This window comes from Burkholderia mayonis, from assembly GCF_001523745.2.
GTDB classification, from domain to species: domain Bacteria; phylum Pseudomonadota; class Gammaproteobacteria; order Burkholderiales; family Burkholderiaceae; genus Burkholderia; species Burkholderia mayonis.
Map to the genome: position 1 here is coordinate 2,526,454 of NZ_CP013387.1, position 57,671 is coordinate 2,584,124.

Here is a 57,671-nt window from a genome sequence, read left to right on the forward strand (position 1 = left end):
AAACACTTCGAGCGCCAGCCGCCCTTTCGCGCCACGGTAATGAATCGCGACGCTGTCGACGCCGGCCAGCGTTGCAATCCATTCGAAATGCAAATCCGGAATCATGTGCAGCGCCTTCGACCAGTACGCGCCGACCGCGCCCTTGCCGCAAAGACACCCGCTGGGCTCGCCAGCGATCTGTGCGATCATCGGCGACGACATTTCGAATCCGTCGGCGTAGTGCGACAGGATCCGGTCGAGGTCGTGCGCATTCCAAGCGTCGATCCATTCCCGGCCGAATTGCTGAGCGAATTCCTGCGTGATGGGTTCCATTGGGGGCGAGTATCGAGGATTGCTTGAGATAAGCCGGCGGGCGTCAACCGTCATTCAACGGCTTGCGTCCCTGGCATCGTTCGGTTTGCGAATCGTTTTCGCTTCGCATTCGGCATTTCATCCATGATTCCGACTCAAGGCTAGCACGCAATCATGTCATGACGATATTCATTTGATATGGCTCGCGTCCTGATCGAAGACGGACGATTCCGCTATGGACCGGGTTCATCGGTCGGCAGTTCATCGGTCGGCATTTGCGCCAAGTTGGTGCCGACGTTAGGATACCGGCTCATCCGGTCATCCTGCCGCGCATCGCCGATCCGGCTGCCGACGGGATGACCGCAACGGCCGGCCGTTCGACACGCGTCGATCGATTGGCCGAGCGCCGCTGAAACAGATCGTCGGCCATCGCGTCCCGCATCGCGCAGACCGCGCATTCAGTTCTCTTTATTTTCCGAATCGATATGGTCACTCGCTCTTCTCAATTACCGGCTGTTCGCGCAATCGTCACCGGCCACACGCGCGGACTCGGCGCGGCGCTCGCCGCACATCTGCTTCAACGGAACATCGCGGTGCTCGGTCTGTCGCGCAGCCGTCATCCGTCGCTCGGCGCGCAGGCGGGCGACCGGTTCGTCGAAGCCGAGCTGGATCTGTCGGACCCGGCGCGCGTCGAAGCGTGGCTCGCCGGCGACGCGCTCGGCGATTTCGTCGCCGGCGCGAGCAGCGTGCTGCTGTTCAACAACGCGGGGACCGTCGAGCCGATCGGCCCGCTCGACACGCAGGACGCGGCGGCGATCGCGCGCGCGGTCGGCCTGAACGTCGCGACGCCGCTGATGCTCGCGAGCGCGATCGCAAAGATCGCGTCCGAAACGGCCGAGCACCGCATCGTGCACATCTCGAGCGGCGCCGCGCGCAACGCGTATGCAGGCTGGAGCGTCTATTGCGCAACCAAGGCCGCGCTCGATCATCACGCGCGAGCGGTCGCAGCGGATGCGAATCGCGCGCTGCGGATCTGCAGCGTCGCGCCGGGCGTCGTGGACACCGGCATGCAGGCGACGATCCGCGCCAGCAGCAGCGACCGGTTTCCGTCGCGCGAGCGGTTCGAGCAGCTCAAGTCGAGCGGCGCGCTCACGACGCCGGACGACGCCGCGCGCCAGCTTGTCGACTACGCGCTGAGCGACGACTTCGGCAAGGCGCCGACGGCCGACCTGCGCGATTTGGGGTGAAGCCGGGACGCGAGCCTGAATGTGCGGCCTGAATGTGCGGCCTGATACGCGTCGCCGGCATCCTGTCCGGCGCGCCGACACGGCAGCCGACTGCCGCGACTTTTTCTGCGGTGCCGCCGATCGAAAACGCGAGCCCTTCGATTCACCGAAGGCCGCCGAATGGGCAACGCGGACGCAGCGTCGGTGAGGGAATCTCGATGCATGCGCGCGGCGCGAAGCCGCACGCCGCCATCGTGCATGAGAGCCTTGGCATGATCCGCCCGGCAACGATTTCGCATCGCACGAAAATCGGCCGACGCGCGCTGAAGCAGGCATTCCGCGCCCAGCGCGCGACCTCGGATCGAATCACGCCAATCGGACTCGCTTCACTGCTCAGTGGCGATGGTGATGCTTGCCGTGACGGTTGCCCCGGCGATAGCCGCGGTCGTAGTCGTCTTTGTACGAATTCGAGCGCGAGATGTTGCCGCCGAGCGCGGCACCCGCGCCGCCGCCGACGGCCGCGCCGACCAGGCCGCCGCCGCGGCCGCCCATCGCGTTGCCCGCCGCGGTGCCCGCACCGCCGCCGAGCGCGCCGCCGATGATCGCGCCCGTGCGCTCGCGGCGATTCGACGTGACCGCGCCGCCGGCGCCGCCGCCGACCGCCCCGCCGATCACCGCCCCCGTGCTGCCGCCCACTGCGCCGCCGACCGCCGCGCCGGCCACACCGCCGAGTGCGCCGCCGAGCGCATTGTTCATGTCGCCGGCGACGGCCGGCAGCGACGCAGCAGCAGTCAGCGCCGCGATCGCAACGATCTGGATGAGTTTCTTCGACATAATTGAAAGGTCTTCTTTCGTTTTAGGTTTGAAGCAGCGGCGAGTATACCGGGGCAATGAAAGGTATCTGTTTCCTTTCGGTGCGGCTGCGGTAAGAGATGTAACAAAGTGATCCGGCCGTGCGCGGCTGGTATGGCGCGGCTTGGCGGCGCGCATGGGCACGGACGCGAGCCGCAAAAGATCAGGAATTCGGGGAACGAATCAGGGACCGCCGGACGACACGCGAACCGCGCCGTAGCGTTTTCGTATGACGCGGAATCGGATGCGGAAAGCGTGCGTCTAATCCCGCCGACGCATCGGTCACGCGCGCAACGTAGGTGCGAGACCGTCGGTACCGGACGACGACATTGCCACGAATCGAAGGCGTCGCGGCAGCGTGCTCCGACGTCGCCGTTCGCCGGACATCACGTCCGCGTAGCGCACGATATCGTTCAAGTAGCCATCATCCGCCGATCTGCACGCAATCGTCGATCACCGCGACGCGCGCGCCGCGTCTCGCCAGCGCCAGCGCCGACGCATCGTCGTGCGCGAACGGATGAGCGGGCGCATCTGTCTCGCGCCACGCATGGCGTTTCAGCAGTTCCCAATAGCCGCCGCGAATCACGAAGCCGCCGCATTTTCGCGCATACGCATCGCGTCGCATCCGGTAGGCGCGCGGCAGGTGATACCAGGGCAGTTTCGGCAGATCGTGATGCACGAGATGGTAGTTGTTGTTCAGGTACAGGAGGCGCATCACGGGGCCGGCTTCGTTGATCGCGATGCGCGCCTTCGGATGCGCGGCTGCGCGATGCTCGTACAACGAACGAATCATCGCAAGCGACTGCGCGGGCCACGTGATCGCGAACAGGTAGTACCACCACGGCACGCCGACCGACAAATGCAGCCACGCGAGCAACATGACGACGGACACGCCGTGCGCGGCCCACATCGGCGCGTAGCGCCAGTCGCCGCCGCGCCATGCGTGCAGCGTATCCGCGCACATCGCGGCGACGCTCGCCGGCGGCCCGACGACGAACCGCCCGACGAAGCTCTTGCGCGCATGCCACAGCGCGCGCCGCCAGTGCGGGAGCCGCACCCACTGCGCACGCGGCACGTAATTGCTTTCCGGATCGATGCCCGGCACCGTCAGGTCTTCGTCGCGGTGATGCTCGAGATGGGTATCGCGATACAGCGTGTACGGATACCAAACCGCCAGCGGCGGATAGCCGAGCAGCTTGCTCAAGCGCGCGGAGCGCGTCGGATGGCCGTGCAGCAGCTCATGCTGCAGTGACGTGTGCCATGCGCACAGCGCGATCAGCGGCGGCGTCGCGGCCGCGAGCGGCAGTCGCCCGGCGCGCACGCACAGCAGCACGCCGAGCCAGCCGCCGTAGATGACGACGATCAGCAGCCAGGTCGGCCACTCGGTGCGCGCGGCGAAACGGCCGCCGAGCGCCTCGATCTCGCGCGCATGATCTACGTCGAAGTATTCGGCCATGTTTCAGTAATGACGGAGGCCGAACGTCGACAAGCGCGAACGACAACGTCGTCGCCCGCGATACGCACGGCGGAACACGCACCGTAACCAACCGCCACCGCCGGACCAACCAATGGATTCGCATTTGCTTATGCGGCGGGATCGGCGTTCGATGTGGCGAAATCGCGAAAAGGACGGTGCATCGGTTCCGGCGATGTCGATGTCGATGTCGATGTCGATGTCGATGTCGATGTCGAAGCAGCGATGCGTTCGCAGACCCGGCAAGCGGGACGCGCGCCCGCCGAATGCGCTGAAATCCGTAGAATGTCGGGATGACTCGATGGATCGCCGGACTGCCGATGTATAACGTGACGCCGCGCCACGCCGCGCTGTGGCGCGCGCTGCTGCGCGATGCGCTGCGCAGGTTCGCGCGCGCGGGCGGCCCGGCCGACGTCACGCTGCTCGACGAGCCGTTCGGCGAGCTGCTGCCGCTATGGCGCCGCGACGATTTGCTGCTGTCGCAGACGTGCGGCTATCCGTACCGAGTGCTCGGCGTCGCCGACACGGTCCATCTGATCGCATCGCCCGTATTCGACGCCGACGGCTGCGACGGCGCACGCTACCGAAGCGCGCTCGTCGTATCGCGCGACGCACACGCGCGCGGCGCGACGACGCTCGCCGCCTGCCGCGGCCTGCGCGCCGCCTATAACGGAGACGATTCGCACAGCGGAATGAATGCGCTGCGTCACGCGGTCTCGCGGCATGCGCGCGATGGACGCTTCTTCTCGACGGTCACATGCACCGGCTCGCATCTGGGCGCGCTGCGCGCGCTCGACGCGGGCGAAGCGGATCTTGCCGCCATCGACTGCGTGACGCTCGCGTACGTGCGCGATGCATTGCCCGAGCTGCTGCGCGGCGTGCGGATCATCGGCGCGACGGCATCCGCGCCGAGCCTGCCGTTCATCGCATCGCGCGCGCTCGGCGACGAGCAAGCCGCGTCACTGCGCGACGCACTCGATGCGGCGGTCGCGGCCGACGTCGAACGCGCGCACGTGTTGCGACTACGCGGCTTCGAGCGGCTCGTGCCCGACGATTACTCGGAGATCGAACGATTTGCGCGCGACGCGGCCGCGCTCGGCTATCCGGCACTCGCGTAACGCGCAACGCGCCGCGCGAGCGCGCAACCGGGGCAACTGGAGCGGACGCGATCGGCATGGAACGCGCGACGAGCGTCCGCCTCGCTTGCCTTTCGACGAGATGCGAGAGGCGAGAGGCCGGGGGCCGAGCATGTCGATCGACCCGCAGCAAATGCCTGACCCACCCGCGCCGCGCGACAACCCAACCAAGCGCCACCGCGTGATACGGCAACCGGAACGAACCGAGCCGCACGCGTCCAGCGTCAACGCAATCCATGCCGCCGCGCCGCATCGCGCATGCAATCGACCAGCATCGACGCAGCCGGCGTCAGCGGGCTGTCACGGCGCGTCACCACCTGCACGGTCACGGCCGGAATCGTCTCGCGTATCGGCAGCACCGCGATCCGGTCGCGCGACCATTCGACGTCGAGCAACTGCTCGGGCATCGCGGCAATCAGATCGGAGCCCTGAATGAGGCTGTGCGCGATCGCATAGCTCGGGCACTCGACGACACGCATCGGCGTCGGCAAGCCGTGCTCGACGAAACAGTTGAACATGAGCTGCGTCGAGCTTTCGGGCGACGGATTCATCAGCCAGTCGGCGTCGACAAGATCGGCGAGCGACGTCGCCGACGCGAGCGGATGATCTTTGCGCGCGACGATCACGTGTCGGCTCGCATACAGCTCCGAGTGATCGAACTCTGCGGCGAGCAGCTCCGGCACCACCACCGACACGGCGAAATCGAGCGATCCGTCGTGCAACTTCGGCAGCGCGACAGCCGGAAACCCTTCGACGATGCTCACGCGCGCGACCGGAAAGCGCCGCCGAAACGCGCGAAATGCGTCCGGCAGGATCGTCACCGCTGCGGCAGGCGTGATGGCCGCCGCGACAGCGCCCGTCGTCGCGCCTTGCGCCTGTTCGATGTCGTCGCGCGCACGCTGCATTTCGGCGACGATGAGGCGCGCGCGCACCTGAAGCTGCTGGCCGAATCCGGTGAGCTGCACGCCGCGCGCCGTGCGCACGACGAGCGACACGCCGAGCGCGAGCTCCAGTTCCTTGACCGCCTTCGTCAACGCCGCCGGCGACACGTTCAGCCGGCGCGCGGCCGCGCGAATGCTTCCCTCGTCGGCGACGGCGACGAACGCTTTCAACTGATGATATTTCATACGGAACGCGCGATTCGGAGAAGCCTTTCATTCGCTGCACCGCAGTGGATCAGGGTGTTCCCTAGAGGCAACCCGCAGTGAGCACCGACGCAATTTATCAGCTTATGGTGCGCGAAAAAAATTCATATGCTTCGCCGACAAGTCCGCGCAAGCGCGCACCCATGCCCCACAAGGAGACAGCATGCAGCCCGAGAATCCCGTCATCCCCGGCATCGCCGCAATCGCGCCCGATCTGATCGACGTGCGCCGCCGGATCCACGCGCATCCCGAACTCGCATTCGAAGAGACGCTCACGAGCGATCTCGTCGCCGAGCTGCTCGCCGGCTGGGGCTACGACGTGCATCGCGGGCTCGGCAAGACGGGCGTCGTCGGCGTGCTGCGCGAAGGACAAGGCGCGCGCACGCTCGGCCTGCGCGCCGACATGGACGCGCTGCCGATCGCCGAAGCGACGGGGCTGCCGTACGCGAGCCGTCATACGAACAAGATGCATGCATGCGGACACGACGGCCACACGGCGATGCTGCTCTGCGCAGCGCGCCACCTCGCCGCGACGCGGCGATTCTCCGGCACGCTGAATCTCATCTTCCAGCCCGCCGAAGAGAATTTCGGCGGTGCGAAGGCGATGATGGACGACGGCCTGTTCGAACGCTTTCCGTGCGATGCGATCTTCGCGATCCACAACATGCCCGGCCGCGCGGCAGGCGACATGACGTTCCGCGCGGGCGCCGCGATGGCGTCCTCCGACCGCGTGACGATCACGCTGCACGGCTTCGGCGGCCACGGCGCGATGCCGCATTTCGCACGCGATCCGATGTCGGCGGCAGGCAGCATCATGGTCGCGCTGCAGACGATCGTCGCGCGCGAAGTCGATGCGCAGCAGGCGGCCGTGATCACCGTGGGCAGCGTCCAGGCCGGCGAGACGTTCAACATCATCCCCGAGACCGTCGTGATGAAGCTGTCGGTGCGTGCGCTGAACGCCGACGTGCGCGAGCTGCTCGCGCGCCGCATCGAAGCGCTCGTGAAGGGCCAGGCGGAAAGCTTCGGCGTTGCCGCGGACATTCAGTATGACTACGGTTATCCGGTGCTCGTCAATCATCCCGAGCCGACTGCGTTCGCATTGGACGTCGCGCGCGCGATGCTCGGCGCGGATCGCGTCGAAGCGGACGCCGCGCCGCTGATGGGCAGCGAGGATTTCGCATACATGCTCGAGGCGCGCCCCGGCTGCTACGCGTTCATCGGCAACGGCATCGGCAGCAAGGGCGGCTGCATGGTGCACAACCCCGGCTACGACTTCAACGACGACATTCTCGCGATCGGCGCGAGCTACTGGGTCCGACTGGCCGAAGCCTGGCTCGTCGCCTGACGCCTTCTCGCCCGCCGTCTTGCGTTCTTCGGGGATCACATGGAAACATCCACGCTCAATTTCGCCGGCGCGCCGGCCGACGCGCGCGCCGCCGCAAAAAAACGCCGCCTGATCGCCGCAGCCGCGGTCGGCAACGCGCTCGAGTTCTACGACTTCACCGTCTACAGTTTCTTCGCGATCCTGATCGGCAAGCTGTTCTTTCCGGTTCACTCTTCGTTCGGACAGCTGATGCTCGCAGTCGCGAGCTTCGGCGTCGGATTCGTCACGCGCCCGCTCGGCGGTCTCGTGATCGGCATGTACGCGGACCGCGTCGGGCGCAAGCGCGCGATGATCGCAACGCTGCTCATCATGGCGCTCGGCACTGCGACGATCGCGGTCGCGCCGACTTACGCGCAAGCCGGCATCGCGGCGCCGCTGCTGCTCGTGATCGCACGACTGCTGCAAGGTTTCGCGTCCGGCGGCGAGGTCGGCGCATCGACCACGCTGCTGATCGAGCAGGCGCCGCAGGCGCAACGCGGATTCTACGCATCGTTCCAGTTCTCGAGCCAGGGACTCGCGGCGCTCGTCGGCGCGCTGACGGGCGTCGTGCTGACGTCGACGCTCAGCGCCGCGCAGCTCGAAAGCTGGGGATGGCGCGTGCCGTTCGTCATCGGCACGCTGTTCGCGCCGCTCGGCTACTGGCTGCGGCGCACGGTCGACGAAACGCCGGCCGCGGCGCGCTCCGCATCCGCTTCGCGCGAAGACGCCGCATCGCTGCCGCTCGCGGATGTACTGCGCCACCACGGCAAAGCCGTGTTCACCGGCCTCGGCATCACGATCGGCGGCACGTCGATCCATTACATCATCGTGTTCTACATGGCGATCTACGGCGTGCAGGTATTGCATCTGCCGAGCTGGCTGTCGATGATGGCCGGCTGCATCGCGGGCGCGACGCTCGCGATCGTGACGCCGATCGGCGGCTGCCTGTCGGATCGCTACGGGCGCAACCGGATCGTCTGGTGGACGCGCATCGCGCTGATGCTCACGATCTATCCGGCATTCGTCGCGCTGAACCGCTGGCCGGGCGCCGTCTCGCTGCTGACGATCATCGCGGCGCTCTCGTGCGTGCATGCGATCAACATCGGCGCGATGAGCGCGATGCTCGGCGAATTGTTCCCGCGCGCGGTGCGCGCGACGGGCGGCGCGCTCGTCTACAGCATCGGCGTCGCGATCTTCGGCGGATTCGCGCAGTTCTTCGTCACGTGGCTGATCGCCGCGACCGGCGACGCGAACGCGCCCGCGTACTATGCGATCGGCTGCGGCGCGCTGACGTTGATCGCGCTGCGCTCGATGGACGACAAGGCGGGCAAGCCGCTCGATTGACGTTGAACGCCGCGGCGCTGCCGAGCGGATGTAGTATCAATACATAGTCGACTACAAGACATTGAAAATATTGACTCTTTCGGCTTCTCATGAGATATAGCGCATGTTGTTTTGCTACAAGAACGACAGCATACGAACTCATAACGGAGACGAAAATGTCGGCAAAGCACTTCAGATTCAAACAGGCGGTGCTGGTTGGCAGTTTGGCGGTAATGGCGGGCGTCGCAGCGTTGCCAGCGTCCGCGTCGGCCGCCGAAGCGTTCGGTTCGCCCGGCGCGACGCCGGTGAGAGGCCCAGCGGCCAAGTCGTTCCTCGGCACCGCGGTCAACGGCGCATCGCGGGTCTACTTCACCGGCTATCGCGGCATCCTGTCCGAGGTCTACTATCCGGTCCTCGACACCCCCGAATCCGTCGACTTGCAGTTCCTGGTCGGCGATAGCGGCAAGACCTTCGTCGACGAAGAAAAGCTGCAGGCCTACTCGGCCGCGCAGACTGACACGCGCACGATGAGCTGGCAAGTGACCACCAGCAACAGCGCGCACAACTGGCAGATCCGCAAGATCGTCTTCGCCGATCCGAACTACAACGCGATCGTCCAGCGCGTCACCTTCACCGCGCTCAACGGCCACAAGGTCGGCGACTTCAACCTCTACATGCTGTCGAAGCCGTACCTCGACAACGCCGGCAGCAACAACACCGCGCAAACGGTGTCGGGCAGCGGCGGCACTGCGCTCGTCGCCAATCACAACAGCCGCTATTCGGCGCTCGTGACGAGCCGTCCGTGGAAGGCGGTCAACGGCGTCGGCATGACGTCGAACGGCTTCGTCGGACAGAGCGACGGCTGGACCGACCTGCTCGGCGGCACCGCCGGCAAGACGATGGACTGGACCTTCTCGTCCGCCACCAACGGCAACGTCGCGCAGATGGGCTGGATCGACCTCGGCGATCCGACCGCGACGAGCGTGTCGTTCGACGTCGTGCTCGGCTTCGGCGGCACGCAGGACCAGGCGCTCGGCGATGCGAACACGGTGCTCGGCAGCGATCTCGCCGGCGAGCAGCAGCAGTACGACGCGGCGTGGCACAACTACGCGGCGGGCCTGTCGTCGCAGAACGGCGCCGCCGACGACGGCTACTATCTGGCCGCGATGACGCTCAAGACGATGCAGGACAAGAGCAACGGCGCGATGATCGCCGGCATCGGCACGCCGTGGGGGGAAACGCAGGGCGACGCGAATGCGGGCGGCTATCACCTCGTCTGGCCGCGCGATCTGTTCAAGTTCGCCAACGCGCTGACGACGGCGGGCGACACGTCGACCGCCACGAGCGTCGTCGATTATCTGTTCAATACGCTGCAACAGACGACCGACTGCGGCGCCGCCGAATACAACGCATCCGGCTGCTCACAGGGCTACAGCCGCGTCGGGCGCTTCCCGCAGAACGCGTGGGTGAACGGCTGGCCGTATTGGCAAGGCACGCAGATGGACGAGCAGGCGATGCCGATCATCCTCGCGTGGCGGCTCGGCCCGAGCGTGTTCAATCCGTTGTGGCCGAAGATCAAGCTCACCGCCAACTACATCGTCGACACCGGTCCGTGGACCTATCAGGAGCGCTGGGAGGAGAACGCCGGCTATTCGCCGTCGACCATCGCCGCCGAGATCGCCGGCCTCGTCACGGCAGCCGACATCGCGACGCAGAACGGCGACACGACGAGCGCCGCGCGCTACCTCGCCGCAGCCGACTACTGGCAGGAGAACGTCGCGGCGTGGACGTACACGTCGACCGGCTCGTTCGGCAACGGCAGCTACTACATCCGGATCAATCCGGCGAGCCGCTCCGGCACCGGCACCGATCGCGCGAGCTTCGCGCCGACAGCGGGCCCGGACACGCCGCAGACGCTGTCCGTCAAGAACGGCGGCGGCAGCCACGACGCGCGGCGCGTCGTCGACGGCGGCTTCTTCGAACTGGTCCGGATGGGCGTCAAGCGCGCGACGGATTCGACCATCGTCAACACGATCTCGGTCTACGACAGCGTGCTCGGCCAGTCGCTGAGCCTGGCGAACACGCCGGCGCTCTCGCCCAACGCGTGGTTCCGCTACAACTTCGACGGCTACGGCGAGCACAACGACGGCAGCAACTTCGACGGCGCCGGAGCCGGCCGCTTGTGGCCGATCTTCACCGCCGAGCGCGGCATGTACGAGATCGCGCGTCAAGGCAGCGGCGGCGCGGGCAGCGCGTATTTCTCGACGCTCAAGCAATTGACGACGCCCGAGGGCTTCCTGCCGGAACAAGTGTGGTCGAATTCGACGACGCTGCCCGACGGCTGGGCCGTGACCACGCCGGCCGGCTACGCGCCGGGCCAGCCGACCAAGTCGATCGCGCCGCTGAACTGGGCGATGGGCGAGTACATCAGCCTGCTGGCGTCGATTCAGGCCGGCCGCATCGTCGACATTCCGTCGGTCGTCTGCGCGCGCTACAACAATTGCGTCGCGCCGCTGCGGAGCGGGCAGGTGTCGGTGGCGATCAACGTCAACGCCAGCACCCAGCTCGGCCAGCAGGTCTACGTGACGGGCAGCGTCGCCGCACTCGGGAACTGGAACACCGATCTCGGCATTCCGGTCGACCCGACCCATTACCCGGTGTGGAGCAACACCGTCAACATGCCAGCCGGTCAGGCGATTCAGTACAAGTACTATCGCAAGAACGCGGACGGCAGCGTGACGTGGGAGAACGGGTCGGGCAATCGGCAGCTCCAGACGCCGACGAGCGGCACGCTGACGCTGAACGATCAGGTGAACTGGTGAGCTCGCGCGCGAGTTGGCTGGCGCTTGCTGCGGCGATGCTGCTCGGAATGGCTGCGGCAGGTTGGCGCTATGGACTGCTTGCGAATCGGGAGCCGATTCCGGCGGCCGCGCCTGCGCCGACCTCGCTTGCGCCCGACCATGCGCAGCCCGCGCCGCCGCCTCCGCCCGCGCCGCCGAACCGGCCGCTCGTCAAGGCGCTGCCGCCCGTCAAGGTCAAGCCGGGCGGGACCGGTTGGAGCCCCGATCCGGCGACGACGCGGGCGCCCGTCGAAGGGCAGCGCGGTGCGCCCGACATCCCCGGCGCTCAGCCGTTGCGGCCGCCGGCGGCGGCTTCGCCATGAGCACGGCTTGAACGGCCCAGGCATCGCCTGATGTTGCCGGGAACGTCCGTCGATTGAGCCATGCATACCCGGTCGACGGACGGACTGACGCCGGCTTTCCATCCATCGGAAAGTCACCGGTTCGGTCATATTCGCCGCAACATCTCGAATTCGCCCGATGCCTCGATGAAGATCGAGACCATACGATTTCAGCCACGCCTTCATCCGGTACGCGCGACGATTCATCCATTTTGGATGACGAATCAACGCCATCCCCGATGACGACATTCCATTCAGAAATGCGATCGAACCGCCCAAGCGCTCGGCCATTCCGGACGCTCGCAAGCGGCGTTCGACAGCGAGCACACAGCCTGCTGAAAGCAAATCGTCATCGACGACACCCCCATCCCCGGCCCCCGGGAATCCCCTAGGCAGACACGTCCGACGTCTCGCAGTTAAATAAATCAACTTGATTTATTTAACCTCTGGCGAATCGCGCCAAACCCGGAGGAGACATCATGAGGAGTCCGCACATCGGCCAGGGCAGCAATTCGGCCAACGTGCGCCGCTACAACGAGCGCCTCCTGCTGAAGGCCCTGCGGCGCGCGGGCAGCGCGTCGAAGGCCGATCTCGCGCGGCTCGCCAATCTGACGGGCACCGCGGTCGGCGGCATCATCGCGTCGCTCGCCGACGCGAAGCTGATCGAATTCGCCGGCCGCCGCGTCGAAGGCCAGCGCGGCCAGCCCGCATCGCTGATCCGCCTCGATCCGCGCGGCGCGTTCGGTATCGGCGTGCGCCTCGACCGGATGCGCATCGAGACGGCGCTCGTCAACTTCGCCGGCGACGTGCTCGGCCGCCGCTCGCACGATACGCTGCTCCCGCCGCCCGCCGTCGTGCTCGACATCGTCCGGGAAGACGTCGACGCGATGCAGCAGCTCCTCTCCGCGCACGAACGCGAACGCCTGACGGGCGTCGGCGTCGCGCAGCCGTACAACCTCGGCAGTTGGCTGCGCGAGCTCGACCTGCCAGCCGACGCGTTCGGCGCGTGGGCCGAAGTCGATTTCGCGAGCGAACTCGATCGTGCGATCGCGCTGCCCGTCTTCAGCGAAAACGACGGCAACGCCGCCGCGATCGCCGAGCTGTTCTACGGCTGCGGCCGGCAGCGCGACGATTTCGTCTACCTGTTCCTCGGGCCGGCGATCGGCGGCGGCATCGCGGTCGACGGCGACTGCCTGCGCGGCGTCACCGGCAACGCCGGCGACTTCGCGATGATGCCGGTGCCGCCGAGCCGCCTGCCTTCGGCGCCGAATCCGCGCGGCGCGTGGGACATCCTGATCACGCGCGCGTCGCTCAACGGGCTCATCCGGCATCTGCGCTACTGCGGCGAACCCGTCGAGAATCGCGCAGATCTCGAAGCCTGCATCGCGCGCGGCGCGAAGGCCGTCGACGAATGGATCGACGATTGCGTCGACGCGCTCGCGCCCGCGCTGCGCGCGGCGCTCGCCGTGCTCGAATCGCCCGTCGTCGTGCTCGACGCCGACACCGACGCCGGCCTGATCGACACGCTGATCGCACGCCTGCATGCGGCGCTCGCGGCAAACGCGCCGGAAGCGCGCGGCACGCCCGCGCTGGTGCGCGGCTCGTTCGGCTCGGACGCCGGCGCGATCGGCGCCGCGACGCTGCCGATGTTCTTCAACTTCTCCCCCCGCGCCGGCATCCTCAGAGGCGCAAGCGCGGAATCGCAGGAGGCCAGATATGCGGCGTTCTGATCCGTCACGTCCGTTGCTCGAGATGCGCGGCATCAGCAAGACGTTCCCCGCCGTGCGCGCGCTCGTCGACGTGAGCCTCACCGTCCGTCCCGGCGAAATCCATTCGCTGATGGGCGAGAACGGCGCGGGCAAGTCGACGCTCATCAAGATCCTGTCGGGCGCGTACCAGGCCGATCCCGGCGGCGAAATTCTCATCGACGGCGCGCCGGTCGCGATCGACGGCCCGCTCGCCGCCCGCGATGCCGGCGTCGCCGTGATCTACCAGGAACTGTGCCTCGCGCCGAACCTGACCGTCGCGGAGAACATCTACGTGGGCCGCGAGCTGCGCCGCGGCAACGGCCGCTGGGGCACGATCGACCGCGCCGCAATGGCGCGCGGCTGCCAGGACGTGCTCGAGCGACTCGGCGCGGACTTCGGGCCGAACACGCTCGTCGGCACGCTGTCGATCGCCGAGCAGCAGCTCGTCGAGATCGCGCGCGCCGTCCACACGAAGGCGCGCATCCTCGTGATGGACGAACCGACCACGCCGCTGTCGTCGCGCGAGACCGAGAACCTGTTCCGGCTGATCCGGCAACTGCGCGCCGAAGGCCTCGCGATCATCTACATCAGCCACCGGATGGCGGAGATCTACGAGCTGTCCGACCGCGTGTCGGTGCTGCGCGACGGCGCGTACGTCGGCACGCTCGACCGCGACGCGCTGTCGGCCGAGCGGCTCGTCGGCATGATGGTCGGCCGCGACATCTCCGGCTTCTACAAGAAAGCGCACGCGCCGTACGACCCCGGCAATCTGCTGCTGTCGGTGCGCGACGTCGCGGACGGCGGCCGCGTGCGCGGCTGCAGCCTCGATCTGCACGCGGGCGAAGTGCTCGGCATCGCGGGCCTCGTCGGCGCGGGCCGCACCGAGCTCGCGCGGCTCATCTTCGGTGCGGAGCCGCGCGTGCGCGGCGAAATCAAGCTCGGCGGCGAGACGTTCGATGCGCATTCTCCGCGCGACGCGATCGACGCCGGGCTCGTCTACCTGACCGAGGATCGCAAGCGCCAGGGCCTGTTCCTCGACATGAGCGTGCGCGACAACATCAACATCTCGGTCTGCGGGCGCGACGCGCGGCTCGGCGCGCTCGATCTCGCGCGCGGCGCGCAGCGGGCGCGCGATGCGATCGCGTCGCTGTCGATCCGCGTGCCGCATGCGAACGTCAACGTCGGCGCGCTGTCGGGCGGCAACCAGCAGAAAGTCCTGCTGTCGCGCCTGCTCGAGACGAAGCCGCGCGTGCTGATCCTCGACGAGCCGACGCGCGGCGTCGACATCGGCGCGAAATCGGAGATCTACCGGATCATCAACGATCTCGCGCGCGCCGGCGTCGGCGTCATCGTGATCTCGAGCGAGTTGCCGGAGATCATCGGCGTCGCCGATCGCGTTCTCGTGATGCGCGAAGGCAGGATCGCCGGCGAGCTCGGCGGACACACGGGCGAGCGGATCACGCAGGAAGCGATCATCGCGCTCGCCACCGGCTCCCGCACCGAAGCGGCGGCCGCGCACTGAGCGGCCACCGTCGACTTGTCATCTCACTTTCAGGTTATCGCCATGACCCAACAGATGAAGCAAAGCGAGATCGCTTCCGTGCCGCCCGGTCCGGCGCAGCACCGCGCGCCGCAGCGCGCCGCCGACCACCGCGCGCGCATGCAGGCGCTGATGCGCACGGCCGGCATGCTGCCCGTCCTCATGCTCCTGTGCATCGGCTTCGGCTTCATGACTGACGGTTTCTTCACGCTTCAGAACCTGTCGATCGTCACGCAGCAGGCGTCGATCAACATCGTGCTCGCCGCCGGCATGACGTTCGTGATCCTGACGGGTGGCATCGACCTGTCGGTCGGCTCGGTGCTCGCCGCCGCCGCCGTCGCGTCGCTTCTCGCATCGAACATTCCCGGCTGGGGCTGGCTCGGGATTCCCGTCGCGCTGCTGGTCGGGCTCGCGTTCGGCGTCGTCAACGGCGGGCTGATCTCGTTCCTGCGCCTGCCGCCCTTCATCGTCACGCTCGGCGCGCTGACCGCCGTGCGCGGGATCGCCCGCCTGATCGGCAACGATGCGACGATCTTCAACCCGCAGCTGCCGTTCGCGTTCATCGGCAACGGTTCGATCCTCGGTGTGCCGTGGCTCGTCGTGATCGCGCTCGCCGTCGTCGCGATCTCGTGGTTCATCCTGCGCCGCACGGTGCTCGGCATGCGAATCTACTCGGTCGGCGGCAACCCGGAAGCCGCGCGGCTGTCCGGCATCAACGTGCGCGGCATCGAACTCTTCGTCTACGCGACGTCGGGCCTGCTCGCCGGCCTCGGCGCGCTAATGTCGGCCGCGCGGCTCTATGCGGCCAACGGCCTGCAGCTCGGCCAGTCGTACGAGCTCGACGCGATCGCCGCGGTGATCCTCGGCGGCACGAGTTTCGTCGGCGGCGTCGGCTCGATCGTCGGCACGCTGATCGGCGCGCTGATCATCGCGGTGCTGTCGAACGGGCTCGTGCTGCTCGGCGTGTCCGACATCTGGCAGTACATCATCAAGGGGCTCGTGATCATCGGCGCCGTCGCGCTCGACCGCTACCGCCAGCACGAATCGGCCCGCACCTGACGCAGCGAACCGCCATGCGGCGCGCGCGCAGGTCCTCGCGCGCGCCCTCCATCACGGACCATACGGAGACAACGACATGTTGGAGATCAAGCACAAGCTCGTTCAGACCGGCCTCGCATGCGCGCTCGCGTTCGCGGCATGCGCCGCCCACGCGGCCGACAAGCCGCTCAAGTCAATCGGCATCACCGTCGGCTCGCTCGGCAATCCGTACTTCGTCACCGTCGTGAAAGGCGCCGAAGCGCAGGCGAAGGAAATCAATCCGAACGCGAAAGTCACCGCGGTTTCCGCCGATTACGACCTGAACAAGCAGTTCACGCAGATCGACAACTTCATCTCGGCACGCGTCGACATGATCCTGCTGAACGCCGCCGATCCGAAGGCGATCGAGCCCGCCGTGCGCAAGGCGCGGGCGGCCGGCATCGCGGTGGTGGCGGTCGACGTCGCGGCGGCCGGCGCGGACGCGACTGTGCAGACGAACAACGTGAAGGCGGGCGAACTCGCCTGCGACTACCTCGCGAAGAAGCTCGGCGGCAAGGGCAACGTGATCATCGAGAACGGCCCGCAGGTGTCCGCGGTCGTCGATCGCGTGAACGGCTGCAAGGCTGTGCTCACGAAGAATCCGGGCCTCAAGCTGCTGTCGAGCGATCAGGACGGCAAGGGCTCGCGCGAAGGCGGGATGAACGCGATGCAGGGCTACCTGACGCGCTTTCCGAAGGTCGATGGTCTCTTCACGATCAACGATCCGCAGGCGATCGGCAGCGACCTCGCCGCGAAGCAGTTGCATCGCAACGGCATCGTGATCACGTCGGTCGACGGCGCGCCCGATATCGAGACCGCGCTCAAGAGCGACACGCAGGTGCAGGCGTCGTCGAGCCAGGACCCGTTCGCGATGGCGAAGAAGGCCGTCGCGGTCGGCTACGGGATCATGAACGGGCACAAGCCCGCCAATTCGATGATCCTGCTCGAACCCACACTCATCACGCGCGACAACGTGAAGAGCTACAAGGGCTGGAGCGCGCATTGATTCGTCACGGCCGCTCGCGCCCGGGGGCGATGCGCCCGATGGTGCGGATGCCTGAATGATGTGCGGTAGTCGCAGGCCGGCGCAACGCGTCGGCCCGAACGCCGATGCTTGCGCAACGCCGGGGGCTCAACATCCGGCTCTCGGCCATGAGCGGAAGCTCGCTCGATCGGGAACAAAGCTCCGCTCACGCGTGCGTCCCGGCGATCCCCCCAACGCTATTCCAGCGGATGCAAATCCTGAAGCAGCGTCGGCACCAGCTCGGACACGGTCGGGTGAATGTGCATCGCGCGGCTGACCGTCGTGTACGGCGCTTTCGCGTACATCACGTCGAGCAGTGAATGCACGACTTCGTCGCCCGTCACGCCGAGGATCGACGCGCCCAGAATCGCTTCGCTGTCCGCATCGACGATCACCTTCATGAATCCCTGGCTCTCGCCTTTTTCCATCGCGCGCCCGACGCGCGTCATCGGGCGCGTGCCGACCAGCAGCCTGCGCCCCGATCCAACCGCTTCGGCCTGCGTCATTCCCACGCGGGCGAGCGGCGGATCGATGAACATCGCGTAGGCCGGGATGCGGTCCGACACCCTGCGTGAGTCGTTGTCGAGGAGGTTGGCCGAGACGATCTCGTAGTCGTTATAGGACGTATGGGTGAATCCGCCGCGGCCGTTGCAGTCGCCCATCGCCCAGATGCCCTCGACGTTGGTGCGCAACTGCTCGTCCACTTTGATGTAGCCGCGCGCGTCGGTTTCGACGCCGGCCCTGTCCAGTCCGAGATCGTCGGTGTTGGGCACGCGCCCGACGGCGAGCAGCAGATGCGAGCCCTCCACTTCACGCGCGCCGGCGGCGCAATCGAGCCCGACGACCACGTTGTCCGAGTCGCGCCGCACGCTCAGGCAATCGGCGTCGAGCCGGACGTCGATTCCCTCGCCTTCCAGAATCTCCCGCACCGTCTGCGACACGTCCTCGTCCTCGCGCTTGATCAGCCGCGCGCCTTTTTCCACGATCGTCACGCGCGATCCGAAGCGCCGGTACATCTGGCCGAACTCGAGCCCGACGTAGCTGCCGCCGACGATGACCAGATGCTCCGGCAGGAAGTCCACGTCCATCATGCTCGAGTTGGTGAGATAGGGCACCTGATCGAGTCCCGGCATCGGCGGAATCAGCGCCCGCCCGCCGACGTTGATGAAGATCCGGTCGGCTTCCAGCAGTGCGTCGCCGACGTGCACGGCGTGCGCGCTCTCGAAGCGGGCATGGCCCTGATAGACCGCGCCATTCTCCAGACCACGGACCCACTGTTCGACACCATGGTTCGAACGCGCCGAGATCTCGTCCTTGCGCGCCTTCACCTTTTTCATGTCGACCGTGACGGGCCCGCCGATCGCCACGCCGTATTCGCCGGCCCGTCGAGCCAGGTGCGCCGCGTACGCGCTCGCGATCAGCGTCTTGGTGGGGATGCAGCCGGTGTTCACGCACGTCCCGCCGAAGCGCGCCCGCTCGACGACGGCCACTTTCATGCCCGCGCCGGACAGCCGGGCGGCGAGCGGGGGGCCGGACTGACCGGTGCCGATGATGATTGCGTCGAAGCGTCGAGTCATTGCGCTCTCCTTCGTTGCTGCAGCACGGAATGCATGCCGCCTCGCAAGCGATCCGCGTGCCTTCGAGGCCGCGCCGCGGGCAGCATCCGGACATCCCGGATATGGTAGGCCTGCTGATCGACGATGGCGATCGGCCCTGCAACATTTGCAACGCAGGCGTTCGAATCGCGGGCGAGGCATCGGCGGCGAATTCACGCGTCACGCGGGCTCGGGAAATGAAAACGGGATACCGGCCAGACGCCGAGCACCGCGCGCTTCATGCGCCCGCACCGCGTCGCTCGCGGCGTCAGGCCGGAAACGAACTCGCTCCGTCGAAGCACGCCACTTGCGCAAAGCCTTTGACGCACCGCACCGACGATCTCGTCGTCCGGCACTCGCTCGCGCGTGCGGCAATCGAAAAAACGCATTCATCCATCGCCGCGCGACGCACATCGCACTCGAATGACGATGCGTCCCGAATCGACTAAAGTAACGCAACGACGCAGCGGTTCGCGGAATACGAGCGCTTCGAAAAGGCCCTTCGCCATGCGAATCGGCACAATCAACCCAGCGCACTCGTGATAGTCGACGTCGATCATTTCAAACACTACAACGACGCATTCGGCCATTTGCAAGGGGACACGTGTCTCGTCGCCGTCGCCGTCGCGGCCGCGCTGTCCGGCGTGGCGAGTCATCCTAACGATTTTGTCGCGCGCTATGGCGGAGAGGAATTCGCCGTCGTGCTGCCGGGCACGGACGAACGCGGCGCGGCGACGATCGCCGAGCAGGTGCGGCAATCGGTCGAACGCCTGCGTATCGCCGCCGACATGACGCCCAGCTACGTCACGGTGAGCGCGGGCTATGCGACGAGCAGCGGCAATCCGTTCGAAACGCCGGAAACGCTGGTCGCGGCCGCCGACGCGCGCTTTATCGCGCGAAGATGCTGGGCCGGAACATCATTGCAGCACCGCACTTCGAAGCGCCCAAAGCAGCGCTGCGCCGCTGAATTTCAGGTCGCGCACGTTCTCGCGGTCGCGAACCGGTCGTCCGGGACATCACGCCGGTCGAACCGAGTCGCGCGCAGCGACGTTTGCATGGCGAGCGCTCGTTGGGATTCTCGTGGCCGGACGTGACATCACCGCTCATGGGCTCGGCAGCAACGGTTACGGCAAGTCGACGTTCCTGAAGTGCGTGGTCGGCCTCAACCGGCCGACCCGCGGCACGATCGAGGTCGCCGGTCGCAACCTCGCCGACCTCTCCGGCGAGTTGTTCGGCGCGCCGTGCGGCGCGTGACAGCGGATGCGTGCCGCACGAACGATCGTCGTCGCCGCTGGTTTCCTTCCGCCTGCGCGGCTGCCGACGAACTCGTGGAATCGATGAGGCGCACGAGACGCGATGCCGACCTGCGGCCGATGCCGACGGATACAGGCAGCGCCACGGTGGAGGTTTATCGGGGCTTTCCGGCTACGTGTACTTGTCGCCGTCCGTGCTGCGGATCGGATTGGTATCCATAGACGATGATCATCCGCTCGATGGGCCTATCTGCGTGGTGATGAAACCTCGCGCATAGAGCCGCGCAGCCGGCGCTGCGCATCGTGCGCCGGCATCCGGCCTCGAACCGAGCGCCATCGACGTCGCACCGCGCGCTTGCCGTTCGCCATCGATCGTGCGCACAGCATCGGCCCGATTGGATCGAGCCGCGCGCCCATTACACGCGCATGTGCGCGCTACCGACCGTCGAGCACACGCCGATTGCCGGCGAGCCGAACGGCCGCGGACCGCGCCGATCCGCGCGGTCCGCGGCATGCGTCACGCCTTGACGCCTTCGATGACGCTGTGCATGCCTTCTGCCGGATGAACCGCCGTCATCGAGAGCCCGGCTGCCTCGTAGAGCCGCCGATACCCGTCGGCCGTGCGCGCATGTCCGCCGGAACTCATGATGAGCATTTCCAGATCGTGCAGCTTCGCGAAATGCGGCTCGCCGGGCGGCGTGAGCACGGCCTCCACCAGCAAAAGCTTTCCACCCGACGGCATGGCTTCCGCGCAGTTCTTCATGATCCGAATGGCCTGCTCGTCGTCCCAGTCGCAGATGACATGCTTCATCACGTAGATATCGCCGCGCGCGTCGATCGACCGGCTCGCGTCGCCCGGCACCACCTCCACGCGCTCGGTCAGCCCGTGCTTCGCGAAAAGCCGCCGCGCGCCATCGCAAGCGTGCGGCAGTTCGAAGAGCACGCCTTTCGCGTTCGGGTTCGCGAGAAGGAGCGTCGCCAGCAGAAAGCCGTGTCCGCCACCGACGTCGACGATCGTTCGGGCTCCGGAAAAATCGTACGCGCGGGCCACCGTCGGCGACTCCAGTTCGCTGATGCTCGTCATCGCATCATTGACGAGCTGCGCGACTTGCGGGTGCGCGCCGATGTACTCGAAGCCCGGTCCGCCCACGACGTGCTCGAACGCGCTCCGGCCGGTCTTGACGCTGTAGAGCAGTTGCCCCCACGCCTGCCAGCCCACATCCATGCCCGCCATGCGCGCCATCCCGCGCATCGAGCCCGGCACGTCGCGCCGCAGCGTGTCGCCGAGCGGGCTGTTGCGAAACCGCCGCCCGTCTCCTTCGACGAAAACACCCAGATTGCCGAGCGCGCGCAGCACCCGGTAAAGCGCTTCCGGATGGGTATCCGTCGCGGCGGCCAGCTCGTCCGCCGTCCGTTCCTTCTCCGCCAGCAGATCGGCAATGCCCAGCTCGGCGGCGACATACAGCGCCTGTGCGTTCCACTTGCCGGTGATCATCTGCAGTATCGCGATATGCGGTGCCGGGTTCGCTTCCACTTCCGCCATGAAGTTGCTCCTTTGCATGAGATATGGGTTCGGCCTGTCGTCGTGCGCTCGCGCGGCGACGCGAAGAAACGCGGCGGGCCGGACGGCGCCCGAAGCGTCGTCGTCGCCGCGCGAGCCGCGACCGTCAGGCCGCGATCAGATTGATCATTTCGGCCGTATCGAAATGGTCTTCGAACGTGACCGCCTTGCCGTTCGCGAACTTCCATACGTGCACGAACTTCAACGTGCCGCTGCGACCGTTGACTGCGGTGACGCGGCGCGTGCCGAGCACGACGATGCGGTCGCCGGACTCGATGAACGCCTCCGGCGCGAGCCGCATCTCGGCGATGTGCGTCGGCACGTGCTTGATGAAGGCGATCACTTCGTCGTGACCTTTCTTCGTTCCGCCGAGCCCGTACGGGCTCATGCCGTCCGGGTGGGTCCAGAGCACGTCCGGCGCGAGGGCGGCCAGCACGCCGGGCAGGTCGCGGTTGTGGAAGGCCTCGTACGAGGCCCGTACGGTCTGCATGTTGGTCGACATCGCAAAACTCTCCTGTCTCGCGCGTTACGATTGCACGGCCGAGCGCGGCTTGACCGCCCCGGGGAAGTGGGTTTCGATGGTCCGGCGCACGCCTTCTTTCCAATGCACGATGCAATCGCCGATGAGCGCGCGCCGCTTCGTGTTGTCGAACGCGTACGTTTCCCGCGTCACGTCGCTGCGCTCGAAACGCGCATCGACGCCCGTGATGTCCGCGATGTATTGGAGGCAGTCCTGAATGCCGACGGCGTCGTCCCCGCCCCAGTTCAGCACGAGCGCGGGCGACGTCGCGGCGTCCCACAGCAGCGGCACTTGCCGGACGAGATCGTCGGTATGGATCAGCGACGCCCAGTTCTGGCCTTCCTGCGGGATCGGAACCGGCTTGCCGGCGAGCAGTTGCCGGTACAGCAGCACCGGCACGCCGCCGTGGCCGTACGGGCCGTACGCGACGTTCAGACGCGCGATGACCGTCGGCAGGCCGAGCACGGCCGAGAACGCGCGCACGACGCCTTCGCATGAAATCTTGACGATCGGATAAGCGGGCAGCCAGTGCGCGACGCCGTTGAGCGGGTCCGTCTCCGCATACGGATGGTCGAGCGCCTGACGCGCGTACAGGCTGCCGCTCGACACGTAGATGAACGCGCCGGCGGTCCGGCAGTGCGTCATCAGGCGGCCGGTGGCGACCGTGTTGACCTCGATCGCCTTGTCGAAATCGCCGTCCTCGCCGCGCCGGACTGCCGCGTGCAGCACGTGCGTGAAGTCGTCGGGCAGGCCGTCGAGCGTGTCGCGCTCCATGTCCCACCGCCATGTGTTGACGCCCTTCGCGCGCAACGCGTCCTCGACGCTCGCATCGCTGAAGCGGCCGATCGCCCAGACTTCGTGCTCCGCCGCCAGCGCCTCGGCGACGGGCCGCGCCACCTGGCCGGTCGCGCCCGTGATCAAGATTTTCTTCTCCGCATTCTTCCGCTTCGCGTCAACGCGCGTATCGATGCCTGACACAGTCATGAGAATCCTCTTTTCGGTCATCCGTCACATGAAACGCGAGGTTATTTGCCGCCGAGCGCGCGGTCGAGTTCCGAGCGCAGCACCGCCTGGAACGTGCCGACGTGCGCCGGCCCCATCAGCGTGTAGTGTTCGCCCGCCACGTCGATGTAGCGATTCGGCGCGCGCGTAAACTCGTCCCAGCGGCGCAGCTCCTTGTTCAGCCAGTCTTCCTTGGCGCCGCGCAGCGGAATCGCATAGAAGATCGACATCGACTGCACGTTGCCGGACGGTGCGTACGAACGTCCGAGCGTCAGCAGCGACTGTGCGAGCCCGGCCCATGCGCGGAACTTCAGCAGATCCAGATCGAGTTCGGCGAGCCGCCCGGGCGGTGCGTTGTCGATCAGATACGCGAGCGGGTCTTGCTCCGGCATCGCGGCGCGCAGTTGCGGGGGCAGCGTCAGGGATTGCTGCTTGTCGATCAGCGACAGGAAGAACGCCAGGTTGACGGCCCCTTCCACCTCGTCGAGCTCGTCCATCCGATACTTGATGTGCGGCGGCAGATTGAAGCTGCCGACGAAGTCCACACGCTCGCCTTGCGATTCGAGCACCTTCGCAATTTCGAACGCGACAGCGCCGCCGTACGAATAGCCTGCGACCGCATAGGGTCCGTGCGGCTGCCGCTTGCGGATCGCTTCGACATACGTGTTCACCATCTCGTCGAAGCTGGAGAAGTACGTCTCGCCTTCGTTGAATCCCCGGGCGCGCAACGCATAGAACGGACGTTCGTTGACGAAGTACTTCGCGAGATTGACGAACACGAGCACCTCGCCGACGCCGGGATGCACGCAGAAGAGCGGCGTCTTCGCGCCCGTGAGCTGAAGCGGCACGACCGGATCGTATTCGCCCGCCGCGACGCGCTCGCCAGACGCGAGACGTGCGGCCAGCGCGCGCACCGTCGGGTTCTGGAGGATCGTCACGATCGGCAGATCGACGACGTGCAACCGCTGCTCGACGTGCCGTTTGAGCTTGAGGATGTCGAGCGAGGTGCCGCCGAGATCGAAGAAGCTGGCGGTCGCGCTGATGGCGTCGGGCGCGACCTGGAACATCTCCGCGAAGATCGCGGCGACCGCGGTCTCAGTCTCGCCGGCGGGCGCCACGTAGCCGCCGATCTGACGATTCGTCATGTCGGCGACGGACGCCTTGTAGCCGTCATATCCGCCCGCCTCCAGGCGCTTGCGCATGATGGTGCGCTGGGTCTTGCCGAGGCTCGTTTTCGGGAACGCGTCTTCCGGCAGCGGCAGGATCAGTGCGGGCCGGAAGCCCCACAGCAGGATCGTGCCGTTGCGGATCGCGATGATCAGCCGGTGCAACTGATCCTCGTCTTCCAGCGGAAACGACGGCGTGAACGTCACGACGAGCTGCTCCGATTCGTCGCCGCTGTTGCGCGTCGGAAATGCCGCGACGAAAGAGCGCTTGATGCCGTCCAGCTCCTCGAGCGTCGTTTCGAGTTCGTGGCTGAAGTAATTGACGCCGTTGACGATGACGCTGTCCTTGCTGCGGCCGACGAGCCAGAGCCTGCCGTTCTCGATGCGTCCGAGATCGCCGGTGCGGAACCAGCCGTCATCGGTGAATGCGGCGCGCGTGGCTTCGTCGTTGTTGTGATAGCGATGGAAGATCATCGGGCCGCGCAGCTGGAACTCGCCGGGCTCGCCGTCCGGCAGCAGATTGTTGCGATCGTCCGCGATGCGCATCTGCAGTCCGAGGACCGGCAGGCCGAGCGACGCGAACTCGCGATCGGCGTCGCCTTCCGGGAATTCGCGCGAATACACGGAGCCGGCGCACGTCTCCGTCATGCCGAAAGCCGGCCACATCGCATTGGGAGCGAGTCCGCAAGGCGCGAGGAGATCGAGGAAACGCTGCCCGGTCGCGACGACGATGGCTTCGCCGCCCGACACGATGTGCCGCAACGGCGACAGATCGAGCGTGCGGCGCAAGGCCTCGAGCGCTTCGTCACCCATCGATTCGAGCGCGGCATTCAGTTGCCCGAACAGAAAGTTCGGGGAAAACGTCATCGTGACGCGATAGCGGCTGATGAGGCGCAGGAACAGCAGCGTGTCGGTCAGGATCGCGGCGGACTCGACATGAAGCTGCACGGCGCCGACATAGAGCGGCAGCAAGTGCGCTTCCAGAAGCGCGGCGACGTGATCGAACGAGATCCAGTTGAGCGTGACGTCCGTGGCGGTGAGCTGCTGACGGTCGTTCTTGCCCGCCATCGACGCCAGCAGGTTGTCGTGCGTGAGCACGACCGCCTTCGAATTGCCGGTGGAGCCGGACGTGAGCACGAAGACCGCGGGATCCGACGGCTGCGCGGCGTGAACCGACTCGTCGGGCACCCCCGCGCGCAGCGCGTTCAGGTTGACGGCGAGCGTGCCGCACGGCAGATCGCTCTTCAGCGCCTCGGTCGTGACGAGAAGCGGGTGATCGAGCAGCGTGTCGACATGCGCGAGATGCTTCGCCCAGCGTTCCGGGTCGTTGCGAATCGGCACGAGCGGACACGGGACGAATCCGCCGAGCGCGCAAGCCCAGAATGCCGGAATGAAATCGTTCGCGTGCTCGAGCAGCAGCGCGACCTTCATGCCGGGCCGATAGCCGCGCGCCCGAAGGCCGCCCAATATGCGGCGCGCCTGGTCGAGCAGTTCGGGATACGTCAGGAATACGCCCTTTTCCGCGGACTCCGCCGAAACGAAACGGACGCCCGTGTGCGGATGCAGCCGCGCGGCCCGCAACAGCAGATCGGCCACGTGCCGCGGTGACGGGGTGCGCGCCTCGTGTTCGGAAAGGCGCGGCGAATCGAGGGTTGATGTCGTCATGGTGCAGGTACTCCATGCTTATGGTGCAAGTTATGAGCAAGCGTCCGTGCGCGTTCGCACGGACGCCTCGATAGACAATTGCGGATGAATCCCTACCTGACTGGCCGCCGATACATCCGAAGACGAATCGGCAGCCGATTGACACTCGACTGCGTGAGACGATTCAGTTCATCATTCAGCAAGGGCTCGATTGTTCGCACGAATCCGAACACTGCTCGCCGCCACAACCTGAAATGCACGAATTCATCTCAAATCAGGCGCACCATCGGTTTGGATTGGTGAAATAATCCGTCGATTACCTTGATGGAAGAGGCTGAACGATTCGATTTTTTCCGTGCGGCAATGATCGACGCCTGGATTGCGCAACGCCATTCATCGACCGTGAGCGGACGATTACAGCCAACGACCGGCGAGACTTTGTGGGACAAACGGATGATGCTCCGGCGCCGTTGACGCGCTGGCACCGGTTCAAGCAAGAGGCATTGAAACGAAACCGGAAACGTCCGGCGCCGTCATCAAGCGCCGCCAGTTGCGGATGATGACATCCCTGCATTAATCGGGATAATTGAACCGAAGCGAAGTCTACGACAAAAATAATAAATTTGAAACTTGATTAGTGTGAGTATGTTTATATAAGAGTAAGTGTTTTGTTACAAAACAAACCCATCCACACATCAATTCATCGAGTCGTTCATTTCCACGAAACCATTCAATCCAAACCGAAATAATTCACCATCAGAAAACGACATCAAAACAACATTTTTTAAATGGATAGTTTCATAAAAAATATCCGTATTTTTTACGGATATTATGAAAATCGGGAAATTACCGAATCGGAATATTTGTATCGGCCAGGGATGCGAGCGGATCAGACGCGGCAGGGCATGGCCCGACAAGTGCAATTCCATGAAGTGCGCCTAGCAAGCCGAACGGCCGCGTGTGGACGCGCAATTGCGCGCGGACCGGGCGCCATGCAACGATGCTGACGCTCGCGCTCGAACTATCGCGGCGCCGCGACACATTCGATTTCGTGTAGCCATCAAGCAGAACGACACGCGCCGTTCATTCCGGGCGGGTAGCGCGTACGCGCGGTTCCGTTCGACGCGCCACCGCGCTCTTTGCCGGACGGCGGCTCGCCCGCCCCCTCATGGCCCGGACCGATCCGCGCCGCTCAAGTCGACGAACGCTTGTCGTCGGGGTCGTCCCCGGAACCGTCAGGGCTGCTCACCATCGTCTGCAGCGCGATATACAGCCAGAGCCGATCGTCCATCGCCCCGAGATCGAGACCCGTCGCATCGCGAATCTGCTGCAACCGGTAATCGAGCGTGTTGCGATGGATGCCGAGCGCCTCCGCCGTCGCGCTCGGGTGGCCGTCGTTCGCGTACCACGCCTTCAACGTTTCGAGCAGCGCGCCGGAACGCCGTTCACGCGCGAGCAGGCGCGTGAGCGGCAAGCGGAGCTGCTGGGCCTGCCAGCCCTGCGACAGCGCCGACAGCAACACGGGCAGCACGAATTCGTAGTACGAATGCGCGGCCCTTTGCGGCATCCGCACCGCGCCGACGCGAAGCGTCGCGAGCGCGCACTGATGCGAGCGTTCGAAGCCGCCGATGCCTTCGAGCGCAATGCCGAGCGCAAGCGAGAACGGGTGCGTCGCGACCTTGCGCAGCGTGCTCTCCAGCGCGGCGAGCCGCTTGCCCGCATGCCTCGCCAGCGCGCTGTCGTGCACGGCGCGCGTATCGATCGTGTCGAACATCACAAGCTCCCGATACGACGTCTTCGCGGTCAGCAACTGCGGCCACTCGTCCGCCAGTTGCGACTGCATCGTTTCGATCTGGCTGACCCCGGCCTCCGGGTCCGCGTCGACGTCGATCAGGCGGCACACGATCGCCGCATGCGCGAGGCGCACGTCGATGCCGAGCCGATCGGCCCATGCCTCGAGCTCGGCGGACGTGGCGGTGCGTCTCAGAAGCTGGAGGACGAACTCCTCCCGATGGCGCGCGTTGCGGCGCAATTCGAGCGTCAGCTGCTCGCGCTCGAGGATCAATTCCGCCGTGACGCGAAGCAGCTCGCCGAACCGGCGGACAAGGTCCGGCTCGCCGGTGACGCCGATCACGCCGCAAACCCTGCCGCGCACGCTCAGCGGCAGGTTGATGCCGGGCCGCACGCCGCTCAGATTCGCGGCCATGACGTCGTCGATCTCGACTGCGCGCTCGCGGGCGAGGGCGAGCTGCGCGCCCGCGTGGATCTCGCCCACGCGGCCGGCGTCGCTGCTCGCCAGGATCAGGCCGTGCGCGTCCATCACGTTCACATCGAACGGCATCACTTCGACGGTGCGTGCGACGATTTCAGTCGCGAGCCGGGCATCGATCATCATGGCGGTCAGGTCGAATAGCAGGAGCGGCGTCGAGGCGGCCCCGGGACCGGCGCGGACCCCGAAGCCTATCGTCGCGTCATTTCGGTCGGCCAGACGATGCGCATCAGGTTCGTCGAGCCGGGATGTCCGAAGGGTACGCCTGCGGCCACGACGATCGGACATTCGTCCGTCGGGAACCCTTCCGCGTGTGCGGCTTCGATCGCGATCTCGACGATGTTCTCGATACCGGCCGCCTCTCCCGCCACGCGCGAGTGGACGCCCCATGCGAGCGTCAGCCGGCGCGCGATGTCGGCGCGCGGCGTGAGGCTCAGGATCGCCGTGCCCGGCCGCAAGCGCGACAGGCGTATCGCCGTGGCGCCCGACGCCGTGTACGTGACGGCGACGCCGAGCCGCAGTGTATCCGAAACCACTTCGATCGCCGCGCCGATCGCATCGGTCGCGTTCGGCGCGTGCGCGGCGCCGATCGCCTTCATCAACTGCGGCTGGATCGGATCCGCCTCGGTCGTCGCGACGATTTTCCGCATGAAGTCGACCGCCTCGACCGGATACTGGCCCGACGCCGATTCCGCGGACAGCATCACCGCGTCGGCGCCGTCGTAGACGGCCGCGGCGACGTCGGACGCTTCCGCGCGCGTTGGCGTCGGCGCGAGCGTCATCGATTCGAGCATCTGCGTCGCGACGATCACCGGCTTGCCCGCCGCGCGCGCGAGCCGGATGATCCGCTTCTGTACGCTCGGCACGTCTTCGAGCGACATCTCGACGCCGAGATCGCCGCGCGCGACCATCACCGCGTCGGCGGCGTCGACGATGTCGACGATGTTCTCGACCGCCTGCGGCTTTTCGATCTTCGCGACGATCGCGGCGCGCGAGCCGATCAGCGCGCGCGCGTCGTGCACGTCCTGCGCGGTCTGCACGAACGACAGCGCGACCCAGTCCACGCCGAGCGACAGCCCGAACGCGAGATCGTCGCGATCCTTCGTCGACAGCGCCGGAATCGCGAGCGTCGCGTCGGGCACGCTGACGCCCTTGCGGTCGGACACGATTCCATCGAGCAGCGCGACCGCCTCGATGCGTCCCGCCGACACGGCCTGCACCTGGAACCGCAGCTTGCCGTCGTCGACGAGGAGCAGATGGCCCGGCCGGACGGCGTCGAAAATCTCGGGATGAGGCAGCGCCACGCGATGCGCGTCGCCGGGCGCCGAGTCCATGTCGAACGCGAACGGCCGGCCCTTGACGATCGACGCGCGCCCGCCCGCGAATTGCCCGACGCGCAGCTTCGGGCCCTGCAGGTCGAGCAGGACGCCGATCGGATGTCCGAGGCGCGCCTCGATCGCGCGAATGGCCGCATGACGCGACGCGTGGTCGGCGTGCGTGCCGTGGCTGAAATTGAGGCGGAAGACGTCGGCGCCCGCGCGCGCGAGGGCCTCGATGACGGTCTCCGTCGAGCTCGACGGGCCGAGCGTGGCGACGATCTTCGTCGAACGGCGGCGCGCGCGGTCGGTGTGGCTTTCGTTTCGCATATCCGTGTGCAGAGCAGAGAAGTGGATCGGATGAATTCGGCCGGCCGGCGACCGGGCGGCCGATGCGTGTGCGCTACGCGACGCGCCGCGACGACGCGTGCCGGCCGAGATGCCAGCCGACGCGAATCGCCGCCGCGACGTTGCGGGCAGCGAAGCGAACGTTGATCGCCGCGTCGCGGAGGGCTTCGTCGATCGTACACGCGCGCCTGACGGACGCGAAGATCGCGTCGATGCCGTGCCGATACAGCGCGTCGGCCTGGCCCGTCACCGCGCCGCCGATCGCGACGACGGGCACCCCGCATTCCGCCGCGATGCGCGCGACGCCGATGGGCGCCTTGCCGCGCAGCGTCTGGCCGTCGATGCAGCCCTCGCCCGTCACGACGAGGCTCGCGCCGCGAATCGCGTCGCGCAGCCGCAGCGCGTCGGTCACGATCTCGACGCCCGGCCGCAGCGTCGCATTCAGGAACGCGGACATCGCCGCGCCGAGACCGCCCGCCGCCCCCCCGCCCGGTAGCTGCGCAACGGCCCGGCCGACGTCGCGCTCGACGATCGCCGCGAAATGCGCGAGGTTGCGATCGAGATGCGCGATCATCTCGGGCGTCGCGCCCTTTTGCGGGCCGAACACCGCCGACGCGCCGTTCGGCCCGACGAGCGGATTGTCGACGTCGCACGCGACTTCGAACGCGCAATCCGCGAGCCGGCTGTCGAGACCGGCGACGTCGATGCGCGCGAGGCGCTCGAGCTGCGCGCCGCCCGCGCCGATCGGCCCGCCGTCGGCGTCGGCGAAATGCGCGCCGAGCGCTTGCAGCATGCCCGCGCCGCCGTCGTTCGTCGCGCTGCCGCCGAGACCGACGATGAAACGCCGCGCGCCGGCGTCGAGCGCCGCGCGGATCAGCTCGCCCGTGCCCCGGCTCGACGTGATGCGCGGATCGCGCAGGTCGGGGGACACGAGATGCAGGCCGCTCGCTTCGGCCATCTCGATGACCGCGGTGCCGTCGGACAGGATGCCGAACGCGGCGCGCGTCGCACGGCCGAGCGGATCGCCGACGTTCGCGACGCGGCGCTCGCCGCCCGCCGCCGTCACGAGCGCGTCGACCGTGCCTTCGCCGCCATCGGCGATCGGCAGGCATCGGTAATCGGCGTCGGCGAACACTTCACGGAACCCGGCCTCGATCTGCCGCGCCGTTTCGACCGCGGTCAGGCTTTCCTTGAACGAGTCGGGAGCTATCACGATCTTCATGAGCGAACCTCTTCGATGACGCACGCTGTCGCGTGCGAATGCAATGGCGAAAGGCGCGGCCTTCCGCCCTTCAGCGGCCGGCGCGACGCGCGTGCGTGCGCATCACGAGGACGATGCCCACCACCATCGTGCTCGACAGGATGTAGAGCGCGAGATCGGTGCGCTGCGTCGCGTCCTTGATCCAGCCGACGATGTAGGGACTCACGAAGCCCGCGACCTGTCCCAGCGAGTTGATGAGCGCGACGCCGCCCGCCGCCGCCGTGCCCGTCAGCACCAGGGTCGGCAGCGGCCAGAACATCGCGAGCGCGGTGAGCGCGCCTGCCGTCGCGAGCACGAGGCCGATCATCGCGGGCACGATCGCATTGCCGGACTGCGCGGCCACCAGCAGACCCGCGACGCCCACCGCCATCGGAACACTCAAATGCCAGCGGCGCTCCTGGCGCGCATCGGCGGATTTGCCGACCGCGATCATCGCGATGCTCGCGAACAGATAGGGGATCGCGCTCAACCAGCCGACGGCGCCGCTGCCGCCGACGCCGAGCGAACGGATGATCGACGGCAGCCAGAAGTTGATCGCGTACACGCCCATCTGGATGCTGAAATAGACGATGCCGAATTTCCAGACGGCGGCGTTGCACAGGATGTCGCGCATCCGCTGCGGCTGTCCGGACGACGACCGGGCGGCATCGGTCGCGGTGATCGTGAGCGCGCGGCTGAGCGCCGCCTTCTCGTCGTCCGACAGCCAGCGCGCGTCGTCGATCCGGTCCTGCAGGAACGCGAACACCGCGACGCCGAGCAGGATCGTCGGCGCGCCCTGCAAGAGGAACAGCCACTGCCAGCCCGCGAGTCCGCCTTGCCCGACCGAGAAGTGGTCGAGCATCCAGCCGGACAGCGGGCCGCCGATCACGCCGGAGATCGGAATCGCCGACATGAAGAGCGCGATCGCGCGACCGCGATGCTCGGCGCTGAACCATTGCGTCAGATAGAGCACCATGCCCGGAAAGAAGCCGGCTTCCGCGATGCCGGTAAGGAAGCGCAGCGTGTAGAACGATGCCGGCGTCTTCACGAACAGCAGCGACGAGGACAGCGCGCCCCACGCGACCATGATGATCGCGATCCACACGCGCGCGCCGACGCGCCGCAAAATCAGATTGCTCGGCACGCCCGCGAGCACGTAGCCGACGAAGAAGATGCCCGCGCCGAGACCGTAGACGGTTTCGCTCATCTGCAGGTCGCTCAGCATCTGCAGCTTCGCGAAGCCGACGTTGACGCGGTCGAGGTAGTTGAACAGGTAGCAGACGAAGATCAGCGGGATCAGCCGGAACGTGACCTTGCGATAGCCGTCGTTCAGCGGATCCGACGCGGGTCGCGCCGCAACGGAAGAGGGGTGGTCCATACGCGTCTCCGGATCATTCATATCGTGTGAGTCGTATGGTATGGATGTCGCGCCGGGGATTCATCGGGCGGATGCACGAGCCCGATGCGCGTTGCATGCGATATATCGTGCAAGCGCATAGAGCCTGTCGTGTATGCGGCTTCATGAACCTTCGCGGCAACGGCCCCAGCCGGAACCCTCCGGCAGCCGCATGTGGCATACGCCCGCCGTCACTGACGACGAGCGCCGCCTCGCCTCGCAATCAGCCGACGAAATCCGAATCCGCGCGCCGTCGCGTGCCGCGCCCCGCCGCCGGCGCTACAATCCCGCGGCTGCGTGTCGATAGCGAGAGTATGGTTTGACGGAATTCGAACAGGGCTTCATTCTCACCCGCCACTGGCGGGATACGGCAAAGGGCACCGAGGTCGAGTTCTGGCTGGCGACCGAGCGCGGCCCGCGCCGGGTCCGCTTGCGCACGCAGGAATCGGTCGCGTTCATCCCCGCCGAGCAACAGGAACAGGCCGAACGCACGCTGAACGGCGACACCGACGCCGTGTTGCGCCCCCTCCCGCTGCGCGACTTCCGCCGACGCCCGGTCGTCGGTCTCTATTGCCGTCGATACCGCCATCTCGCCGCCCTGAAGAAGCGCCTGAACCAGTCGGGCGTCGACGTCTACGAGTCCGATGTCCTTCCGCCGGAGCGCTACATGATGGAGCGCTTCATCACAGCGCCGGTCCGATTCCGTGGGGTGCCGGACAGCGACGGCACACTACTCGACGGCGAGCTGAAAACCGGCAGCGACTATCGCCCGACACTGCGATGCGTGTCGCTCGACATCGAAACGAGCGCCCAGAGCGAGCTCTACTCGATCGCGCTCGAGGGATGCGGACAGCGGCAGGTCTTCATGCTCGGCCCGGCCAACGGCGATGGCGATGGCGATGGCGATGGCGATGGCAACGGCAACGGCAACGGCAACGTCGATTTTCTGCTGGAATACTGCGAAAGCCGGCCCGCGCTGATCGAGCGGCTGAACGACTGGCTCGCGCGGCACGATCCCGACGTGATCATCGGCTGGAATCTCGTGCAATTCGACCTGCGCGTGCTGCATGCGCACGCCGAGCAGCATCGGGTTCCGCTGCGGCTCGGACGCGGCGGCAGCGTGCTCGACTGGCGGGCGCACGGCCAGCAGCCCGATCATTTCTTCGCGACGGCGGCCGGGCGGCTCGTGATCGACGGCATCGACGCGCTGAAATCCGCGACCTGGACCTTCCCGTCATTCAGTCTCGAATATGTCGCGCAATCGCTGCTCGGCGAAGGAAAGGCGATCGACAACCCGTACCAGCGCATGGACGAAATCCAGCGCCGGTTCGATCACGACAAGCCCGCGCTCGCTCGCTACAACCTGAAGGACTGCGAGCTCGTCACGCGCATTTTCGAGAAAGCGGATCTACTGCCGTTCATGCTCGAACGCGCGACCGTCACCGGACTGCCGGCGGACCGCATCGGCGGATCGGTCGCGGCGTTCACGCATCTGTACATGCCGAAGATGCACCGGCTGGGCTACGTCGCGCCGAATCTCGGCGACGTGACCGGACAGACGAGCCCCGGCGGCTTCGTGATGGATTCGCGGCCCGGACTCTACGATTCGGTCCTCGTGCTCGACTACAAAAGCCTGTATCCGTCGATCATCCGCAGTTTCCTGATCGATCCGGTCGGGCTCATCGAGGGCATCAGCCATCCCGACGACAGCGAATCGGTGCCCGGTTTTCTCGGCGCCCGCTTCTCGCGCAGCCGCCATTGCCTGCCGGACATCGTGCGTCGCGTCTGGGAAAGCCGCGAGCTCGCGAAGCGCCAGCGCAATCAGCCGCTGTCGCAGGCCCTGAAGATCATCATGAACGCGTTCTACGGCGTGCTCGGTTCGTCCGGATGCCGGTTCTTCGATCCGAGGCTCGCGTCGTCGATCACGATGCGCGGTCACGAGATCATGCACGAGACGCGCAAGCTCATCGAGGCGCAGGGTTACGACGTCATCTACGGCGACACCGACTCGACGTTCGTCTGGCTGAAATGCCCGCACGCCAGCGAAGAAGCCGATCGCATCGGCCGCGCGCTCGTCGGCCACATCAATCGCTGGTGGCAGACGCATCTGCAGGCCCGCTTCGGACTCGACAGCGCACTCGAGATCCAATACGAGCGGCACTACCACCGATTCCTGATGCCGACCGTTCGCGGCACGGAGGAAGGCAGCAAGAAGCGCTACGCCGGTCTAACCGTCGCACCGGACGGCGGCGAGGAACTCGTGTTCAAGGGCCTCGAGACCGTGCGGACCGACTGGACTCCGTTGGCCCAGCGGTTCCAGCGGGAGCTATATCGGCTGGTCTTCAAGCGGGAGCCGTACCATGACTTCATTCGGGAATACGTGCGCCGCACGCTCGCCGGCGAATTCGATGCGTTGCTGATCTATCGGAAACGACTGCGCCGGCCACTGGGCGATTACCAGCGCAACGTCCCGCCGCACGTCCGCGCCGCACGCGTTGCCGACGCATTCAATCGCGAACAGGGACGCCCGCTCCAGTACCAGCATGGCGGATGGATCAGCTACGTGATGACGGCGGCGGGTCCCGAGCCGCTCGAGACGCCGCGTGCGCCGATCGATTACACGTTCTACGTGAGCCGCCAGTTGCAGCCCGTCGCCGACGCGATTCTCCCGTTTCTGCGCGATGATTTCGAGTCAGTGATCTCGGGGCAGGGGCGGTTGTTCTAGCGGCCGGACAGTCACGCGGCGCGAAGCGTGCGATTGCCTGGCTCCCGGCACGCTATCGGCGTTGGGGCTTTCGGAAAAGTCGTCTTCGGCATTCCATGAAGCGCCCCATTAAACATCTTCTCCGAGGTACGCCGGCTCCGCTCGCCTCAAAACAGATGTCCTTGGACGATGAAACGCTCGAAGAAGTCGTTCTTGGAAAGAAACATCGACAGGCAACCCCTGACCCGCATGCGGCGTGTCGTATCCCGCCAATCCCGATCTCGAGATCGATGCCATTCCCGTAAGCGGCCATTCATCGCATGCGGCGCGACGTCGCTCGCACACGTCCGCCCACATCGATGACCTCCCGCCGCGTGAGGTCCGCTTCGTCCCGAGACCGACCGTTGTCGCCGTCACGCGGGCAAGGACCGTCAAAGCGGACGACAGCTTTTCGTCAGGCAGCCAACCCGGCGTTCATGATCGCCGGTACGTCATGCAACGTAGCGCGCGACGCTGACGAATTGACACAGGCTGCCCGCCAGCACGAACAGATGCCAGATGCCATGCCCATGGCGGATGCGCTCATCGTTGATGAAGAAGTAGATGCCGGCGCTGTAGATGACGCCGCCAGCCACGAGCCAGGCGGTGCCCTCTGCCGGTAACGCATGGATCAGCGGGCGGATGGCGACGAGCGCGAGCCATCCCATCAGGACATACAGCGTCATCGAAACAATGCGGGTGCGCCGCCCGAGCGTGAGTTCCTGCACGATGCCCAGAGCGGCGAGCCCCCAGCTGACGCCGAATAGCGACCAGCCCCACGGTCCGCGCAACGTGACGAGCGTGAACGGGGTATAGCTGCCGGCGATCAGCAGGTAGATCGCCGAATGATCGCATTTCTGCAGAATGGCTTTCAGGCGCGGGCTGCGCACGCTGTGGTAAAGCGTCGAGATGGCATAGAGCACGCACAGCATCGCACCGTACACGCTGAAGCTCACGACCTTGTACGCGTCGCCGTCGAGCGCGCCCATCGTCACGAGCGTCACCAGCCCCACCACCGACAGCACTGCACCAACGAGATGGGTAATGCTGTTGAAACGCTCACCGACATGCACGACGCTCTCCTCCCGCACGGATTCAACAAGGTATGCCATCGACATGATACCGGGCCGGAACCGACAATGAGTTTTCATCCGTAGACAACGCGCGGCGGTATTTCGACTCGTTCGCCAGTGGCCACGAGGATCGGTGGCGATTCGGAACCCGCCGCGGCGATTGTCCCGGCAAGTCTCCCGCCGTACTCGCGCATTGATTCGGCATTCGTTGCAACGACGCCCGATCGAACCGTTTCCGCTCGATTTTTCCCGCGAGGAGCGACAGGTTGTCGCGCAATCGCCTGCTTTACATGCTGCATCGCGGACCAGCACTCCGTTCACCATCGCGAACTGCGTCACGCGAGGCATCTCGCTTGCCGGACCGCGGTATCCCGCTTTACTCATCGTCACATCTACGACGGAGACGTGCCATAGGTATTACCGTCACACCTGGATTCGCCAGTGCCGCTCGCCACGGAGACCGCCTGTCCCGCGGTCTGTAGCAAGCAGCTCGCTGACCAGCTATCCCGCGACGGCAGCAGCGTGAAGATCGGCGAGCGCAGCGGCATGCAGTCGAATTCGACGCGACGAAGCCGGCCGCCGGCAAGGTGTAGCTCAAGCCGAACCCCTGCGGTGCGCTCAGCATCACCGGCAGAAACTGACCTTCCCCGCGCTGGACGCATCCGGCGCGGGATCTCACGTGTGTCTACGGATATTCCCTCGGTGTCCGCCGTTGACGGCCATCGCGTCATGCGATGAGCCGCATTTTTTGCATGTCATCGGACGCCGCGCCGTTTCGCGCTTCAAATCAATTTCGCCATTCGTTCGCCGGCCAGTTCGCCGGACATCCGCCGCCCATTCGAAAATCAAGGCCGCCTGAATCGACAAACGCGCCTTTATAAGTCAATTGAATATTCACTAAATACCATTAACAATTGAAATGAATGTCCAATGAAATAAAACATGACCGCCGTTATTGGTCTGCAAGCACACCTGAAGTTTCGCTCGAGCCGCATCGCACGCAACGCCACTCCACGATCGAATCGCCTGACGCTCGCTCGGCGCATGCCGCCGACTCCGTGTCACCGACGCGCCCGCCGCGCCCGCCGCACCGCACGAGATCATTTCAAATTTCTCACCAACACCTGACTCGATTCATTCCGGCACAATGAAAATTTAATTTATTGGTAATTATCTTGTAAATATTAATTTAACCTCCTAGCATGCCTTTGCAGTTCGCAGCACCCCTCATGTTTAGTACTTGCTCTCAATACGTTTTCAATAATTACGTATTCGTTATCTGGAGGACTACATGAAGAAACTATCTTGCCTGCTGTCCGTCACTGCGATTTCCCTCGCCAGTCTCAGCGCGTTTGCGCACGCCGGCGACCAACAGGCCGCAGTCGACCGGGCGCTGCAACTGATCCAGCAGAACCCGGTCGCTTTCAACCTGGCCGCAGGCAGCGCCGCGCGCACGCTGAAGTTCGCGGCCGCGCAGGCGAGCGCGCCGGTGGAGGGCGACCAGTTCCAGGTGCGCGACGTGATCATCGACCCCGACGGCACCGAGCACGTGCGCTTCGACCGCTTCTACGCGGGTCTGCCCGTGATCGGCGGCGACGTCGTCGTCCACTCGAGCCAGGGGCAACTGAAGCAGGCGAACCTGACCCAGCCCACGCCGATCAATCTCGCCGGCAAGATCGGCAAGGTCGGCGACCGCTTCGTGGTGCGCAACGCGCCCGACGTAGGCGCGGACGCGGCCCGACGCGTCGCGTCCGCGCGCTTCGGCGCGGATGTGCGCCGCGTCGAGGGCGCGGATCTCGTCGTGTTCGCGCGCGACGTCGCGCCGACGCTCGCCTACGCGGTGCGCGTGTATGGCAAGGCGACCGACATCCACGGCGAAGCCGTGCTCTACTACGTCGACGCGCGCACGGGCAACGTGCTCGATGCGCAGGACCTGATCAAGACCGCCTCCGCGACCGGCACCGGCCGTTCGCTGTACTACGGCGACCTGTCGCTGACGACCGACCAGACCGGCGCGAACGCGTACCGGATGCTCGATCCGACCCGCGGCAGCGGCTCGGTGTACGACGGCCGCGGCCTGAGCTCGGACGACGTCGAGCGGGCCACCGATCTGCCGATCTTCACGAGCAGCACGAACGTGTGGGGCAACAACACGACCAGCGACCGGCAGACCGTCGCAGCCGACATCGACTACGGCCTCGCGCTGACCTGGGACTACTACAAGACCACGCACAACCGCAACGGCATCTTCAACGACGGCCGCGGTGTGAAGAGCTACGCCCACGTGGTATTCAACACCGGCAGCGGCACGACCGGCGCGAACGCGGCATGGCTGTCGTCGCGCGTGATGGCGTACGGCGACGGCGAGCCGGGCAGCCGCCTGCCGAAGCCAGTCGTGTCGATCGACGTGGCCGGGCACGAGATGAGCCACGGCGTAACCGAAGCCACCGCGAACCTGAACTATTCAGGCGATGCGGGTGGTCTTAACGAGTCGACGTCCGACATTTTCGGCGCGCTCGTCAAGTTCTACGCGGCCAACCCGAACGATCCGGGCAACTACGTGATCGGCGCGCGCGTGACGAGCGGCGGCCTGCGCAAGATGTACAAGCAGGATCTCGACGGCCGGTCATACAGTTGCTATCCGTCCGGCGGCTTCTCGTGGTTCAATCCGCGCCACGATCCGCACTACTCGTCGGGCGTCGGCAACCGCTTCTTCTATCTGCTGTCGGAAGGCCCGGTCGCGCCGGCGACCGACACCGGACTGTCGAAGAGCCAACTGGTCTGCAACGGCGACACCGGCTTCAGCGGCGTCGGTCGCGACAAAGCCGGCAAGATCTGGTACCGGACGCTGACCGTGTACCTGACCACCAACTCCAGCTACCCGAGCGCAAGGCGCGCATCGATCCAGGCGGCGAATGACCTGTACGGCGTGAATTCGGTTGAGAGCGCAACGGTCGCGCGCGCGTGGAGCGCCGCTGGAGTGAACTGACGGCGCTGCGCTTGCGCGCCGAGGGCCCTGCCGATCGCGACGATCACGCGACTGCACGTCGATCCGGACGAACGCGAGCCGATCGAGGTCGAGCGCCGGCGGGGCCTGGGAAGGGTAGACATCGATCAACCGCCTGCAATCGCAAGCGGCTGATCGAAGGGCATTTCATCAGTGCGGTGGGACTGCGTGTTCGAGAAAGTCGTGGAAATACGCTCGTTCATGAAGCCGGTTGTCCCCTTCACGCATATTGGCGTTGGCGGCTGAGTACCTTGACCTCGGCACGGCACGGAACCATTCCCGATTCAGCAATTCGCCACGCACCTTGCCTATCGGCGATACGTCTATCTCCTGATTGCAGGCCATCACGATAGACACGGCTGCATGCCTGCCACGTGATTGCCGGCCGGATTCAGCTCTGCAACCATCGACGTCCCAACAAGCGCTGAAGATGAAAACGCCGGCGGTGGTATTCCCGTTAGCCGCTTAGCCTGCGCAGGTCTCGCAAATCATTACAGAACCGCCCCCCATCTCCGCAGGCAAGCCGCGCAAACCGATACCTGCCCTCAGCACGAACAGGACGTCCGTCAATACCGCCAGGTCCAGCACTCGCTTGCGGCCCGGGTACTTGAAGCCGCACGGCTTCGCTGGCGGCAGGAGCGATTCGATCAGCGCCCGCGTTCGTCGCCAATAATTGGCTTATCCGTCTCCTTGGTCTGCCTATCCTGAAGATAATGCTAACCGGCTCCATGAAACAGAAGCAGTCCCTTCACCTCTTCTTGGTCCAACTGCCCGAATCCGCACGCCCCCCTTACGCCCCAACCCCATTGAAACATCACGTGCCCGTCGGCTCTAGCGCCGCTGCGACGAACCCTGCAAGAAAGAGCGCGTGCGCCAACGTTACGGAACCGTCCATGCCGAGTCCGGACGCCAGATCCCGGACCAGAAACGACTCGCTTTCCGTGATGGTGGCGATCGCGTCGCGCACATAACCCGGCAAAGTCATCGATTTGCCGTCAAAGGTAAGCACGATCTGATCTTCGTTTTGAGAAACGTGGAATCGACCGGGTGGCAGCCGATAAAGGCGCGTATCGGATCCAATGGTTGTCGCCTGAGGTTTGAAGAAACCGCGTCGCCTGATTGTGCCGCGCGCCACTTTTCTCGTAAAGGTATCGACTACGGTCTGCGGTTCAACGAGGGATTGGAGTGTACCGAGAATCTCGTGGAGCGACGATGCCAGATGTGCAACGGATTCCGGATTGTTTGCAAAGCCGGGCGGCAAAGCCCGACGAAGATCGACTCGCTCCTTGCAGGCAGCCAGTGTTTCGGCGATCAATTCGACCCACGTGTAGACACTGATGCCAAGCGTGACATGGACCGAATGGGCGCTGCTCGTAAGCGTATCGTGAACATAGCCACGCGGCAGGTACAGAACGTCGCCCGGCATGAGATCGATTTCGAGCATGGGCTTGGGCAGCTGATATCCCGCGGGAGAAAAGGGTTGCGTATGGTGTGGAAGCAGTAGAGGCGGCTCGTACACTCGCCAGTGCTTTAGGCCATCGATCTGCAAAATGAACACTTCATGAGCATCGTAGTGCGCGGAAAACCCCGACGTGCCGCCTGGAGTCATATACAGGTTGGTGTGCACCACATGATTGAGTTCGGCCTCCATGGCGGCGCAAAGCAGATTCAGCGGGGGCCACGTTCGATGGAGGGCCGGCAAGATCACTGAGGCGCCGGTCCGATAGTGAGCGTATACCGTATCGAGATCAGGAACGCCGCGAAACAGATCGTCTCCATAGTGCAAATCTATTGAATAAGTGTCAGGGGCAAGATAGCGGCCCGCTTTCGCGAGCCGGATTCCCGGATGGCGAATGTCGTGCTTGGCTAGCATGGTTTCAACATCGCCCGCCGAAATCAATTGCGCGTAGTGCCTTTGATGTCCCCTCGAGAGATGCATCGGCTTCGCTTCCCAATATTCGGAAAAGAACTGATCTGCACTGAGCGGGGCAATCAGATCGGAGAATGTGAACGGGGCGTTGTCTGTTGCCATATGGAGTCACCTATCGAGAATCGAAGAGGTTGAGTCAACACATCCGGCAAAAAATGCTTTCGTTTTTGTCGCGACGCACGATGGAAACCATCTGCCCGCACTCAGGGCTTTGCCTTCCGTCAACAGAATGGATGCTGCACCGGGCGTATCCGGACGCACGTCCACGCCCAAACTCGACCGATAGTCCGATTGCGAAAGCGGCAGCGACGCTGCAGTGCGGTACACACAGTGAGTGCCACGAGTTCAACGTCACCCGTGTACGCACTACCACGCGAACAGCGAAGAAGCGTTGCTTGATGCCGTATTGAACTCCGAGATGGCAATCGGGCATCTACACGCCGTTAATGCTCGAGCGCTCGGCACGAGCGACTCGAGCATGTGAATTCCGTGATCAGGCCAAGCTGATCGCGAAATCAATCAAGCCTTGTACTGCGCCTTGGCAAGGTCTTGGGCCAGATTACGACTCAGATCCTGCGCCAGATTTCGACCCAGATCCTGGGCGAGATTGCGGCCGATGTCGGTTGCCACGTTTCGCGCCAGATCTTGGGCCAGATTGCGGCTGATGTCGGTTGCCACGTTGCGCGCCAGGTCTTGGGCCAGATTGCGGCTCACATCGGTCGCCGCATTGCGCGTTACTTCCTGCCCAAGATTTCTGCTCAGATCTTGCGCGACGTTGCGCGCAAGATCTTGGGCAAGGTTGCGGGAGATATCGTGGGCGAAGTTGCGGCTCAGATCGTGCACCAGATTGCGGGCCAGATCTTGCGCCAGATTTCGTCCCAGATCCTGAGCCAGATTGCGAGACAGATCCTGGGCGAAATTCCGTCCCAAATCTTCCGCAAGGTTGCGCGCAAGATCCGTCGACAGATTCTTTGCAAGATTCACTGCCGGATCACTTGCCCCCAATTCAGAAACTTTTGCGCTGGATTCACTCATTTTCACTCTCCTTAGTTTACGCAATTGAATTAAAGCACCTTTAAAACGAAGAAAAGCAACGTTATTTTCGGATCGCAAGGTGGGTCAGCCTATTGGTCATTCATAAAATCAAGGCGCTCCTTCCGTAACTGACGTTTCGCGTCACTGACAGACGACGACGCGAAGCACGCCCGAAGCCATTCAACACTAGCACGCACGCATGGAAATTCAAGACGATATCGAAGTACATTTTTATGAAATCGAATACCCTAACAAGCAATCCCGCAATTACCGAAATGAACAAATAAATATTTATTTCTCAAAATAAAACATTTTTACAACAATTTCTCACATTCATCATCAATCCATCGAAAAATTGAAACTTAAGTTTCGCAAGTCAAATCGGTTTTTACATTTGGCATATTCATCCCAGAGGCTCTATGCTTCTAGAGCGACGCGCCATCCGGCATCGCGAACACGAGCTAAAGGAGAAATGCCATGGAGCAAAAAAGTTCAAAGATTACTGAATTCCCGACTCGCGAAAAGCTCGCCGAAGTCAAAACGCGCCTGCGCCAAGGAAAACTTAGCGAGGAAGATATTCAGCAACTCGAGGCGATCGTCGTCGCCACTGAGCGAGCCGCTTCCGCGTTGCGTGCCGCAGTCGTCGAATGATCATCTTCAGCTCGCGCAGGCGCCATGGTCCCTCGGCGCCTGCGGCAAGGGGAAATAGCGATGGAGCTTCGGCGAACAGTCCCGTTTTTTTTGGACATTTCGGGAAAGCGGGTTTTCAGAATCGATAATTTACTGATTGGCAATGGCGAGGCGCCTCAACCTGAGCTTGTCACGCGCATCGGCCGGACGCTCGACCTAAGCCTGATCGAACATGATCTTCCCATCGAGATCGCCGAGACAATTATCGAAGAGCAATTCGATGCGGCTATGGACTATCTGTTCTCCCATCCTCTGTGGGAACAGTTCCGTTCTGGCGAGAATATCATCGAGCCACTCCTCGCTTACCTCATCGAAACTCGGCATTATCTCGCGGCAGCTCCCGCCCGCATGGCCCCAGGCATTTCCTGCAGTTATCCCGACGGCGATATCACAGAGATCCTTGCCCGCCACCTGCTTGAAGAAAGCAATCATGCGATTTACTTCGAGCATGCGCTTGAGACATTGGGCGTGTCTGCCGAAACAGCCCGATCGGTTCGCCCCGATCCGCGCACCATTGAGCTGATCCATCTGATGCGTGACGTGGCAACTCACGACCCTCTTTCCGCTGCGGTCTGCTCCGGCCTGTTGGAATCGACCGCAAACAATCGAGATTGCGTCCTGCAGTGGCACGACATGCTGGTGCAGCGCCGTCTGTTGCCCGCATCGACTGTCGAGGCATTCAAGCGCCATGTCGCCGTAGATTATGAACTTGGCCATGGTCGAACCTGGCGCGAGGTTCTGCGTGCGCTCGGTCCGACCGTCCACGCTGACCGGCTTGCGAACGCGTTGAACGCCAGCACACTGGTTGCCGAAATGCTGTTCCGCTGGTTCTCCGCGTTTCAGCAAGGAAGCTCGGGCATGGCCGTGCTGCTGCTTTCCCAAGACGATGCGGGCGCTAGAAGAACCGATGAACAGGCGGCGCATCGCGACCGCTTCTGGTCGGGCATTCCGGTTTGGCCCGCAAGTGTCATGCATGCAACGGCTTACGCGGCGAATCAAACATTTGCGGTTCGCGCCGCGCTGTCGAGCGTGGTTCTGTTGGAAAAGGCGCCACCGGCGGACGTTCCGCGCGCGCTTGGCGAACTTGCAGCTTCCGGTTGGCATCCTGACGTGCATCCTATGCCCACCCATGCGCGGGACTGGGTGCGTCTGATCGATGGTCACCGACTGTGGGATCTGATGCTCAGCGCAAAGGGCAAGTCTGCCGTTGCACTCGCGACGGGTTGGATCGTGGAGAACATCTTCTATTTGCGGGCTGCCGCCCGTCATAACGCCAACGTGATCGCATCGTGCCCCGACCAGCGCATCAGAAACTGGATGGTGCACCATATGAAGGAAGAGCAGGGTCACGCGTCGATTCTGGAACGTCATTTGCCCGAAGGTGTCAATCTCGCAGCTTGGCGTCCGCTTCCGACCACGAGATCTTTTGTCGGCGCGCTGGTCGACGCGGCACGGGCCGACTGGAAAGCCTACTGCCTGGCGCAGATCTGTTTGCAGGGGTCCTTGCGGGACAACAGCGATGCGTTCTATGAGGCAGTCGGGAAGACCTCTGCGCGAGCCGCACAGATCATTGTCGGGATGCGCGACCACGACCACATCGATCGGGATTGTGGACACTGCGACGACGCCGACGAACTTGCGACGCTCCTCAGCCCGTACACTCTGGAACCGATGACGTTGGAACATGGCGCACTGATCGGACAACTGGCTTGGAGCTTCCTTGATGGAATCGCAGATCATTACGTACACGAGGCCTCAGTTGCGCAGCGAATCGGGTGGATCGGTTAACCATTCGGCACCGCTCGATACACTTCGGGCGCGTCAACTCGACTTGGACGCGCTGGCCGCCCTCGAAACGCTTCTGGACGATCAACCCGCATTGGAAAACCTGCTTCTGGCGACCAGAGACTCGCGCATGCCGATCTCGATATGGCGCCAAACGCTTACCGCTGAACTGCTTGAGTTGAAAGCGTGGTCGTATCGCAAACTCATGGCTTGCAACGCCGCTGGGACAAAATCCAGTGACGATGGCTTGGTGCTTTCGCTATTGCCCGGTTACGGATTTGCTTTGCACATCATACGCCGTGCATTGCCCTTTGCTTTTCTACGCCTTCCGGTTATGTGCGCATTCAGTCGGGAAAATGTCATCACGGGCGGCCGGGTAGTTGCAAAGATAGCGAAAGCTCTCGGGATGAACCGCAGTCTCTGTCCAGCGCGAAGCGATGCAAAAAACCTGCTCAAGCAGACCCCGCCGCCGCAGGTCGCACTTGCAATCGTCACCGGCCGCCGCGACACGGTTGTCGAAGTACGACGGACGCTGGGAGCGGAGCGCGTGGTCGGCTGCACCGGACGTTGTGCAATCGAGATTCGCGCCCGCTTCGACTCGGATTGGGCTGTAAGTTCAAATACGAGTCGCAGTTGTACGACCATACGCGCGTCGTTCATCAAGGAAGGCGCGCGCTGGCGCGGCAAGGAAACGACGTGGGACCCGTCTGTCGTCGTGCGCAGATTGCACCCGTCAATCATCCTGGACAAGACCGGTACGCTCGACAGCACCATCGAAGGTTACTGCTGCATTCAACCGAATCGCCCTCTGAACCTCCGTGGCTTCGCAGCTGATCCGCTGTTCGGCTGGCCTGGAGATTATCTGCTCGCACTCTGACTCCAGACCTAAGAGCGCGTTTGCCCCTGGCGTTGGCGGGCAAACTTGGCGAACTGCGTCGTCGCGCGGTGCAGATCGTCAAAGTCGATGCCTGCTACCAGCCCTTGGTGGATAAGCTCGATCAGTTGGCGGCGAATTTTCAGTCGCAGGCGGTGTTGCGACTGGTCGAGGCACAACTGAGTGATAGTGAAGGGGCCGCGTCGAAATATCATTACTGTGTCACAAAAAATATATAATGAGCGTACCTTGGCACTGTTCATGAGAAGCGATGAGCGCGAGCGAGCGGTTTGAGCGATACATGGAGCATTTGGCGGCGGGTCTCGGGCACGCGGATCGGCGTGCCGGGCTGCATGGTTATTGCACGGGATTGATGTTGCCGCTGTCGCGCAAGAGCGTTGAGCCGATGGCCGCAGGAATCGACCCGCTGCATGTCAGCGCACGTCACCAAGCTCTGCATCACTTTGTCGCGAAAGCGGAATGGTCCGACGACGAGATGTTGCGCAGGGTCTGTCAGTGGGTGGTTCCGAAAATGAATTTCTCGACAGGCGGCTTCTGGATCATTGACGACACGGGTTTTCCGAAGAAAGGTAAGCATTCGGTTGGTGTAGCGCGGCAGTATTGCGGCGTATCGGGCAAGCAGGACAACTGCCAGGTCGCGGTGAGCATTTCACTGGCGAACGAGCAGGCGAGCATCCCGGTGGCGTGGCGCCTGTATCTGCCTCAGGAGTGGGCTGAGGATGCGCAGCGGCGTAAAAAGGCCGGCGTGCCGCCGGAGGTGACATTTGCCACGAAGACGGAAATTGCCCTGCAACAACTGGAAGCCCTGCTGGCCGCAGGCGCACCGCGGCACTGTGTGCTGGCCGATGCAGGTTATGGAGTCGACACCTCTTTTCGTCAGCGTCTGGGCGAACTGGGGTTGGACTATGTCGTGGGCATCACATCGGCAGTGGTTGTCTGGCCGCCCGGCATCGAACCGCTGCCGACTGAGCCCTATGATGGTCGTGGCCGCCCGCCCGTGAGGCTGCGGGAAATAGCGCAGCGCAAGCCAATGAAGGTCAAGGATCTGGCCCGCGCGCTGCCTGAAACCGTATTCCAGACGGTACGCTGGCGCGAAGGCAGCAACAACATGCTCAGCGGTCGATTTGCCGCAGTACGGGTATGCCACGCCGGAGGCGACCGGGGCCGCGCCCGTTTGCATGCTGAGCAATGGTTGTTGATCGAGTGGCTCGCGGGCGATGCCGAGCCGCTGAAATATTTCCTCTCCACGCTGCCGCCGGATATCCCATTAACCGAACTGGTGGCCAAAGCACACATGCGCTGGCGCATCGAGCGTGACTATCAGGATCTGAAACAGAACCTGGGTCTCGGCCACTACGAGGGCCGTGGCTGGCGCGGATTCCACCATCATGCGGTCCTGAGCATCGCGGCTTACGGGTTTCTCGTCGCTGAACGAATCGCCGCCGGCAAGACGCCCGGCGCTACAAAAAACGCCGTCGCACGCCAAGTCTTTGCACTACCCGAAGATTACATTCCACGGGGAAGCCCAGCGCGCCCAGCGTCACGTTCCTGATTCGATTACTGCACTGCGCCATCACATCGCCTCGGCGCTCATCGCCAGACTCGCGCGTTGCCCATGCTGCGAACAAGCCAATCCACGAATTACTTTGTGACACAGTAATACTATAGATGTCATGAACCTATATGGACGAGGTCGATGATTTTTGTCAGCATCAGACAGGTGAAGGCGAGGAAACGGAATCCCGCCAGCGTTTGGGGCCAGCGTTCATAGTCACGCGCGAGGCGGCGAAAACGCGTGGCCCACGCGAAGCTGCGCTCGACCACCCAGCGTCTGGGCAGCAGCACGAATCCGCGTTTGGCCTCGGTATGCTTGGCCACTTCCAATTCAATGCCGTGGTTTTGCGCTGCCAGCTGAGCCGCTTCGCCGGTATAACCCTGATCCACGTATGCAATCGAGCGGCAGAGCCGCCGCCGTCCGTGAACGCGCCGGAGCCGCTCTTCAGGCAATTCGGGATCGTCAGCCAGGCGACGTGCCGAAAACGGGAGATTCGGATGAAAGGAGTCGAACGGCGCACGAACGATGCCGGACGATGCAGAGCGCGACGCGACGGACACCCGAAGCCGGGCGCCGGGTGCCGCGTATCTGATATGGAGTCCGTGACAGTGCGACGAGCGCGCGATCGAGCGACCGGGCGCGGCATGGCGCGGTACCGTGCAGCGCGGCGCTTTCGAGCCGAACGCGGGCATCGACGGCGCGACCGCACGCCGCCGGGCGCATTTTGCTCAGCAAGCGCTGAGTCGGCGCGGTCTGCTCACCCGCCGGACGAACCGCTCAGCACAAAATACAGCCTGCGGGAACCGAAACACGGCGCGCACGCTTTTTTCGGCGCACTTTGACGACGCAGCCTGGGCGCGACGTGGGTAGCATGCGCACGGTCGACGGCATGCCCGCGAGCCGGCGAGTCGACGCGCCCGGCGGGCGCGCGCCGCGACGCCGCGCCGCGCGCCCCGTCCCTTTCCCGACGACCGGCCGGTGTTCGGCCATGAGCCGCGACTGCAAGCTTGATCGGATAGATTGGCGCATCCTTTCAGAACTCCCCAAAAAAACAGCCGAATCACGAAAACCGAACTCGCCGATGTGGCCGGCCTGTCGCCGAGCCCGCCCAGATCCGCGTGAAGCGGCTCGAGCAAGCGGGCTACATCGCCAGCTACGGCGCGCGGATCCGCTTCGAAACGCTCGGCACCACGCAAGCCGTGTTCATGAAAGGCACGCTTGCCCTCTCGTCGCGAAGATTTCGACCGCTTCGTCGCCGCGATCTTCGACATCGACGAGAGCGTCGAGCGCCGTCTCGCGAGCGGCGGTCACGACTATCTGCTGAAGCTCGTCGCCCGTGGACTCGCGCATGGCCCAAGCCTCGCCGAAGCGCGGCTCAATCGCGGCATCGGCATCGACAAGCATTTCCGCTACGTCGTCAGCAAGACACCGTTCGTCGAGACGCATCGCGCTCGACGCGCTGTTCAGCGAGCAGCGGCGCAGAGCACCGCCCGCGCCGATATACACCGCCGACGTCAGCGATACGTCCAGATTCGATGCATCGCGAACGTGAACGGCGGCACGAGCACGACGACGGCCGCGATGCTCCACGCGGCCGCGACGCCGAGCGCCTGCACGCCGCGCGAGATCGCCATCGTCAGCATCAATCCGGCCGCCGACACGATCAGGAAGCGCATGACGTTGCGCCAGCGCAGCGGTGCCGAAAAACTCCACAGCGTGTTCAGCAGGTACGACGCGCCCGTCGCGCTGACGAACGCGATCGCATTCGCCTGCACCGCGGTCGTGGTGAACGCACCCATCAGCGTGCCGGCGATCGTCGCGTGCAGCACGGTGGACAACGCGCCGGACACGCCGAAGCGCACGATCCGCGCGCCGATGCCGATGTCGGCGACGAAGCTCATCGCGGCGCGTCCCGCTTCGTCAGGACCGCAAACAGCGACATGCCGAATGGCAGCGAATGCTTCGGCAGCCAGCCTCGTTCCGTGCGGAAGATGCGATAGAGCGTCGAGTTGACCGCACGTGGTCCGATCGCGTCGCCGCTCGAGCGCGCTCGATGCAGCAGCCGGTCGGCCATCCGCGCGGCGACGGCAAGCGGAAACAGCAGCGTGTTGAAGTACGAACTCCGTACGATCGTGCAGCCGGCCGCCTGCGCGCAGCGTGCGAGCGCCGCGCGGTCATAGCGCCGGTAGTGATGGAGGAACGTGTCGTGCGCGCTCCACAGCCACTGGTACGCGGGCACGGTGACGACGATCGCGCCGCCCGGCGCGAGATGCTCGCTCACGCGGCGCAGCGCGGCCGCGTCGTCTTCGATGTGTTCGAGGCAATCGAAGAAGCAGATCAGATCGAAGCGCTGGTCGCCGAACGGCACGTTGTCCGGGCAGCGGCCCGCGCGGATGTCGAATCGCCAGCCGGTCTTCTGGTTCGCGAGCGCGCGCGCGGTTTCGTCCATCTCGAGCGCGCTCACCGCGCCGAACGCCTCGAGCATCCCGAGATTGCCGCCCGTGCCGGAGCCGATCTCGAGAATGCGTGCACCGGCCGGCAGCGCGAGCCCCGCCAGCAATGCACGCAGGATGTCGCGCCGTGCACGGAACCACCAGTGCGTGGCCTCGGTTTCGGCCATCTGCAGATAAGCTTCGGGTGACATGGCGTCCTCCTGTCGGTCAGCGGCTTTCGGCGCGGGCGCGCGGCATCGTGCGCCGCCGTGAGAAATCGATTCGCGCGGCGTGCGCGGCACGCGGCGCGGCGCTGCCGACGGGCAGCGCGGTCACCTTCGTGCGCGCCTGATAGCGGCGGCGCACGAGATAGATCGGCCGCTCCTTCGATTCGTAATAGATGCGTCCGACATATTCGCCGACGACACCGATGCCGACGAGCTCGATCCCGCCGATGAACAGCATCACCGAGATCAGCGATGCGTAGCCCGGCACCGGATTGCCCATCCACAGCGTGCGCGCGACGATGAAGCCGCCGTACAGGAACGCGAGCGCGGCGATGCAAAGCCCGATGTAGGTCCAGCTGCGCAGCGGCACCGTGCTGAAGCTCGTGATCCCTTCGAGCGCGAAGTTCCAGAGCTTCCAGCCGGAGAACTTCGAATGGCCGGCGCAGCGCGCCTCGCGTTGATATTCGACGATCACCGTCCGGTAGCCGACCCATGCAAACAGCCCCTTCATGAAGCGGCGGCGCTCCGGCAAGCTGCACAGCGCATTGACGACCTGCCGGTCCATCAGCCGGAAATCGCCGACGTTGACGGGCAGCTTCACTTCGGACAACGCATTGTGCACGCGGTAATAGAGCGAGGCCGCGGTCCGCTTCGCGAACGTGTCGCACGCGCGGTTGCTGCGCTTCGCCGCGACGACCTCGGCGCCTTCACGCCAATGGTCGATCATCACCGGGATCAGGCTCGGCGGATCCTGCAAGTCCGCGTCGATCGGTATCACCGCATCGCCGTTCGCTTCGTCGAGGCCCGCCGTCAGCGCGGCTTCCTTGCCGAAGTTGCGCGTCAAGTCGATCACGCGCACGCGCGGATCCTGCGCGCCGACGGCGACGAGCTGGTCGAGCGTGTCGTCGCGGCTACCGTCGTTCACGCAGACGATCTCGAAGCGGATCGATTCGATGCGCTCCATCAACGGCACGACTTCCGCGAAAAATCGCGTGACTGCGTCGCCCTCGTTGTAGAACGGTACGACGAGCGAAATGAGCGGTATGTTTATTTGATCCCGCATGGCGGTTCTCCCTGGGCCCCGTAGCAGCGGCGGCCGGCAAGCGGCGGCGCCGCTCGCGTGTGCCGCGGGGCGGCGACCGACGCGCCGCGCGCCGCAATGAAACGAATTGAATCGATCGCATCCGCCGCATCTTCGTCGCCGGGCAGACTCGGCGCGCCGTGGCGCTCGCGTGCGATGCGGCTCACGATGGCGGCGAGCGCGCCCGCCGTCACGAGCGGCAGGAACTGGAACCGCAGCGGCTCGACGACGACGAGCCCCGCAAGCGGCATCACCGCGAGCAGCGCGAGCCCTTCGCGTTCGAGCGGCCGCCAGCCTTCCGCATGCGCGTGGCGCACCGCCCACGCGATCACGATTCCGTACCAGGCGAGGTCGTAGTCGTACAGGTACGGACTCACGAGCAGGCTTGCGCAGGCGAGCGCGGCCGAACGCAGTGCGTGCGAAGTCGCGCCGCGCCACGCATAGATCACCGCGACGGCCGCGAACGCGATCGAGCCGGCTTGCAGCAGTTGCGCGACGACGAGCGGCAGTCCAGCAAACGTCGCCAACGCGAAGAACGTCGGAATCCGCGCGAGCGTCGCCTGCCCTGCGCCGATCGTCCGCAGCGCGGACGCCGCGTCGTGCGCGAACGCAATCCATGCGCCGAGGCCGAACGCGAGCGTGCTCGACGCGGCGACGAGCGCGACCGTGGCCGCCCATGCGCGCAGTGCACGCCACTGCGAAGCGCACAGCAGCGCGAGCGGAAACAGCAGCGCGAGCTGCGGCTTGATGACGAGGATTCCGAAGCAACATCCGGCGAGCGCCGGGCGGCGGCGCAGCACGACAAGGCCGAAGCCGGCGAGCGCGGCCGTCAACAGGCTGTTCTGCCCGATGAGCGCGACGAAAAACGTGCCGGGGAACGCGAACGCGCAAAGCACCGCGAGCCGGCGCGGCACGATCGCGCACACCGTCGCGACGAACAGCGCGCCCGTACCGGCGATCCACACGATCGCCGCAGCCGGATACGGCAGCCAGCCGAGCGGCGCTACGAGCAGCAGCGTCTGCGGCGGATAGAGCCACAGCAGCACGCCGCGCAAGTCGTGCATCGAAGGCATCGCCTGCAGCTCGACGGCGTGCAGCGCCGCGAACCGCCACGCGTCGACCGCGTGGCCATGCACCGCAAGCCGCGCGGCGCTCCACGTCGGCACGAAATCCATCGTCGGCGGCAGCGGCGAGCCGATTCCGCCGGACAGCCAGCGGAACAGGTAGATGCTCCCGAACGCCGCATAGCAGACGAGCGCGGCGACCGCATAGGTCCGCACCCGTTTCGCGCCCAGCCAGTGCGGGCGACGGCGCGGACCGGCCGCCGGCAGCTCTGGACATTCGACGTCGCGATGCGCCGCCGCGTGGCCGCGCGGATGGGCTTTCATCGCGCAACTCCCGGCATCGTCCGCGCGCGGCGCACGACGATCAGCAGCACTGCGAGCAGCACGACGGGCCCGATCTGCGGAAGATGGGCCGCGCGATTGAAGAACTCGAAGAACGGCAGCAGCCAGCCGGCGACGAACACCGGCTGCTCACCGGGCAGCCAGCCGGTATCGAGCGCGCACGCGAGCACGCAGAACAGCGCGACGCCGAGCCATGCGAGCTCGTAATGCCACAGATAGGGCGTCACGAGCAGCGTCGCGATCGCGAGCGCCGCGGCGCGAAGACGCAGGTCGCTCGTGCGCAGCCAGATGTTCAGCGCCGCGACGGCCGCGAGCGCGCCGACACCGATCTGCACCGCGTACGCGACGTGCAGCGACGCGCCGGCGAGCCGCATCGCCGAAAACGGCGCGGGCGACGCGAGCCAGTATTGTGTGCCTCGCTCGAGCACGAGCTCGCGCAGCATCGTCGTGCCGGACAGGAACGCGTGCACCGACGCCGTCCCGCAGACGGCGACGCTCGCCGCCGCGAAGACCAGCGTGCCGGCGGCGGCGGCGAAGAACGCGCGCCACGCGCGCGTCGCGACGAGCAGCAACGGAAACAACAGCGCCATGTGCGGCTTGATCGCGAGCAGGCTGATGCAGAGGCCGGCGATCACCGGACGCTTCGCGAGCAGCCGGACCGCGAGTACCGCGCACGCGGCCGTGAGCAGCGAATTCTGCCCGGCGACGGCGGCAACGAGCACGCCGGGGAAAGACAGGATCACGAACGGTGCGAAACGCGGCTGCGTCAGCCGCTTGCGCAAGCCCGACACCGCGCCGACGCCCTTCGCATACGCGACGAGACTGACCGTGCAGAACAGCAGAAGCGACGGCACGTAAGGCACGAGCGCGAGCGGCGCAACGAGCAGAAGCAGCGTCGGCGGATACACCCACGGCAGGAAACTGCGATTCACGTATGCGCCGAGCTGCGCCGCTTCTACACGTGAGAATGCAGGATAGTCGTAGACGGTCGCGGGCGCGCCGTGCAGCATCACGTGCGATCCGCTCCAGAACACCGTGAAGTCGATGCCGGGCCGAACCGTCGTGTTCGCGATGAACCCGTTCGTCGCCCACCCCCACGCGCCCAGCAGCGCGATGCTGAGAATCAGCGTTGCGCCGCCGTATGCGAGCACGCGATCGCTCGTCAGCCATCCGCCGGAACGCAACATGCCGAAGCATGTTCCCCGATTTGCAAGATCCATGATGCCCCGATGTGTGATTAAGCGTTTTGTTTAAACACGTCGATATTTTTTATGGGTTCGATCCGACGACGTTTCGATTTGCATGACGTCGCCGCGCTTCCATTGTTAGAAAAAAAAGCGCGTTGATGCAAATCGCGGCGACGCGCGATATCGCCACGGGTCACGCAAAAAAGCGAATTCCGCATGAAAAATGACGAACAGCGGCTGCCGCGTTACGGAGTTGAAACATTTTGCGTCGTAGCGCGTCTCCGCCGGCGTCGCCTGGCACGGCTCTCTTCGCCGTGTTTCGAATCCGGGAAAGTCCCGACAAAATTTTTTTGACCTTGCCGGGCAGGCGTTTGCGGGCAGCGGCGGCGCGGCGGCGCGCGCTCGTGTGTATCAAATCCGAAACCTTCTGCACCGCGTCATGCCCGCAGTGTTGCACCTGTGAGCCGCTTGCCCTTGTCCCGCCGTGACTTCCCGAAAGCTGGCCCACTCCTTGCGAAATGCGCTGCACGGCAAACGACGACGCGACGATCGGAAGATTCGCAGCAGCCAGATCAACAGACAAGAATCTCGCCGACGTCACCCACGGGGTCGCATTCGACGCAATGCACGCGAGTGCGGCGCCGAATGTGTACAGGGAGTCGCCGTTCGACCAGCGGTGCACCGGCTACGGCCGGGCGCCGGGAAAAGATTGCTCGTTGTGAATACCGGGGAAAGGCAATGTCCACATATACCACCCAGCGGCCTCTCAGCCGCTCCAGCAGCGAAGCGGCGCACACCTGCGCCGCCGCTCATGAACCGGCCGCCGGTCGGAACGGCCGTCGCTTCCGCATTCTTCCCGGGCAGCGCCGTGCGGCGCGCATCGACTCATGCGCACGCGCCGGCAAGCCCCATCCCGCAGATCGTTCCGTCCGCGCCGGCGCATGCGTTCGCGTGCAGGTCCCGCTGCGGCTGTTCTGATCCGCAGTCCGCTTTTGAGCGGTGCCTTGCAGTACCCGTAGTGCCTTGTTGTGCCTTGTTGTGCCTTGTTGTGCCTTGTTGTGCCTTGTTGTGCCTGTTGTGCCTGTTGTGCCTGTTGTGCCTGTTGTGCCTGTTGTGCCTGTTGTGCCTGTTGTGCCTGTTGTGCCTGTTGTGCCCGCAGCACCCGCAGCGCCTAGTAGTTGGAGCAGTTCCCGTTGTACGTCCCGCGCCATCGATGGCAAGGGTTTTTCTTAGTGATTCAAAAGGAGAGAGTTATGTCCAGCCTCGTTCAATACGCCAAGCAGTTCGTTCGTGACGAAGGCGGCGTCAGTGCCATCGAATACGGCCTGATCGCTGCTTTGATCGCGATCGTGATCATCGGTGCGGTAAAGACGGTCGGTACCGACCTGAATTCCGTCTTCACGACGATCGGTAGCGATCTGTAGGGCACGTCGCCGGAAGGACGGATGGTTCTGCGCAACTCGCCGTCCGTCACTTTCCGTCCGTTCGTTCCTGTTCGAAGTTCCGTTCGATGCCGCTGAGGAGCGATTCATGAGAACCCAGTCCTTTTGCCGAAAGTCGACCCGTCCGCGCTGGCTCGACGCGCAACCCGCCCATGCTGTCATGAGCTGGCTGCGCGATGAATCGGGCGTGTCGGCAATCGAATACGCGCTGATTGCATCGCTCATTGCGATCGTGATCATCGGTGCGGTGCAAATCGTCGGCACTAGTCTGCAGTCGGTGTTCAGCACCGTCGCTTCGGATGTGTAATTCCAGTCCCGCCACGGTGCGCCAGCCCGGCATGCCGGCTGGCGTCACCGAAGCGGTTCATCGAACGATTGAATACGACGCGAGGCTCGTCATGCTTTCCGCTCTGCCGCCGCAACCGATCCCGCTCTGCGTGACTTTACTTGCAGTCGTCGCAGCCAGCATCGATCTGTCGAGCCGGCGCATTCCCAATCGACTGATCGCGCTCGGCCTCGCGAGCGCGCTCGTCGCGCAATGCGGGCTGCCCGGCCCGCACACCGGCTTCGCCGCCTGGCTCGCCGGAGCGGCAACGGGCGCCGGCCTGCTGCTGCCTTTCTATCTGCTGCGCGGCATGGCTGCGGGCGACGTGAAGCTGATGCTCGCGATCGGCTCTTGGGTCGGACCGCCGCTCGCGCTGCGCATCGTGCTCGCGACGTTCATCGTCGGCGGCGCATGGGCGCTCGCGGTCGTGCTGAAGCGCGGCCAGTTCCGCAAGCTGCTCGCGAACCTGCGCCACCTGTTCACGCACGCGGCGCTGCTGCGCGATCCGTCAGCGGCGCGCGCCGCGCCCGAGATCGAATCGGTCGGGATGCTGCCATACGGCGTTGCGATCGCCATCGGCACGCTCGGCGTGCTGTTCACGGCGGCGACCTGACGCGGCGCATGCCGGCCCCTCACCCAACGATTGGAGCAACCATGAACCTGGATCAAGCAGAACCGCGACACGACGCGCAGATCGCCCATCTGCCGGAGCCGCCGACGCTGCGCGCGTACCGCATGAAGCAGGCCACGCGTCTGCCGGCCGCACCGCGCTCGCTCGCAGAAACCGGCCTGGACGAAGCCTTCATCGCGGCGCTGCTGCTGAAATCGATGCTCGCGCACGGGCGCTCGAGCCTGACCGAGATCGTCGAGCGTCATTGCCTGCCGCCCGTCGTGCTCGATGAAGTGCTGACGTTCCTTGCGTGCGAGCGCCTGATCGAAGTCACGCATCGCGGCCTGTCCGACATCGACATGACGCTGCGCCTGACCGACCTCGGCCGCGCGCTCGCGCTCGAGGAGAAGGCGCGCAACAGTTACTGCGGCCCGGCGCCCGTCACGCACGAAGCGTATGTCGCGAACGTCGCCGCGCACTCGGTTCGCCGCGTGTCGATCGCGCGCGCCGACGCACACGCGGCGTTCGAAGGCATCGCGATCGAACCGGCGATGCTCGACGCGGCCGCCGCGTCGATGAACGCCGGCCGGCCGCTCCTGATCTACGGCCCCGCAGGCAGCGGCAAGACCTATCTCGCCGAGCGCCTCGGCGCGCTGCTGCGCGGCAACGTGCCGATTCCGCATGCGATCTACGCGTCGGGCGAGATCATCAATATCCACGATCCGCTCGTGCACGTCGATGCGCCGCGCGCGGCCGACGGCGCGAGCGGTGACCGCCGCTGGCGTCTGTGCCGCCGGCCGATCGTGCTGTCGGGCGGCGAACTGACGCTCGCCGAGCTCGACCTGCGCCGCGACGACACGACGGGCTACTACCAGGCGCCGCCGCACGTGAAGGCGAACATGGGCCTCTACATCGTCGACGATCTCGGCCGCCAGCGCATCGCGCCGCGCGATCTGCTGAACCGCTGGCTGCTGCCGCTCGATCGCAACGTCGATCAATTGACGTTCCAGAGCGGCGTGCGGCTCGAAATGCCGTTCGACGTGTGGCCGGTGTTCTCGAGCAACCTCACACCCGCGCAGTTCAGCGACGACGCGTTCCTGCGGCGGCTCGGCTCGAAATTGCATGTCGGACCGCTGCCCGTCGACCGCTATCGCGCCGTGTACGACGCGAGCTGCGCCGCGCTCGCGCTGACGTCGGACGCGTCGACGTTCGACTACCTGCTGCAACGCCTGCACGCGCCCGCGCGGATGCCGTTTCTCGCGTGCTATCCGGGCGACCTGCTGCGGCTCGTCTCGGCATCCGTCCGCTACCGCGGCGACGCGCCCACGGTCACGCCGCAGGCGCTGCACGAAGCGTGGCGCAGCTTCTTCGGTTCGGCGCCCGATGAACCGCCGTTCACCCCGCCGGATGCGAATCGCGATTGGTAACCGTCCGGCCCATTGGCTCTTGATACGACTAGTGAGGAGTACCGCCATGAAAAACAGTCGCGCATTCACGATGCTCGCCATCGCCATCCTGGCGGGGCTGGCCGCCGTCGCCTTCGCATCGCGATGGCTCG

The 57,671-nt window shown here is 65.1% G+C and carries 50 protein-coding genes and 2 pseudogenes (2 of these 52 only partly in view); 27 read left to right on the plus strand and 25 right to left on the minus strand.

The window, feature by feature from the left end; translation table 11 throughout:
* Nucleotides 1-312, minus strand: the 5' portion of a protein-coding gene (locus tag WS70_RS30245) for a nuclear transport factor 2 family protein (RefSeq protein ID WP_059471092.1). It extends 54 nt beyond the left edge of the window; 312 of the gene's 366 nt are visible here — the first part of the coding sequence; it begins with the start codon at nt 310-312; its stop codon lies beyond the left edge, outside the window.
* Nucleotides 313-776: 464 nt separating this feature from the next.
* Here WS70_RS30245 and WS70_RS30250 point away from each other — a divergent pair, with 464 nt between their 5' ends.
* Nucleotides 777-1,538 carry an SDR family oxidoreductase gene (locus WS70_RS30250; RefSeq protein ID WP_059471093.1) on the plus strand — a complete coding sequence of 254 codons (762 nt, stop codon included), beginning with the start codon at nt 777-779 and terminating at the stop codon, nt 1,536-1,538.
* A gap of 372 nt (nt 1,539-1,910) precedes the next feature.
* Here WS70_RS30250 and WS70_RS30255 read toward each other — a convergent pair whose 3' ends face one another.
* Together WS70_RS30255 and WS70_RS30260 are read right to left on the minus strand one after the other, a co-directional pair.
* Nucleotides 1,911-2,351, minus strand: coding sequence for a hypothetical protein (locus tag WS70_RS30255; protein ID WP_059471094.1), 441 nt, complete (start codon nt 2,349-2,351; stop codon nt 1,911-1,913).
* 442 nt (nt 2,352-2,793) lie between these two features.
* Complete coding sequence (locus tag WS70_RS30260; RefSeq protein ID WP_059471095.1) at nt 2,794-3,825, minus strand: fatty acid desaturase; 1,032 nt, start codon at nt 3,823-3,825, stop codon at nt 2,794-2,796.
* Between the two features lie 311 nt (nt 3,826-4,136).
* On the opposite strand from WS70_RS30260, the gene WS70_RS30270 reads away from it, so the two are divergent.
* Complete coding sequence (locus WS70_RS30270) at nt 4,137-4,961, plus strand: phosphate/phosphite/phosphonate ABC transporter substrate-binding protein (protein WP_059471096.1); 825 nt, start codon at nt 4,137-4,139, stop codon at nt 4,959-4,961.
* A gap of 242 nt (nt 4,962-5,203) precedes the next feature.
* On the opposite strand, the gene WS70_RS30275 is transcribed toward WS70_RS30270, so the two are convergent.
* Entirely contained in the window at nt 5,204-6,106 is a 903-nt protein-coding gene (locus tag WS70_RS30275) for a LysR substrate-binding domain-containing protein (protein ID WP_059596902.1), read from the minus strand.
* 181 nt (nt 6,107-6,287) lie between these two features.
* Here WS70_RS30275 and WS70_RS30280 point away from each other — a divergent pair, with 181 nt between their 5' ends.
* From WS70_RS30280 to WS70_RS30315, 8 genes are all read left to right on the plus strand, one after another.
* On the plus strand, nt 6,288-7,469 hold the full coding sequence (locus WS70_RS30280; RefSeq protein WP_059596901.1) for a M20 aminoacylase family protein: 1,182 nt from the start codon (nt 6,288-6,290) through the stop codon (nt 7,467-7,469).
* Between the two features lie 39 nt (nt 7,470-7,508).
* Complete coding sequence (locus tag WS70_RS30285; protein WP_059471099.1) at nt 7,509-8,831, plus strand: MFS transporter; 1,323 nt, start codon at nt 7,509-7,511, stop codon at nt 8,829-8,831.
* Nucleotides 8,832-8,986: 155 nt separating this feature from the next.
* Nucleotides 8,987-11,632 (plus strand): glycoside hydrolase family 15 protein, encoded by a 2,646-nt coding sequence (locus tag WS70_RS30290; protein WP_059596900.1) that lies wholly within the window; start codon nt 8,987-8,989, stop codon nt 11,630-11,632.
* Nucleotides 11,626-11,973: a hypothetical protein gene (locus tag WS70_RS30295; RefSeq protein ID WP_059596985.1), complete on the plus strand. Its 348-nt coding sequence runs from the start codon at nt 11,626-11,628 to the stop codon at nt 11,971-11,973. Before WS70_RS30290 ends, WS70_RS30295 begins: the two co-directional genes overlap by 7 nt.
* Nucleotides 11,974-12,470: 497 nt before the next feature.
* Nucleotides 12,471-13,721 carry an ROK family protein gene (locus WS70_RS30300; RefSeq protein WP_059471101.1) on the plus strand — a complete coding sequence of 417 codons (1,251 nt, stop codon included), beginning with the start codon at nt 12,471-12,473 and terminating at the stop codon, nt 13,719-13,721.
* A complete protein-coding gene (locus tag WS70_RS30305; RefSeq protein WP_059596899.1) occupies nt 13,708-15,261 on the plus strand; it encodes a sugar ABC transporter ATP-binding protein in 1,554 nt (517 codons plus the stop codon). The genes WS70_RS30300 and WS70_RS30305 overlap by 14 nt, the downstream gene beginning before the upstream one ends.
* A gap of 42 nt (nt 15,262-15,303) precedes the next feature.
* Nucleotides 15,304-16,338 (plus strand): ABC transporter permease subunit, encoded by a 1,035-nt coding sequence (locus tag WS70_RS30310; RefSeq protein ID WP_059471103.1) that lies wholly within the window; start codon nt 15,304-15,306, stop codon nt 16,336-16,338.
* A gap of 76 nt (nt 16,339-16,414) precedes the next feature.
* A complete protein-coding gene (locus WS70_RS30315; RefSeq protein ID WP_059596898.1) occupies nt 16,415-17,362 on the plus strand; it encodes an ABC transporter substrate-binding protein in 948 nt (315 codons plus the stop codon).
* Nucleotides 17,363-17,577: 215 nt separating this feature from the next.
* Here WS70_RS30315 and WS70_RS30320 read toward each other — a convergent pair whose 3' ends face one another.
* The gene (locus WS70_RS30320) at nt 17,578-18,957 is read right to left on the minus strand and encodes an FAD-containing oxidoreductase (RefSeq protein ID WP_059596897.1); all 1,380 of its coding nucleotides are present in this window, start codon (nt 18,955-18,957) and stop codon (nt 17,578-17,580) included.
* A 29-nt stretch (nt 18,958-18,986) separates the two neighbouring features.
* On the opposite strand from WS70_RS30320, the gene WS70_RS32600 reads away from it, so the two are divergent.
* From WS70_RS32600 to WS70_RS30335, 3 genes and pseudogenes are all read left to right on the plus strand, one after another.
* Complete coding sequence (locus WS70_RS32600) at nt 18,987-19,424, plus strand: hypothetical protein (RefSeq protein ID WP_059596896.1); 438 nt, start codon at nt 18,987-18,989, stop codon at nt 19,422-19,424.
* A 33-nt stretch (nt 19,425-19,457) separates the two neighbouring features.
* Nucleotides 19,458-19,942, plus strand: a pseudogene (locus WS70_RS30330) (GGDEF domain-containing protein); the annotation flags it as partial.
* A 113-nt stretch (nt 19,943-20,055) separates the two neighbouring features.
* Nucleotides 20,056-20,229, plus strand: coding sequence for an ATP-binding cassette domain-containing protein (locus WS70_RS30335; RefSeq protein WP_226382895.1), 174 nt, complete (start codon nt 20,056-20,058; stop codon nt 20,227-20,229).
* Between the two features lie 516 nt (nt 20,230-20,745).
* Here WS70_RS30335 and WS70_RS30340 read toward each other — a convergent pair.
* Nucleotides 20,746-21,723, minus strand: a complete 978-nt coding sequence (locus tag WS70_RS30340) for an acetylserotonin O-methyltransferase (RefSeq protein WP_226382984.1) — start codon at nt 21,721-21,723, stop codon at nt 20,746-20,748.
* Here WS70_RS30340 and WS70_RS33335 point away from each other — a divergent pair.
* Nucleotides 21,604-21,915: a hypothetical protein gene (locus tag WS70_RS33335; RefSeq protein WP_226382990.1), complete on the plus strand. Its 312-nt coding sequence runs from the start codon at nt 21,604-21,606 to the stop codon at nt 21,913-21,915. The genes WS70_RS30340 and WS70_RS33335 overlap by 120 nt on opposite strands.
* Here WS70_RS33335 and WS70_RS30345 read toward each other — a convergent pair.
* The 9 genes from WS70_RS30345 to WS70_RS30375 form a co-directional block, all read right to left on the minus strand.
* Entirely contained in the window at nt 21,896-22,291 is a 396-nt protein-coding gene (locus tag WS70_RS30345; RefSeq protein WP_059471108.1) for a nuclear transport factor 2 family protein, read from the minus strand. The genes WS70_RS33335 and WS70_RS30345 overlap by 20 nt on opposite strands.
* A gap of 24 nt (nt 22,292-22,315) precedes the next feature.
* Complete coding sequence (locus tag WS70_RS30350; RefSeq protein WP_418230162.1) at nt 22,316-23,314, minus strand: NAD-dependent epimerase/dehydratase family protein; 999 nt, start codon at nt 23,312-23,314, stop codon at nt 22,316-22,318.
* 20 nt (nt 23,315-23,334) lie between these two features.
* Nucleotides 23,335-26,142, minus strand: coding sequence for a non-ribosomal peptide synthetase (locus WS70_RS30355; RefSeq protein WP_059596895.1), 2,808 nt, complete (start codon nt 26,140-26,142; stop codon nt 23,335-23,337).
* A gap of 248 nt (nt 26,143-26,390) precedes the next feature.
* Nucleotides 26,391-26,570: a hypothetical protein gene (locus tag WS70_RS32045; protein ID WP_156438095.1), complete on the minus strand. Its 180-nt coding sequence runs from the start codon at nt 26,568-26,570 to the stop codon at nt 26,391-26,393.
* Nucleotides 26,571-26,816: 246 nt separating this feature from the next.
* Nucleotides 26,817-27,050 carry a hypothetical protein gene (locus WS70_RS32050; protein ID WP_159082995.1) on the minus strand — a complete coding sequence of 78 codons (234 nt, stop codon included), beginning with the start codon at nt 27,048-27,050 and terminating at the stop codon, nt 26,817-26,819.
* Nucleotides 27,051-27,313: 263 nt separating this feature from the next.
* The gene (locus tag WS70_RS30360; RefSeq protein ID WP_059471110.1) at nt 27,314-28,516 is read right to left on the minus strand and encodes a sugar diacid recognition domain-containing protein; all 1,203 of its coding nucleotides are present in this window, start codon (nt 28,514-28,516) and stop codon (nt 27,314-27,316) included.
* Between the two features lie 65 nt (nt 28,517-28,581).
* Nucleotides 28,582-30,036 carry a pyruvate kinase gene (pyk, locus tag WS70_RS30365; protein WP_059471111.1) on the minus strand — a complete coding sequence of 485 codons (1,455 nt, stop codon included), beginning with the start codon at nt 30,034-30,036 and terminating at the stop codon, nt 28,582-28,584.
* A gap of 73 nt (nt 30,037-30,109) precedes the next feature.
* The gene (locus WS70_RS30370) at nt 30,110-31,276 is read right to left on the minus strand and encodes a glycerate kinase family protein (protein WP_059471112.1); all 1,167 of its coding nucleotides are present in this window, start codon (nt 31,274-31,276) and stop codon (nt 30,110-30,112) included.
* Nucleotides 31,277-31,346: 70 nt separating this feature from the next.
* Nucleotides 31,347-32,672 carry an MFS transporter gene (locus WS70_RS30375; RefSeq protein WP_059596894.1) on the minus strand — a complete coding sequence of 442 codons (1,326 nt, stop codon included), beginning with the start codon at nt 32,670-32,672 and terminating at the stop codon, nt 31,347-31,349.
* A gap of 337 nt (nt 32,673-33,009) precedes the next feature.
* Here WS70_RS30375 and WS70_RS30380 point away from each other — a divergent pair, with 337 nt between their 5' ends.
* The gene (locus tag WS70_RS30380; RefSeq protein ID WP_059596893.1) at nt 33,010-35,415 is read left to right on the plus strand and encodes a DNA polymerase II; all 2,406 of its coding nucleotides are present in this window, start codon (nt 33,010-33,012) and stop codon (nt 35,413-35,415) included.
* Between the two features lie 470 nt (nt 35,416-35,885).
* On the opposite strand, the gene trhA is transcribed toward WS70_RS30380, so the two are convergent.
* Nucleotides 35,886-36,506: a PAQR family membrane homeostasis protein TrhA gene (trhA, locus tag WS70_RS30385; protein WP_059596984.1), complete on the minus strand. Its 621-nt coding sequence runs from the start codon at nt 36,504-36,506 to the stop codon at nt 35,886-35,888.
* Nucleotides 36,507-37,797: 1,291 nt separating this feature from the next.
* Here trhA and WS70_RS30390 point away from each other — a divergent pair.
* Nucleotides 37,798-39,495 (plus strand): M4 family metallopeptidase, encoded by a 1,698-nt coding sequence (locus WS70_RS30390; RefSeq protein ID WP_059471115.1) that lies wholly within the window; start codon nt 37,798-37,800, stop codon nt 39,493-39,495.
* A gap of 832 nt (nt 39,496-40,327) precedes the next feature.
* On the opposite strand, the gene WS70_RS30400 is transcribed toward WS70_RS30390, so the two are convergent.
* Both WS70_RS30400 and WS70_RS32055 read right to left on the minus strand, forming a co-directional pair.
* Nucleotides 40,328-41,545, minus strand: coding sequence for a cupin domain-containing protein (locus WS70_RS30400; protein WP_059596892.1), 1,218 nt, complete (start codon nt 41,543-41,545; stop codon nt 40,328-40,330).
* Nucleotides 41,546-41,962: 417 nt separating this feature from the next.
* Nucleotides 41,963-42,478, minus strand: a complete 516-nt coding sequence (locus tag WS70_RS32055) for a hypothetical protein (protein ID WP_156438099.1) — start codon at nt 42,476-42,478, stop codon at nt 41,963-41,965.
* Between the two features lie 477 nt (nt 42,479-42,955).
* Between WS70_RS32055 and WS70_RS32060 the strand changes: the two genes are divergently transcribed.
* Genes WS70_RS32060 through WS70_RS30420 form a run of 5 tightly spaced genes read left to right on the plus strand, consistent with a single transcriptional unit; the run spans nt 42,956 to nt 47,400 of the window.
* Nucleotides 42,956-43,129, plus strand: coding sequence for a hypothetical protein (locus tag WS70_RS32060; protein WP_156438101.1), 174 nt, complete (start codon nt 42,956-42,958; stop codon nt 43,127-43,129).
* A gap of 60 nt (nt 43,130-43,189) precedes the next feature.
* Nucleotides 43,190-44,956 (plus strand): thiaminase II/PqqC family protein, encoded by a 1,767-nt coding sequence (locus WS70_RS30410; protein WP_159082996.1) that lies wholly within the window; start codon nt 43,190-43,192, stop codon nt 44,954-44,956.
* Nucleotides 44,892-45,830: a hypothetical protein gene (locus tag WS70_RS32065; protein ID WP_156438103.1), complete on the plus strand. Its 939-nt coding sequence runs from the start codon at nt 44,892-44,894 to the stop codon at nt 45,828-45,830. The genes WS70_RS30410 and WS70_RS32065 overlap by 65 nt, the downstream gene beginning before the upstream one ends.
* A 20-nt stretch (nt 45,831-45,850) precedes the next feature.
* Complete coding sequence (locus WS70_RS32070) at nt 45,851-46,066, plus strand: hypothetical protein (protein WP_156438105.1); 216 nt, start codon at nt 45,851-45,853, stop codon at nt 46,064-46,066.
* A 32-nt stretch (nt 46,067-46,098) separates the two neighbouring features.
* Entirely contained in the window at nt 46,099-47,400 is a 1,302-nt protein-coding gene (locus WS70_RS30420) for an IS701 family transposase (RefSeq protein WP_059471120.1), read from the plus strand.
* A gap of 119 nt (nt 47,401-47,519) precedes the next feature.
* Here WS70_RS30420 and WS70_RS33765 read toward each other — a convergent pair whose 3' ends face one another.
* The gene (locus WS70_RS33765) at nt 47,520-48,095 is read right to left on the minus strand and encodes a transposase (RefSeq protein WP_331457975.1); all 576 of its coding nucleotides are present in this window, start codon (nt 48,093-48,095) and stop codon (nt 47,520-47,522) included.
* A 296-nt stretch (nt 48,096-48,391) separates the two neighbouring features.
* Here WS70_RS33765 and WS70_RS33345 point away from each other — a divergent pair.
* Nucleotides 48,392-48,849, plus strand: a pseudogene (locus tag WS70_RS33345) (Lrp/AsnC family transcriptional regulator); the annotation flags it as partial.
* Between the two features lie 68 nt (nt 48,850-48,917).
* Here WS70_RS33345 and WS70_RS30435 read toward each other — a convergent pair.
* The 6 genes from WS70_RS30435 to WS70_RS30460 all read right to left on the minus strand — a co-directional run bounded on the left by WS70_RS30435 (nt 48,918) and on the right by WS70_RS30460 (nt 54,319).
* Nucleotides 48,918-49,304 (minus strand): GtrA family protein, encoded by a 387-nt coding sequence (locus WS70_RS30435; RefSeq protein WP_059471122.1) that lies wholly within the window; start codon nt 49,302-49,304, stop codon nt 48,918-48,920.
* Nucleotides 49,301-50,047, minus strand: a complete 747-nt coding sequence (locus WS70_RS30440) for a class I SAM-dependent methyltransferase (protein WP_059471123.1) — start codon at nt 50,045-50,047, stop codon at nt 49,301-49,303. Before WS70_RS30440 ends, WS70_RS30435 begins: the two co-directional genes overlap by 4 nt.
* Nucleotides 50,048-50,063: 16 nt before the next feature.
* Nucleotides 50,064-51,125: a glycosyltransferase family 2 protein gene (locus WS70_RS30445; RefSeq protein ID WP_059471124.1), complete on the minus strand. Its 1,062-nt coding sequence runs from the start codon at nt 51,123-51,125 to the stop codon at nt 50,064-50,066.
* Nucleotides 51,110-52,531: a glycosyltransferase family 87 protein gene (locus tag WS70_RS30450; protein WP_059596890.1), complete on the minus strand. Its 1,422-nt coding sequence runs from the start codon at nt 52,529-52,531 to the stop codon at nt 51,110-51,112. Before WS70_RS30450 ends, WS70_RS30445 begins: the two co-directional genes overlap by 16 nt.
* The gene (locus WS70_RS30455; protein WP_059471126.1) at nt 52,528-53,736 is read right to left on the minus strand and encodes a glycosyltransferase family 87 protein; all 1,209 of its coding nucleotides are present in this window, start codon (nt 53,734-53,736) and stop codon (nt 52,528-52,530) included. Before WS70_RS30455 ends, WS70_RS30450 begins: the two co-directional genes overlap by 4 nt.
* Nucleotides 53,737-53,929: 193 nt before the next feature.
* Entirely contained in the window at nt 53,930-54,319 is a 390-nt protein-coding gene (locus tag WS70_RS30460) for a hypothetical protein (protein ID WP_226382896.1), read from the minus strand.
* Between the two features lie 670 nt (nt 54,320-54,989).
* Here WS70_RS30460 and WS70_RS30475 point away from each other — a divergent pair.
* The 5 genes from WS70_RS30475 to cpaB form a co-directional block, all read left to right on the plus strand.
* A complete protein-coding gene (locus WS70_RS30475; protein ID WP_059471127.1) occupies nt 54,990-55,160 on the plus strand; it encodes a Flp family type IVb pilin in 171 nt (56 codons plus the stop codon).
* A gap of 178 nt (nt 55,161-55,338) precedes the next feature.
* Complete coding sequence (locus tag WS70_RS30480; protein WP_059471128.1) at nt 55,339-55,485, plus strand: Flp family type IVb pilin; 147 nt, start codon at nt 55,339-55,341, stop codon at nt 55,483-55,485.
* A gap of 91 nt (nt 55,486-55,576) precedes the next feature.
* Complete coding sequence (locus WS70_RS30485; protein ID WP_059596983.1) at nt 55,577-56,116, plus strand: A24 family peptidase; 540 nt, start codon at nt 55,577-55,579, stop codon at nt 56,114-56,116.
* 41 nt (nt 56,117-56,157) lie between these two features.
* The gene (locus WS70_RS30490) at nt 56,158-57,540 is read left to right on the plus strand and encodes a hypothetical protein (protein ID WP_059471129.1); all 1,383 of its coding nucleotides are present in this window, start codon (nt 56,158-56,160) and stop codon (nt 57,538-57,540) included.
* A 46-nt stretch (nt 57,541-57,586) separates the two neighbouring features.
* Nucleotides 57,587-57,671 carry the 5' end (the start) of a Flp pilus assembly protein CpaB gene (cpaB, locus tag WS70_RS30495; protein WP_059596889.1) on the plus strand. The gene runs 764 nt beyond the window's last position, so the window shows 85 of its 849 coding nt (coding positions 1-85); its start codon is at nt 57,587-57,589; its stop codon lies off the right edge, out of view.

What these genes read in the sequence shown, in the direction of transcription:
- WS70_RS30250 (WP_059471093.1), top strand. Translation starts at nt 777, where the DNA reads ATGGTCACTCGCTCTTCTCAATTACCGGCTGTTCGCGCAATCGTCACC.
- WS70_RS30255 (WP_059471094.1), bottom strand. Translation starts at nt 2,351, where the DNA reads ATGTCGAAGAAACTCATCCAGATCGTTGCGATCGCGGCGCTGACTGCT.
- WS70_RS30260 (WP_059471095.1), bottom strand. Translation starts at nt 3,825, where the DNA reads ATGGCCGAATACTTCGACGTAGATCATGCGCGCGAGATCGAGGCGCTC.
- WS70_RS30270 (WP_059471096.1), top strand. Translation starts at nt 4,137, where the DNA reads ATGACTCGATGGATCGCCGGACTGCCGATGTATAACGTGACGCCGCGC.
- WS70_RS30275 (WP_059596902.1), bottom strand. Translation starts at nt 6,106, where the DNA reads ATGAAATATCATCAGTTGAAAGCGTTCGTCGCCGTCGCCGACGAGGGA.
- WS70_RS30280 (WP_059596901.1), top strand. Translation starts at nt 6,288, where the DNA reads ATGCAGCCCGAGAATCCCGTCATCCCCGGCATCGCCGCAATCGCGCCC.
- WS70_RS30285 (WP_059471099.1), top strand. Translation starts at nt 7,509, where the DNA reads ATGGAAACATCCACGCTCAATTTCGCCGGCGCGCCGGCCGACGCGCGC.
- WS70_RS30290 (WP_059596900.1), top strand. Translation starts at nt 8,987, where the DNA reads ATGTCGGCAAAGCACTTCAGATTCAAACAGGCGGTGCTGGTTGGCAGT.
- WS70_RS30300 (WP_059471101.1), top strand. Translation starts at nt 12,471, where the DNA reads ATGAGGAGTCCGCACATCGGCCAGGGCAGCAATTCGGCCAACGTGCGC.
- WS70_RS30305 (WP_059596899.1), top strand. Translation starts at nt 13,708, where the DNA reads ATGCGGCGTTCTGATCCGTCACGTCCGTTGCTCGAGATGCGCGGCATC.
- WS70_RS30310 (WP_059471103.1), top strand. Translation starts at nt 15,304, where the DNA reads ATGACCCAACAGATGAAGCAAAGCGAGATCGCTTCCGTGCCGCCCGGT.
- WS70_RS30315 (WP_059596898.1), top strand. Translation starts at nt 16,415, where the DNA reads ATGTTGGAGATCAAGCACAAGCTCGTTCAGACCGGCCTCGCATGCGCG.
- WS70_RS30320 (WP_059596897.1), bottom strand. Translation starts at nt 18,957, where the DNA reads ATGACTCGACGCTTCGACGCAATCATCATCGGCACCGGTCAGTCCGGC.
- WS70_RS32600 (WP_059596896.1), top strand. Translation starts at nt 18,987, where the DNA reads ATGCATGCCGCCTCGCAAGCGATCCGCGTGCCTTCGAGGCCGCGCCGC.
- WS70_RS33335 (WP_226382990.1), top strand. Translation starts at nt 21,604, where the DNA reads ATGGGTATCCGTCGCGGCGGCCAGCTCGTCCGCCGTCCGTTCCTTCTC.
- WS70_RS30340 (WP_226382984.1), bottom strand. Translation starts at nt 21,723, where the DNA reads ATGATCACCGGCAAGTGGAACGCACAGGCGCTGTATGTCGCCGCCGAG.
- WS70_RS30345 (WP_059471108.1), bottom strand. Translation starts at nt 22,291, where the DNA reads ATGTCGACCAACATGCAGACCGTACGGGCCTCGTACGAGGCCTTCCAC.
- WS70_RS30350 (WP_418230162.1), bottom strand. Translation starts at nt 23,314, where the DNA reads ATGACCGAAAAGAGGATTCTCATGACTGTGTCAGGCATCGATACGCGC.
- WS70_RS30355 (WP_059596895.1), bottom strand. Translation starts at nt 26,142, where the DNA reads ATGACGACATCAACCCTCGATTCGCCGCGCCTTTCCGAACACGAGGCG.
- WS70_RS32050 (WP_159082995.1), bottom strand. Translation starts at nt 27,050, where the DNA reads ATGGAATTGCACTTGTCGGGCCATGCCCTGCCGCGTCTGATCCGCTCG.
- WS70_RS30360 (WP_059471110.1), bottom strand. Translation starts at nt 28,516, where the DNA reads ATGATGATCGATGCCCGGCTCGCGACTGAAATCGTCGCACGCACCGTC.
- pyk (WP_059471111.1), bottom strand. Translation starts at nt 30,036, where the DNA reads ATGCGAAACGAAAGCCACACCGACCGCGCGCGCCGCCGTTCGACGAAG.
- WS70_RS30370 (WP_059471112.1), bottom strand. Translation starts at nt 31,276, where the DNA reads ATGAAGATCGTGATAGCTCCCGACTCGTTCAAGGAAAGCCTGACCGCG.
- WS70_RS30375 (WP_059596894.1), bottom strand. Translation starts at nt 32,672, where the DNA reads ATGGACCACCCCTCTTCCGTTGCGGCGCGACCCGCGTCGGATCCGCTG.
- WS70_RS30390 (WP_059471115.1), top strand. Translation starts at nt 37,798, where the DNA reads ATGAAGAAACTATCTTGCCTGCTGTCCGTCACTGCGATTTCCCTCGCC.
- WS70_RS30400 (WP_059596892.1), bottom strand. Translation starts at nt 41,545, where the DNA reads ATGGCAACAGACAACGCCCCGTTCACATTCTCCGATCTGATTGCCCCG.
- WS70_RS32055 (WP_156438099.1), bottom strand. Translation starts at nt 42,478, where the DNA reads ATGAGTGAATCCAGCGCAAAAGTTTCTGAATTGGGGGCAAGTGATCCG.
- WS70_RS32060 (WP_156438101.1), top strand. Translation starts at nt 42,956, where the DNA reads ATGGAGCAAAAAAGTTCAAAGATTACTGAATTCCCGACTCGCGAAAAG.
- WS70_RS30410 (WP_159082996.1), top strand. Translation starts at nt 43,190, where the DNA reads ATGGAGCTTCGGCGAACAGTCCCGTTTTTTTTGGACATTTCGGGAAAG.
- WS70_RS32065 (WP_156438103.1), top strand. Translation starts at nt 44,892, where the DNA reads ATGGAATCGCAGATCATTACGTACACGAGGCCTCAGTTGCGCAGCGAA.
- WS70_RS30420 (WP_059471120.1), top strand. Translation starts at nt 46,099, where the DNA reads ATGAGCGCGAGCGAGCGGTTTGAGCGATACATGGAGCATTTGGCGGCG.
- WS70_RS33765 (WP_331457975.1), bottom strand. Translation starts at nt 48,095, where the DNA reads ATGCCCGCGTTCGGCTCGAAAGCGCCGCGCTGCACGGTACCGCGCCAT.
- WS70_RS30435 (WP_059471122.1), bottom strand. Translation starts at nt 49,304, where the DNA reads ATGAGCTTCGTCGCCGACATCGGCATCGGCGCGCGGATCGTGCGCTTC.
- WS70_RS30440 (WP_059471123.1), bottom strand. Translation starts at nt 50,047, where the DNA reads ATGTCACCCGAAGCTTATCTGCAGATGGCCGAAACCGAGGCCACGCAC.
- WS70_RS30445 (WP_059471124.1), bottom strand. Translation starts at nt 51,125, where the DNA reads ATGCGGGATCAAATAAACATACCGCTCATTTCGCTCGTCGTACCGTTC.
- WS70_RS30450 (WP_059596890.1), bottom strand. Translation starts at nt 52,531, where the DNA reads ATGAAAGCCCATCCGCGCGGCCACGCGGCGGCGCATCGCGACGTCGAA.
- WS70_RS30455 (WP_059471126.1), bottom strand. Translation starts at nt 53,736, where the DNA reads ATGTTGCGTTCCGGCGGATGGCTGACGAGCGATCGCGTGCTCGCATAC.
- WS70_RS30475 (WP_059471127.1), top strand. Translation starts at nt 54,990, where the DNA reads ATGTCCAGCCTCGTTCAATACGCCAAGCAGTTCGTTCGTGACGAAGGC.
- WS70_RS30480 (WP_059471128.1), top strand. Translation starts at nt 55,339, where the DNA reads ATGAGCTGGCTGCGCGATGAATCGGGCGTGTCGGCAATCGAATACGCG.
- WS70_RS30485 (WP_059596983.1), top strand. Translation starts at nt 55,577, where the DNA reads ATGCTTTCCGCTCTGCCGCCGCAACCGATCCCGCTCTGCGTGACTTTA.
- WS70_RS30490 (WP_059471129.1), top strand. Translation starts at nt 56,158, where the DNA reads ATGAACCTGGATCAAGCAGAACCGCGACACGACGCGCAGATCGCCCAT.